The sequence below is a fragment of the Pseudomonas sp. NPDC087814 genome (genome assembly GCF_044742865.1).
Classification (GTDB): Bacteria; Pseudomonadota; Gammaproteobacteria; order Pseudomonadales; family Pseudomonadaceae; genus Aquipseudomonas.
In genome coordinates this window covers 1-55,454 of sequence record NZ_JBIUVK010000007.1, presented here as the reverse complement: position 1 = coordinate 55,454, position 55,454 = coordinate 1, and the positions used below count along the sequence as shown (strand labels likewise).

General features: G+C 61.7%; 56 protein-coding genes (1 of these 56 running past the window's edge). 26 read left to right on the top strand and 30 right to left on the bottom strand.

The features are described from left to right. The 3 genes from ACIOMR_RS08300 to ACIOMR_RS08290 all read right to left on the bottom strand — a co-directional run. Positions 1 to 1,678: the 5' portion of an OsmC domain/YcaO domain-containing protein gene (locus ACIOMR_RS08300; protein WP_087695051.1), read on the bottom strand. The gene continues 518 nt to the left of window position 1, outside the view; only the first 1,678 of its 2,196 coding nucleotides appear in the window; the start codon lies at positions 1,676 to 1,678; the stop codon falls past the left edge of the window. Positions 1,679 to 1,779: 101 nt separating this feature from the next. Continuing rightward, on the bottom strand, positions 1,780 to 2,574 hold the full coding sequence (locus ACIOMR_RS08295; protein ID WP_177068103.1) for an alpha/beta fold hydrolase: 795 nt from the start codon (positions 2,572 to 2,574) through the stop codon (positions 1,780 to 1,782). Between the two features lie 128 nt (positions 2,575 to 2,702). Further along, the gene (locus tag ACIOMR_RS08290) at positions 2,703 to 3,587 is read right to left on the bottom strand and encodes a LysR family transcriptional regulator (RefSeq protein ID WP_087695047.1); all 885 of its coding nucleotides are present in this window, start codon (positions 3,585 to 3,587) and stop codon (positions 2,703 to 2,705) included. 112 nt (positions 3,588 to 3,699) lie between these two features. Between ACIOMR_RS08290 and argC the strand changes: the two genes are divergently transcribed. Beyond that, positions 3,700 to 4,632: an N-acetyl-gamma-glutamyl-phosphate reductase gene (argC, locus tag ACIOMR_RS08285; protein ID WP_401193393.1), complete on the top strand. Its 933-nt coding sequence runs from the start codon at positions 3,700 to 3,702 to the stop codon at positions 4,630 to 4,632. Here argC and ACIOMR_RS08280 read toward each other — a convergent pair. Beyond that, positions 4,616 to 5,746, bottom strand: coding sequence for an epoxide hydrolase family protein (locus tag ACIOMR_RS08280; protein WP_401193390.1), 1,131 nt, complete (start codon positions 5,744 to 5,746; stop codon positions 4,616 to 4,618). The genes argC and ACIOMR_RS08280 overlap by 17 nt on opposite strands. Before the next feature lie 122 nt (positions 5,747 to 5,868). Here ACIOMR_RS08280 and ACIOMR_RS08275 point away from each other — a divergent pair, with 122 nt between their 5' ends. After that, on the top strand, positions 5,869 to 6,750 hold the full coding sequence (locus ACIOMR_RS08275) for a LysR family transcriptional regulator (RefSeq protein ID WP_003215146.1): 882 nt from the start codon (positions 5,869 to 5,871) through the stop codon (positions 6,748 to 6,750). A gap of 16 nt (positions 6,751 to 6,766) precedes the next feature. Here ACIOMR_RS08275 and ACIOMR_RS08270 read toward each other — a convergent pair whose 3' ends face one another. After that, a complete protein-coding gene (locus tag ACIOMR_RS08270; protein ID WP_008436319.1) occupies positions 6,767 to 7,135 on the bottom strand; it encodes a hypothetical protein in 369 nt (122 codons plus the stop codon). A 121-nt stretch (positions 7,136 to 7,256) separates the two neighbouring features. Here ACIOMR_RS08270 and ACIOMR_RS08265 point away from each other — a divergent pair, with 121 nt between their 5' ends. Beyond that, the gene (locus ACIOMR_RS08265) at positions 7,257 to 7,793 is read left to right on the top strand and encodes an ATPase AAA (RefSeq protein ID WP_003215142.1); all 537 of its coding nucleotides are present in this window, start codon (positions 7,257 to 7,259) and stop codon (positions 7,791 to 7,793) included. 158 nt (positions 7,794 to 7,951) lie between these two features. On the opposite strand, the gene ACIOMR_RS08260 is transcribed toward ACIOMR_RS08265, so the two are convergent. Continuing rightward, positions 7,952 to 8,515, bottom strand: a complete 564-nt coding sequence (locus tag ACIOMR_RS08260; protein WP_401193386.1) for a recombinase family protein — start codon at positions 8,513 to 8,515, stop codon at positions 7,952 to 7,954. A 315-nt stretch (positions 8,516 to 8,830) separates the two neighbouring features. Between ACIOMR_RS08260 and ACIOMR_RS08255 the strand changes: the two genes are divergently transcribed. Both ACIOMR_RS08255 and ACIOMR_RS08250 read left to right on the top strand, forming a co-directional pair. After that, the gene (locus ACIOMR_RS08255; protein ID WP_401193383.1) at positions 8,831 to 9,898 is read left to right on the top strand and encodes a fatty acid desaturase; all 1,068 of its coding nucleotides are present in this window, start codon (positions 8,831 to 8,833) and stop codon (positions 9,896 to 9,898) included. Positions 9,899 to 9,969: 71 nt separating this feature from the next. Continuing rightward, the gene (locus ACIOMR_RS08250) at positions 9,970 to 11,115 is read left to right on the top strand and encodes a serine hydrolase domain-containing protein (protein ID WP_401193380.1); all 1,146 of its coding nucleotides are present in this window, start codon (positions 9,970 to 9,972) and stop codon (positions 11,113 to 11,115) included. Positions 11,116 to 11,291: 176 nt separating this feature from the next. Here the strand turns inward: ACIOMR_RS08250 and ACIOMR_RS08245 are convergent, their stop codons facing one another. After that, entirely contained in the window at positions 11,292 to 11,858 is a 567-nt protein-coding gene (locus ACIOMR_RS08245) for a hypothetical protein (RefSeq protein ID WP_177009453.1), read from the bottom strand. A 240-nt stretch (positions 11,859 to 12,098) separates the two neighbouring features. Between ACIOMR_RS08245 and ACIOMR_RS08240 the strand changes: the two genes are divergently transcribed. Next, positions 12,099 to 12,719, top strand: a complete 621-nt coding sequence (locus ACIOMR_RS08240; protein ID WP_177009454.1) for a LysE family translocator — start codon at positions 12,099 to 12,101, stop codon at positions 12,717 to 12,719. 70 nt (positions 12,720 to 12,789) lie between these two features. Next, positions 12,790 to 13,953 (top strand): GGDEF domain-containing protein, encoded by a 1,164-nt coding sequence (locus tag ACIOMR_RS08235; RefSeq protein ID WP_401193377.1) that lies wholly within the window; start codon positions 12,790 to 12,792, stop codon positions 13,951 to 13,953. A gap of 13 nt (positions 13,954 to 13,966) precedes the next feature. Here ACIOMR_RS08235 and ACIOMR_RS08230 read toward each other — a convergent pair whose 3' ends face one another. Next, entirely contained in the window at positions 13,967 to 14,446 is a 480-nt protein-coding gene (locus ACIOMR_RS08230) for a VOC family protein (RefSeq protein WP_401193374.1), read from the bottom strand. Between the two features lie 96 nt (positions 14,447 to 14,542). Here ACIOMR_RS08230 and ACIOMR_RS08225 point away from each other — a divergent pair, with 96 nt between their 5' ends. Then, a complete protein-coding gene (locus ACIOMR_RS08225) occupies positions 14,543 to 15,511 on the top strand; it encodes an alpha/beta hydrolase (protein ID WP_401193371.1) in 969 nt (322 codons plus the stop codon). 292 nt (positions 15,512 to 15,803) lie between these two features. Beyond that, the gene (dapA, locus tag ACIOMR_RS08220; RefSeq protein WP_401193368.1) at positions 15,804 to 16,667 is read left to right on the top strand and encodes a 4-hydroxy-tetrahydrodipicolinate synthase; all 864 of its coding nucleotides are present in this window, start codon (positions 15,804 to 15,806) and stop codon (positions 16,665 to 16,667) included. 165 nt (positions 16,668 to 16,832) lie between these two features. Here the strand turns inward: dapA and ACIOMR_RS08215 are convergent, their stop codons facing one another. Then, positions 16,833 to 17,519, bottom strand: a complete 687-nt coding sequence (locus ACIOMR_RS08215; RefSeq protein ID WP_307518986.1) for a GntR family transcriptional regulator — start codon at positions 17,517 to 17,519, stop codon at positions 16,833 to 16,835. A gap of 2 nt (positions 17,520 to 17,521) precedes the next feature. After that, entirely contained in the window at positions 17,522 to 19,321 is a 1,800-nt protein-coding gene (atzF, locus tag ACIOMR_RS08210; RefSeq protein ID WP_401193365.1) for an allophanate hydrolase, read from the bottom strand. Between the two features lie 265 nt (positions 19,322 to 19,586). Here atzF and ACIOMR_RS08205 point away from each other — a divergent pair, with 265 nt between their 5' ends. Beyond that, on the top strand, positions 19,587 to 20,963 hold the full coding sequence (locus ACIOMR_RS08205; RefSeq protein WP_003215116.1) for a cystathionine beta-synthase: 1,377 nt from the start codon (positions 19,587 to 19,589) through the stop codon (positions 20,961 to 20,963). Then, entirely contained in the window at positions 20,960 to 22,126 is a 1,167-nt protein-coding gene (locus ACIOMR_RS08200; RefSeq protein WP_008436288.1) for a cystathionine gamma-synthase, read from the top strand. The genes ACIOMR_RS08205 and ACIOMR_RS08200 overlap by 4 nt, the downstream gene beginning before the upstream one ends. A gap of 42 nt (positions 22,127 to 22,168) precedes the next feature. On the opposite strand, the gene iolG is transcribed toward ACIOMR_RS08200, so the two are convergent. Both iolG and ACIOMR_RS08190 read right to left on the bottom strand, forming a co-directional pair. Further along, on the bottom strand, positions 22,169 to 23,173 hold the full coding sequence (gene iolG / locus ACIOMR_RS08195; RefSeq protein ID WP_401193360.1) for an inositol 2-dehydrogenase: 1,005 nt from the start codon (positions 23,171 to 23,173) through the stop codon (positions 22,169 to 22,171). Positions 23,174 to 23,209: 36 nt separating this feature from the next. After that, entirely contained in the window at positions 23,210 to 24,235 is a 1,026-nt protein-coding gene (locus ACIOMR_RS08190; protein WP_401193357.1) for a LacI family DNA-binding transcriptional regulator, read from the bottom strand. Between the two features lie 123 nt (positions 24,236 to 24,358). Here ACIOMR_RS08190 and ACIOMR_RS08185 point away from each other — a divergent pair, with 123 nt between their 5' ends. From ACIOMR_RS08185 to ACIOMR_RS08175, 3 genes are read left to right on the top strand one after another with little or no spacing between them, the layout of a single operon-like run. After that, entirely contained in the window at positions 24,359 to 25,204 is an 846-nt protein-coding gene (locus ACIOMR_RS08185; protein ID WP_063029668.1) for an SDR family oxidoreductase, read from the top strand. After that, on the top strand, positions 25,204 to 26,346 hold the full coding sequence (locus ACIOMR_RS08180; protein ID WP_003215107.1) for a phytanoyl-CoA dioxygenase family protein: 1,143 nt from the start codon (positions 25,204 to 25,206) through the stop codon (positions 26,344 to 26,346). Before ACIOMR_RS08185 ends, ACIOMR_RS08180 begins: the two co-directional genes overlap by 1 nt. Before the next feature lie 48 nt (positions 26,347 to 26,394). Beyond that, complete coding sequence (locus ACIOMR_RS08175) at positions 26,395 to 27,318, top strand: sugar ABC transporter substrate-binding protein (protein WP_008436286.1); 924 nt, start codon at positions 26,395 to 26,397, stop codon at positions 27,316 to 27,318. Here the strand turns inward: ACIOMR_RS08175 and ACIOMR_RS08170 are convergent. Together ACIOMR_RS08170 and ACIOMR_RS08165 are read right to left on the bottom strand one after the other, a co-directional pair. Further along, the gene (locus ACIOMR_RS08170) at positions 27,308 to 27,730 is read right to left on the bottom strand and encodes an MAPEG family protein (RefSeq protein WP_177019784.1); all 423 of its coding nucleotides are present in this window, start codon (positions 27,728 to 27,730) and stop codon (positions 27,308 to 27,310) included. The genes ACIOMR_RS08175 and ACIOMR_RS08170 overlap by 11 nt on opposite strands. Continuing rightward, entirely contained in the window at positions 27,730 to 28,047 is a 318-nt protein-coding gene (locus ACIOMR_RS08165) for a DUF2834 domain-containing protein (protein ID WP_003215101.1), read from the bottom strand. The genes ACIOMR_RS08170 and ACIOMR_RS08165 overlap by 1 nt, the downstream gene beginning before the upstream one ends. Positions 28,048 to 28,163: 116 nt before the next feature. Here ACIOMR_RS08165 and ACIOMR_RS08160 point away from each other — a divergent pair, with 116 nt between their 5' ends. Continuing rightward, positions 28,164 to 28,973, top strand: a complete 810-nt coding sequence (locus tag ACIOMR_RS08160) for a helix-turn-helix domain-containing protein (protein ID WP_401193351.1) — start codon at positions 28,164 to 28,166, stop codon at positions 28,971 to 28,973. A gap of 18 nt (positions 28,974 to 28,991) precedes the next feature. Here ACIOMR_RS08160 and ACIOMR_RS08155 read toward each other — a convergent pair whose 3' ends face one another. Further along, positions 28,992 to 29,408, bottom strand: coding sequence for a hypothetical protein (locus tag ACIOMR_RS08155; protein ID WP_003215097.1), 417 nt, complete (start codon positions 29,406 to 29,408; stop codon positions 28,992 to 28,994). A 288-nt stretch (positions 29,409 to 29,696) separates the two neighbouring features. Here ACIOMR_RS08155 and ACIOMR_RS08150 point away from each other — a divergent pair, with 288 nt between their 5' ends. Beyond that, a complete protein-coding gene (locus ACIOMR_RS08150) occupies positions 29,697 to 30,062 on the top strand; it encodes a hypothetical protein (protein ID WP_003215095.1) in 366 nt (121 codons plus the stop codon). A 6-nt stretch (positions 30,063 to 30,068) separates the two neighbouring features. On the opposite strand, the gene ACIOMR_RS08145 is transcribed toward ACIOMR_RS08150, so the two are convergent. Together ACIOMR_RS08145 and ACIOMR_RS08140 are read right to left on the bottom strand one after the other, a co-directional pair. Next, positions 30,069 to 30,791 (bottom strand): type II CAAX prenyl endopeptidase Rce1 family protein, encoded by a 723-nt coding sequence (locus ACIOMR_RS08145; protein ID WP_401193346.1) that lies wholly within the window; start codon positions 30,789 to 30,791, stop codon positions 30,069 to 30,071. Positions 30,792 to 30,797: 6 nt separating this feature from the next. Continuing rightward, entirely contained in the window at positions 30,798 to 31,268 is a 471-nt protein-coding gene (locus ACIOMR_RS08140) for a RidA family protein (protein WP_401193343.1), read from the bottom strand. Between the two features lie 254 nt (positions 31,269 to 31,522). On the opposite strand from ACIOMR_RS08140, the gene ACIOMR_RS08135 reads away from it, so the two are divergent. After that, on the top strand, positions 31,523 to 31,954 hold the full coding sequence (locus tag ACIOMR_RS08135; RefSeq protein ID WP_008436281.1) for a nuclear transport factor 2 family protein: 432 nt from the start codon (positions 31,523 to 31,525) through the stop codon (positions 31,952 to 31,954). A 138-nt stretch (positions 31,955 to 32,092) separates the two neighbouring features. Here ACIOMR_RS08135 and ACIOMR_RS08130 read toward each other — a convergent pair whose 3' ends face one another. After that, the gene (locus tag ACIOMR_RS08130; protein ID WP_401193340.1) at positions 32,093 to 33,421 is read right to left on the bottom strand and encodes a PLP-dependent aminotransferase family protein; all 1,329 of its coding nucleotides are present in this window, start codon (positions 33,419 to 33,421) and stop codon (positions 32,093 to 32,095) included. Positions 33,422 to 33,512: 91 nt separating this feature from the next. Between ACIOMR_RS08130 and ACIOMR_RS08125 the strand changes: the two genes are divergently transcribed. Continuing rightward, complete coding sequence (locus ACIOMR_RS08125; RefSeq protein WP_401193337.1) at positions 33,513 to 34,403, top strand: DMT family transporter; 891 nt, start codon at positions 33,513 to 33,515, stop codon at positions 34,401 to 34,403. Between the two features lie 3 nt (positions 34,404 to 34,406). Here the strand turns inward: ACIOMR_RS08125 and ACIOMR_RS08120 are convergent, their stop codons facing one another. After that, a complete protein-coding gene (locus ACIOMR_RS08120; RefSeq protein ID WP_401193334.1) occupies positions 34,407 to 34,961 on the bottom strand; it encodes a YceI family protein in 555 nt (184 codons plus the stop codon). A gap of 118 nt (positions 34,962 to 35,079) precedes the next feature. Between ACIOMR_RS08120 and ACIOMR_RS08115 the strand changes: the two genes are divergently transcribed. Both ACIOMR_RS08115 and yghX read left to right on the top strand, forming a co-directional pair. Next, complete coding sequence (locus ACIOMR_RS08115; RefSeq protein ID WP_087695007.1) at positions 35,080 to 35,574, top strand: PaaI family thioesterase; 495 nt, start codon at positions 35,080 to 35,082, stop codon at positions 35,572 to 35,574. Between the two features lie 44 nt (positions 35,575 to 35,618). After that, positions 35,619 to 36,506, top strand: coding sequence for a YghX family hydrolase (gene yghX / locus ACIOMR_RS08110; protein WP_003215079.1), 888 nt, complete (start codon positions 35,619 to 35,621; stop codon positions 36,504 to 36,506). A 140-nt stretch (positions 36,507 to 36,646) separates the two neighbouring features. Here the strand turns inward: yghX and ACIOMR_RS08105 are convergent, their stop codons facing one another. Continuing rightward, on the bottom strand, positions 36,647 to 37,831 hold the full coding sequence (locus ACIOMR_RS08105) for a DUF2252 family protein (RefSeq protein ID WP_102604955.1): 1,185 nt from the start codon (positions 37,829 to 37,831) through the stop codon (positions 36,647 to 36,649). A gap of 224 nt (positions 37,832 to 38,055) precedes the next feature. Between ACIOMR_RS08105 and ACIOMR_RS08100 the strand changes: the two genes are divergently transcribed. The 3 genes from ACIOMR_RS08100 (at position 38,056) to ACIOMR_RS08090 (ending at position 41,465) form a co-directional block, all read left to right on the top strand. Further along, positions 38,056 to 39,318, top strand: coding sequence for an aspartate aminotransferase family protein (locus ACIOMR_RS08100; protein WP_401193329.1), 1,263 nt, complete (start codon positions 38,056 to 38,058; stop codon positions 39,316 to 39,318). Beyond that, positions 39,315 to 40,817, top strand: a complete 1,503-nt coding sequence (locus tag ACIOMR_RS08095) for an APC family permease (RefSeq protein ID WP_401193326.1) — start codon at positions 39,315 to 39,317, stop codon at positions 40,815 to 40,817. Before ACIOMR_RS08100 ends, ACIOMR_RS08095 begins: the two co-directional genes overlap by 4 nt. Positions 40,818 to 40,889: 72 nt before the next feature. Then, positions 40,890 to 41,465, top strand: coding sequence for a DUF1349 domain-containing protein (locus ACIOMR_RS08090; RefSeq protein ID WP_401193324.1), 576 nt, complete (start codon positions 40,890 to 40,892; stop codon positions 41,463 to 41,465). Here ACIOMR_RS08090 and ACIOMR_RS08085 read toward each other — a convergent pair whose 3' ends face one another. Together ACIOMR_RS08085 and ACIOMR_RS08080 are read right to left on the bottom strand one after the other, a co-directional pair. Beyond that, positions 41,466 to 42,359, bottom strand: a complete 894-nt coding sequence (locus ACIOMR_RS08085; protein ID WP_087694998.1) for a LysR family transcriptional regulator — start codon at positions 42,357 to 42,359, stop codon at positions 41,466 to 41,468. It lies immediately after the preceding gene. 191 nt (positions 42,360 to 42,550) lie between these two features. Next, positions 42,551 to 43,426, bottom strand: a complete 876-nt coding sequence (locus ACIOMR_RS08080) for a LysR family transcriptional regulator (RefSeq protein WP_003215066.1) — start codon at positions 43,424 to 43,426, stop codon at positions 42,551 to 42,553. Between the two features lie 133 nt (positions 43,427 to 43,559). Here ACIOMR_RS08080 and ampC point away from each other — a divergent pair, with 133 nt between their 5' ends. Continuing rightward, positions 43,560 to 44,714: a class C beta-lactamase gene (ampC, locus tag ACIOMR_RS08075; RefSeq protein WP_008436247.1), complete on the top strand. Its 1,155-nt coding sequence runs from the start codon at positions 43,560 to 43,562 to the stop codon at positions 44,712 to 44,714. Positions 44,715 to 44,788: 74 nt separating this feature from the next. Here the strand turns inward: ampC and dctM are convergent, their stop codons facing one another. The 8 genes from dctM to ACIOMR_RS08035 all read right to left on the bottom strand — a co-directional run bounded on the left by dctM (position 44,789) and on the right by ACIOMR_RS08035 (position 53,492). Then, entirely contained in the window at positions 44,789 to 46,069 is a 1,281-nt protein-coding gene (gene dctM, locus ACIOMR_RS08070) for a C4-dicarboxylate TRAP transporter large permease protein DctM (protein ID WP_003215062.1), read from the bottom strand. Then, on the bottom strand, positions 46,069 to 46,701 hold the full coding sequence (locus ACIOMR_RS08065) for a TRAP transporter small permease (RefSeq protein ID WP_003215060.1): 633 nt from the start codon (positions 46,699 to 46,701) through the stop codon (positions 46,069 to 46,071). Before ACIOMR_RS08065 ends, dctM begins: the two co-directional genes overlap by 1 nt. 175 nt (positions 46,702 to 46,876) lie before the next feature. Next, the gene (dctP, locus tag ACIOMR_RS08060) at positions 46,877 to 47,860 is read right to left on the bottom strand and encodes a C4-dicarboxylate TRAP substrate-binding protein DctP (protein ID WP_003215057.1); all 984 of its coding nucleotides are present in this window, start codon (positions 47,858 to 47,860) and stop codon (positions 46,877 to 46,879) included. 222 nt (positions 47,861 to 48,082) lie between these two features. After that, entirely contained in the window at positions 48,083 to 48,898 is an 816-nt protein-coding gene (locus ACIOMR_RS08055; protein ID WP_003215055.1) for a CoA ester lyase, read from the bottom strand. 14 nt (positions 48,899 to 48,912) lie between these two features. After that, a complete protein-coding gene (locus ACIOMR_RS08050) occupies positions 48,913 to 50,109 on the bottom strand; it encodes a CaiB/BaiF CoA transferase family protein (RefSeq protein WP_401193317.1) in 1,197 nt (398 codons plus the stop codon). A 9-nt stretch (positions 50,110 to 50,118) separates the two neighbouring features. Next, on the bottom strand, positions 50,119 to 51,468 hold the full coding sequence (locus ACIOMR_RS08045) for an MmgE/PrpD family protein (RefSeq protein WP_401193314.1): 1,350 nt from the start codon (positions 51,466 to 51,468) through the stop codon (positions 50,119 to 50,121). A gap of 10 nt (positions 51,469 to 51,478) precedes the next feature. Then, a complete protein-coding gene (locus ACIOMR_RS08040) occupies positions 51,479 to 52,642 on the bottom strand; it encodes an acyl-CoA dehydrogenase family protein (RefSeq protein WP_177019774.1) in 1,164 nt (387 codons plus the stop codon). A gap of 31 nt (positions 52,643 to 52,673) precedes the next feature. Beyond that, positions 52,674 to 53,492, bottom strand: coding sequence for a MaoC family dehydratase N-terminal domain-containing protein (locus ACIOMR_RS08035; RefSeq protein ID WP_401193311.1), 819 nt, complete (start codon positions 53,490 to 53,492; stop codon positions 52,674 to 52,676). Between the two features lie 202 nt (positions 53,493 to 53,694). On the opposite strand from ACIOMR_RS08035, the gene ACIOMR_RS08030 reads away from it, so the two are divergent. Together ACIOMR_RS08030 and ACIOMR_RS08025 are read left to right on the top strand one after the other, a co-directional pair. Beyond that, positions 53,695 to 54,606, top strand: coding sequence for a LysR family transcriptional regulator (locus tag ACIOMR_RS08030; protein WP_003215044.1), 912 nt, complete (start codon positions 53,695 to 53,697; stop codon positions 54,604 to 54,606). A 34-nt stretch (positions 54,607 to 54,640) separates the two neighbouring features. Next, entirely contained in the window at positions 54,641 to 55,126 is a 486-nt protein-coding gene (locus ACIOMR_RS08025) for a GFA family protein (RefSeq protein WP_087694984.1), read from the top strand. Positions 55,127 to 55,454 lie beyond the last annotated feature (328 nt).

Genomic DNA, 55,454 nt, shown 5'->3' with positions numbered 1-55,454 from the left:
AAAACAGCGCCTTGTTGGTGTTGTCCCAGATCAGGTCGTCGATCGGGTAGATCTCCGAATAGTCGGGCACCAGGATGCGGCAGGCGGTCGCGCCGATGTGCTCGTACACCGCCATGTAGACTTCCTTGCCCATGCCTTCGAGGATGCCGAACAAGGTGGCGGCTTCCTCGGCATTGGAGTTTTCACCCTGGCCGGAGAAGTCCCATTCGACGAACTCGTAATCCGACTTCGAGCTGAAGAAGCGCCACGACACCACGCCGCTGGAGTCGATGAAGTGCTCGACAAAGTTGTTCGGTTCGGTCACCGCATGGCCTTCAAACGTCGGCTGCGGCAGATCGTTCAGGCCTTCAAAGCTGCGGCCTTGCAGCAGTTCGGTGAGGCTGCGCTCCAACGCCACTTCCAGGCTTGGGTGCGCGCCGAACGAGGCGAATACGCCGCCGGTGCGTGGGTTCATCAACGTCACGCACATCACCGGGAATTCACCGCCCAGGGACGCATCCTTCACCAGTACCGGAAAGCCCTGGGCTTCCAGGCCCTGGATACCGGCCAGGATACCGGGGAATTTCGCCAGCACTTCCTGTGGTACATCCGGCAGCGCGAATTCACCTTCGATGATTTCGCGTTTTACCGCGCGTTCGAAGATTTCCGACAGGCACTGCACTTGCGCTTCGGCCAGGGTGTTACCGGCACTCATGCCGTTGCTGAGGTACAGGTTCTCGATCAGGTTGGACGGGAAATACACCACCTCGCCATCGGACTGGCGCACGAACGGCAGCGAAACAATGCCGCGTTCTTCGTTGCCGGAGTTGGTGTCATAGAGGTGTGAGCCGCGCAGCTCGCCGTCACGGTTGTAGATGTGCAGGCAATGCGCGTCGAGTATCTCCGGTGGCAGTTCGTCCTTGCGGCCCGGCTTGAACCAGCGCTCGTCCGGGTAATGCACAAACGCCGCGTTGGCGATGTCTTCACCCCAGAACTGGTCGTTGTAGAAGAAGTTGCAGTTCAGCCGCTCGATAAACTCGCCCAATGCCGACGCCAATGCGCCTTCCTTGGTCGCGCCCTTTCCGTTGGTAAAGCACATCGGCGAGTGCGCGTCGCGGATATGCAGCGACCATACGTTGGGCACGATATTGCGCCACGAAGCGATCTCGATCTTCATGCCCAGGCCCGCCAGAATGGCCGACATGTTGGCGATGGTTGTTTCCAGCGGCAGGTCCTTGCCCGCGATGTAGGTGCCCGCGTCGGACGCCGCGCTCGGCATCAGCAATGCCTGGGCATCGGCATCCAGGTTTTCCACTTCCTCGATGACAAACTCCGGCCCGGCCTGCACGACTTTTTTCACGGTGCAGCGGTCGATGGAACGCAGGATGCCCTGGCGGTCTTTATCGGAGATGTCCGCTGGCAATTCGACCTGGATCTTGAAGATCTGGTTGTAGCGGTTTTCCGGGTCGACAATGTTGTTCTGGGACAGGCGAATATTGTCGGTAGGGATGTTGCGGGTTTCGCAGTACAACTTCACAAAGTAAGCCGCACACAACGCCGACGACGCCAGGAAGTAATCGAACGGACCGGGGGCCGAGCCATCGCCCTTGTAGCGAATAGGCTGGTCGGCCACCACGGTGAAGTCGTCGAACTTGGCTTCAAGTCGAAGGTTGTCGAGAAAATTGACCTTGATTTCCATGCGGGATTACCAGAATAGCGAGCAAAATATGGCCGCCATTATCCGGGTTTCGAGGCGTAAGTCTTGTGCTTTCGGGCCTGGCCGATCGTTGGCGATGGGTATCAGCCGTGTTGAAAGTCCGCAATCTGCTGCCACATCGCGATCGGGTTGGAGTACATCGGGAAGTGCCCGCACCGGGCAATCGGCGCCAACCGCACGCCTTGCGCCTGGATATGCGCCAGGTACGACAAATGGGCATTCTGCTCGCCGTACATGAACATGCGCGGGCATTCCAGGCCGAGGAACTTGCCCATCAAGTCGGCGTTATCCGACAGTTCGACCATCGACTGGAAGATCCCCCGCACCGCCCCGGCACGCACCTTGTGCCGCAGGCTCGCCGAATACAGCGCGCTGGCGTAGGCCGGTGCCTGCCGGGTGCGCTCGATAAAGGCGCTGAAAAACGCCTCGGGATCATCCGCCGGGTAGTCGACGATCTGCCGGCTGAGAAAGCAGTCCTCCGGGGCGATATTGCCTTCGATATCGACAAAACTCAGCACCCGGCCCGGCAACCGGTGCGCCAGCATCAGCGCGGTGAGGCCGCCCATGGAGTGGCCTACCAGATGGAAGCGCTCGATGTTGAAATGCTCGAGCACCTGCAAGGCGGTTTGCAGCAGGAACGGGATGGAGATCTTCGACAGGTCATCGCAATGGCTCTCACCGCAACCCGGGGCGTCATAAGCCAAAAATGGATGACCGTCGAAGGCAGGTTGCTGGACGATGTCGGCGTAATCTTCCTTGGTCGAGCCAAAGCCATGCAGGAACACGATTGGCGCCAGGGTACCCGCGCGGTGGATCGCGGCGATGTTCAACGGCACATCGGCGACGACGATGGGGAGTTGTGTGTGGGTGAATGGCATGGTGAAGACTCCCTGAAAAACCGATTGGCGGCTCAAAAGCCGTTAATTTCAACGGTATTCAGGTTTCTGTAAATTCCTGATTCGGGAAGGTATTCATAGGCTGATCGTATGAGTCGTTCCATAACGCCCTACCCCGCACTCAATCCCCACAACACGTCCAACACATGTTGCGTAGGCCGCTCAACCTCCCCGGCGCGATGGGCGATCCCCAGTTGCCGCCACAGCAACGGTTGCAACGGCCGCATCGCAATCCGGGTGTCGTGCAAGGGCGTGGACGCTTCATGGGGCAACAACGTGGCCCCGTAACCGGCGGCCACCAGGCTTTTGATTGCGTCGTTGTAATTCAGCTGAATACGCGCCGTCGGCTGGTAGCCGTCATTGGCAAACCACTCCGAGGTCAGGCGCGAAAGCCGAGTGGTGTTGTCATTCAGGATTAACGGCTGGGCAGCCAGCCAGGCGGGTGTTACCACCTCGGGGCATTCCCGGCGCGCCGGCAAAAACGCCATGACCGGGTCGCGCCGCCAGGGCTCGATCCGCAAGCCCTTCACCGGTGCCTGGGGCAGCGCCACCAGGCCGATCTCCAGGGCGCCCTCGGCCAGCTTCTTCAATGTGTCCTGCGACGTGAGCACCGCCACCTGCACATCAATGGCGGGATGATGTTGGCTCAAGGTTTCCAGGGCTTGCGGCAGCAACTGTGCGATGGCCCCGGTTGAGGCTCCCAGGCGCACCCGCCCCGCCAGCCCCTGCACTTGTCGCTCCACGTCTTCAAGCGCCTGCTCGGCATCCGCCAACAAGCGGCGGGCGCGCTCCACCAGGGTTTCGCCAATAGCCGAAGGCTGCACTCGTCCACGGGTACGCGATAGCAGCTTGCCGCCCACTCGCGCCTCCAGGTCGGCGATATGCAGGCTGACGGTGGGTGGCGCCAGGTTGAGCATGCGGGCTGCTTCGGCGAACGAACCGAGGTCGGCAATCGCCACCAACGTACGCAGGCGGTCCAGGCTGATTTCGCGCATGGGTCAATCCTCGTTCATAAAAACTGAACTTCATCGTTTGGAAATTCAACTTTTCCTATCCTAGCGGCTGGCCGAAGATTGGAACACCTGATTTCCTATCCGAGTGCATCCCATGGCAAATCCTCTTGTATTCATCGACGGCGACCAAGGCACCACCGGGCTACAGATCCATCAACGCCTGCGCGACCGCACCGATCTGCAACTGATCACCCTCAGCCCTGAACACCGCAAGGACCCGCAGCAGCGCGCCGAGATGATCAACGCCTGCGATATCGCGATTCTCTGCCTGCCCGACGACGCCGCACGGGACGCCGTCGCCAGCATCCACAATCCGGCCGTGCGGGTGATCGACGCGAGTTCGGCACACCGCACTCATCCCGACTGGACCTACGGTTTCGCCGAGATGAACCCGCAACAGGCGCAACGCATTGCCACGGCGCAGCGGGTGAGCAATCCCGGTTGCTATCCCACCGGTGCGATTGGGTTGCTGCGCCCGTTGCTTGAGGCCGGACTGCTGCCCGGGAACTACCCGACGACCATTCATGCGGTCTCGGGCTATTCCGGCAAGGGCCGCGCCGGGGTGCAGGAGCATGAGGGCGCCGACGCCTCACAGGCGCCCGCGTTCCTGGTGTATGGGCTGGGGCTGGCACACAAGCATGTGCCGGAGATTCAGCAGCAAAGCGGGCTGACGGAAAGACCGACCTTTGTGCCGGCCTACGGGGCTTTTCGCCAGGGGATCGTATTGACCATCCCCCTGCAACTTCGGTTATTGGCGCCGGGTGTGAATGGCTCGCGGTTGCATGACTGTTTGACTCAGCACTACCGCGATACGAATCACGTCCAGGTGCTGTCGATGCAGGCCGCCAAGGAGCTGACATACCTTGACCCTCAAGCGCTGAACGGCACGGACGATGTGCGCCTGATCGTGTGTGAAAACCACGAGACGGGCCAGGTCCTGCTGGCGGCGATATTCGACAACCTCGGCAAGGGCGCCGCAGGTGCCGCCGTGCAGAACCTGGATTTGATGATCAAGCCGAGACCGTAGCGATAAAGGCGCGCAGGTCCGCCAGCATCAACGCCGGCTGCTCCCAGGCCGCGAAGTGACCGCCGGCGGGCATCTCGCTCCAGTGCACGATGTTGAAGGTCTTTTCGGCAAATGAGCGCGGCGGCGGCACGAACACCGGATCACGAAAGGCGGCAAATCCGGTCGGCACCTGGATGCGGGTGCCGACCGGGAATTTTGACGATCCCTCAAGGCGCTTGCCGTGATACATCCACGTCGCGGTGACCATGGAAGATGGCGCGAGATACAACATGATGTTGGTCAGCAGTTGCTCCTCGGTAAAGGTGCCCCAGAGATCCGGGCTGCCATCGGCGGTAGTGGGCAGATCGGCCCATGTGCCGATTTTTTCGAGGATCCATCCCGCGGCCCCCACCGGGCTGTCGGCCAGCGCGACACCCAGGGTCTGCGGGCGGGTTTCCTGCTGGTGGTTGTAGCCGGTTTCCCAGTCGATCAGCACGTCACGCCGGGCGATGAAAGCCTCCTCCTCCGGCGTGGTCGCAACGGTGCCCTGGGCCAGCAGGTCGGCCATGTTCAGGTGAATCCCCAGTAACGCCTCGGGCCGATCGTGGGCCATCCAACCGGCGATGCCCGAACCCCAGTCACCGCCCTGAACGATGAAGCGGGTTGGCCCGAACAGCCGGGCCATCAGCCCATGCATGAGTTCGCCCGCCCGACGTGGGCCAATCACTCCGGTGATCGGCCTGGAGAATGCAAACCCCGGAAGCGACGGCACGATCACATCGTGTCCGTCAGCCGCCAGCGGTTCCAGCAGCGCCTCGAATTCCAGGTACGAACCTGGCCAGCCATGGAGCAGCAGGATCGGCGGCCTGGAACCGTCGCCCCGCGCATGGAGAAAATGCAGGTGCTCGCCCTCAATCTCGGTGATGAAGTTGGGCAGTTGGTTGAGGTGTTTTTCGACCCGGCGCCAATCATAGGATTCCAGCCAGTAAGCGACCAGGCGCTGAAGGTCGCGCACGCCTACGCCCGACTTCCACCCTCCCAAATCGGGAAGCTGGGTCCAATCGTAGGCGGCGACTTTGTCGCGGAAGGCCACAAGACGTTCGTCGGGGATATTGATGGTGTAGGGCAAGATCATGGGATTCTCCTGGTGAGTTTCCGTATTACATTGCTTTACGCAATACTGACCCCGACAAAAACCGATGTGAACCCCATTACGCCGCTCAAGGCCTTTGCGAAAAACGCACAAGTGAGTTTCCCGTGGACATAACGGACGAACTGGAAATCTTTACCCTCGTGGCCGAGACCGCGAGTTTCTCGGCGGCCGCGCGTCGCTTGAACCTTGCGCCCTCCTCCATCGCGCGGGTGCTGGACCGCATGGAGGCCCGGCTGGGCGTACGCCTGTTGTTGCGAACCACGCGCTCACTGACCGTGACCCCGGAGGGTGCCGCCTACCTGTCGTGCGCCCGGCGGATCCTCACGGACCTGCGGGAAACCGAACAGCAGATTACCGACCAGAGTTCACCCCGCGGGCGCCTGCGGGTCAGCAGTTCGCTGCTGTATGGCAGGACCTTCGTGATCCCGTTGTTGGGCGAGTTCATTCAGCGTTACCCGGACATCCTGGTGGACATCAACCTGACCGACACCGTGGTCGACATCGCCGCCGGGCAAGCCGACGTCGCAGTGCGATTGGGCCCGCTGCCCGACAGCAGCCTGACGTCCCGCCGGCTGGGCGCCACCCACAAGGTCATCATTGCTGCGCCGAGCTATCTGGCACGACGCGGCACGCCGCAGGTGCCGGAAGACCTGCTGGATCACGACTGCATCGGTTTCAACTTCAAGCGTGCGGCGCCCACCTGGCCGTTTCGCAAGGATGGCCACGACTATTCACTGACGATCAAGGGCCATGTCGAAACCAATAACGGTGACACCCAGGGCCAATTGGCGGCCGAGGGCATCGGCATCGCGCGGGTCTGCGCCGAGACCGTGGCGGACGCCATTCAGGCGGGTCGGCTGGTGCCGCTGCTGGAGGCATTCAATCCAGGCGATGGCGAAGAGATCCATGCCGTGTTCCTCGGCGGTACCCACACGCCGGCGCGGGTCCGGTGTTTTGTCGACTACCTGGTTGAGCGGTTCCAGTAGGCGCGAAATTGCATGATTACTCGGCAACGAGTTCGACGTAGCTCGACTCCCCGCCTCCCGTCGCGCCCGACAACCAGCCCCAGACGAAGGCCAGGGTGGTACGCCCGGCGTCATCCACGCCTAGCGTGCCCCGGGACCAGCCGGCAAGAATCTCGCCCTCGGTGGTCAGGCACTGGTACAGCAACTCGATGGTATCGGGGCCTGTGGCGCGCCCGACTTGATTGCCCATGCGAATCCGGCCGCCCTGGTAGGTGCCCCAGATGGCGTTTTCATCGACGTGGTAATGAAACACGGTGCCTGTACCGGACACACCATGGGTGTTGCCCGCGACGATAAACCGGCGGTTGTCCAGGCGTTCGCTGATTTGGCAAAAGGCATTTGGCATTGACAGGCGCTTCCTTGGTCGAGAGGGTCCATTCCGGGGCGCCCAACCTACCTCATATGGCTTTTGTCGGTCATGTAAAACCTGCACAATTGTGGGCTTTCCCGCGACAGGACGTCCCTTCATGCAACGCATCGTGATTCTCGGTAATGCGGGCAGCGGAAAATCCACCCTCGCCCGCGCCCTCGGACAACGCCTGGGCCTGCCCGTGGTGCACCTGGACACCCTGTTCTGGTCGCCCGGCTGGGTCGAGCCCGACGCCGAGCAGTTCCGTACCCGCGTGCGCGACGCCGTTGCCGCCGATGGCTGGGTGTGTGAAGGCAACTATGCGCGGCGCACGTTCGACCTGCGCCTGCCCCGTGCCGATTTGATCATCTGGCTCGACACGCCACGGCTCACCTGCTTTACCCGGGTGATCCTGCGCAGTGCGCTGAACCGCCCGCGCCCGGATATTCCCGCCGGCTGTACCGAGAAACTCGACCGGGAGTTCCTGACATTCCTGAAGTACGTGTGGACGTTTGATCGCGGCCACCGGCCAGGTATCGAGGCGGTGCGGTTGGCGGCAGGCCCGTCGGTGCCCGTGGTGCACCTGCGCGGTGGCCGGCAGATCGCCGAGTTTCTCGAGCGCTTGCCCGCAGCATCTGAAGGCTGCCTTGAATAAATGGAGCAGGAGCGTTGGCCGCGATAGTGGGTCGTCTTGCCAGTGAAGAAATCAATGATGGCAAGACTTCCACCGCTTTCGCGCCATGCCGTCCTACAGGTTTTTTCAACTGTAGGATCTTGTTGGTAGCCGCTCCCTCGTGCGACCTGTAGAAGCCCCTATCTGGATCTCAAGTACCGATAGAGCGTCTGCCGACTGATTTCAAAATCACGCGCCAATTTGGATCTACTTTCTCCTGCAGTGGCCCGGTCAATCAAGTTTACAACCTGATTGTCAGACAGCTTTTTCTTGCGACCTCTATAAGTCCCACGATTCTTTGCACTGGCAATTCCCGCCGCCTGTCTTTCCCTCATCGCAGCGCGCTCGAACTCTGCAATCAGCTCCATTACCGCAATGATCGACTCCACGACTTCAAGACAGTCATGCCGGAAAACCAGGTTTTCGTTCAAACACTCCAGCGTGACCTGCTTTTCAATCAACCGGCGAATGATGGCGCACAGTTGCTCCGTGCTTGAAGTCAGCGCTGCCATGCTGTCCACCACCACGGTATCCCCGCACTGCAGGTAGCGGAGTAGCCTTTCCAGGCCTGCAGGATTCGCGGCATTTTCTGCCGGCTCATCGCAAAACACGGCATCAAATACATCGTCGCTTGTTATTTTGTCTGCGCCACCCTCGGGCTCTTTTAGAGCGCGCCGGACATATTTGATGCGATGCAATCTCATGGTGCCTCCTTGGCAATACTTGTACAGCGTCATTTTATACTTGTACAAACTGTAACTAAATCATCAATTCCTTACACCGCACTTGTAACACTGAACCCACCCAAAATACACAGTTGCAAAGAGTTGAACTTCCCTTATCATTTTGAAGCATGGAATTCTAACAAGCTTTTCGCAAAAAAGTCGATTTCGTATTCCTTGAATGCCCCGTGCAATTCAAGCAACCCATATGAGTATCTACTGTTTTACAGCTCAAATAATTGACATGACCGGCTTGACGCGGCTGTTAATTTCTCGATGCAATCAGAGGATGAATGGATGAAAGTCTTGGAAGGCGCCATCGAAATTGATCGCCCAACTACCGATCAGGAAAAGATTGATAAGGTAACCCGCAGTATTACCGATCATGGGAACTACCTGCGAAAGCGTTATCCGATCCTGCAGCACCAGGATGCTCTGGGCGCGAGTGTCATGGCGTTTTCCCTGATAGGGATGGTCATTACGGGAGGGCTCTATCTAAAGGGTTTTATCCCCGCATGGATGTGTATTCTGGTCAATGCGCTGCTGACTTCGTTCATTCATGAAATCGAACATGACCTGATTCATCGCCTTTATTTTAGAAAACAGCCGCTGGCCCATAATGCCATGATGCTCTTCTGCTGGCTGGCACGCCCGGGTATGCCCAGCCCGTGGCTAAGACGCAGTCTGCACTTTCATCACCATAAGGAGTCCGGAACTGATTCTGATGTTGAAGCCTGGATCACCACGAGCGGCAGTCCTTGGGGAATACTGCGATTACTCAAACTGGTGGACGGATTTGTATTTGGTTTTCTAAATGCGGTGTTTGCCCCTGGATGGCGGCAAAAGGTAAAATTGTTAGGCAAGATCATTCGGCTCAATACACCATTCGGGCTTCTGTATTGGGGGTGCTGGTATGTGTTCCTCGGCTACCACCTGTATGTCTGGCTTGGGTCAATTACCGGGATGGAGGTTCACAGTTCAGCTACGACGCTGGAATTAATGGATATCGTCAATAGCGCAGTGGTTATTCTTATAGCGCCCAATATGATACGGCAGTTCTGCCTGTTCTTTATAAGTTCAAATATGCACTATTACGGCGATGTTGCCCCGCGTAACGCATTACAACAAACCCAGGTGATGAACCCTTGGTGGCTGTGGCCGTTCCAGTTGTTCTGTTTTAACTTTGGCAGCACTCACAGCATCCATCACTTCGTGGTGAGAGACCCGTTTTATCTGCGTCAGATGACGGCACCTTATGCTCATAAAGTCATGGCCCAGGCCGGTGTCAGGTTCAATGACTTCGGCACCTACAAACGAGCAAATCGCTTTTCCATGGAGCACTCCCAAACTCGGTCTCGTGGGTGAATTCCTCCACAACCATTATCCGTGTTCGGCAAGTATCAAGGGCCGCACTTCAAATACGAGGACGTTGAGGTATGAAAGCGCAAGGGATATGTGCGAAGCAGTTTGAAGCGGTCAAGCAGGCCTTCGAGGACATGTTCGATGATCCGCAGGAACGTGGGGCCGGCCTGTGCGTGCAGGTAGGCGCAGAGATCGTTGTCGACCTGTGGGCCGGCATGGCAGACCAGGCGGGCACGAAACCCTGGACCCGCGATACGCTGGCCAATACCTTCTGCGTAATAAAACCCTATGTCGCGGTGGCCGTCCTGATGTTGGTTGAGGCGGGCAAGCTGGAGCTGGATGCACCCGTGGCCCGTTACTGGCCCGAGTTCGCCCGGAGCGGGAAAGCAAAGGTCACCCTGCGCCAGGTGATGAACCATACCGCAGGCATGCCGGCGCTGCGGGGGCCCGACCACAACCCCATGATGTATGACTGGGAGCACATGCTGCGACTGCTGGAGGCCGAGCCGCTGTGGTGGGAACCGGGAACAGATCTGGGCTACGGCACCACCACGTTTGGCTGGATCCTCGGCGAGTTGATTCGCCGGGTGGACGGACGAGATCCCTGTGTGTTTATCCACGAAGAGATTCTCGATCCCCATGAGTTGGACGTGCACCTCGGCGTGAACGAAGAACACTTTCATCGTATCGCGCGTTTCGACAGTGCCACGGGACGAGTCGGTGACCCTTACTCGCAGGCGTTGCGAACCGTGGTGAAAAACGAGCCGTCGCATATCGCGACGCTCGCCTTCACCAACCCCGGAATGGTGCCCAGACGAACCAGTGACCCTCGCTGGTGGGCCTACCGGCAACCCGCCGTGTGTGGACACGGTTCGGCTCACGGCCTGGCCGGTTTCTACAGTGCATTGATGGCAGGAAACTTTATCGGTCCCGAGCTGCTTACTGAATTCAGCCGTGAGCACAGTCATGGCATGGATCGAGTATGGATGCGCCCCATGCGTTATGGATTGGGTTGCATGCTGGAGCAGCAACGCGACCCGACGGCTTCCCATGCAATGGGCCCGAACACCTTTGGCCATATCGGGCTTGGTGGCCCGATCAGTTTCGCTGATCCTGAAAAACAAGTGAGCTTCGGTTTTGTCACCACGACTTCGGGCAGCCATTCGATGATTGATCCACGCCCACGCCGACTTTCATCCCTTGTCTATGCGGCGCTTTGAGAGGCAAGGGGCGGATCTGTTCATCTGAGGCTTTCAAGGGGGCGCAATACTGCCGAATGCAACGCAGCAAGTTTGTGGCAAGACACAAGTGGCTGATGGCAAACCGAAACCTTCCCCTCCCGGCCAACAATGAGTCATTGGCTTATGAACGAAGGCTGGTACAACGACGACATGATTTATTTATAAATAAATTCATACGCCTCGATATAAGAACCTATCTTGTTTGAATGAGCAGTCACCCACACTGCATTCATGCCTGTCTTTCTTTGATCGTTGAATTCCGACTGAGTGGTACAAAGCGCAACCCAGCGCTCAGTCTTTAAATCCTTAATCCGCAGGCCCGCCTCACAACGACTGAACTTTCCAACGTAGGGCCCCGGAGTCACCAGTTCGTAAGGTGACGCATACTGAACAATGTCGCCGGGCAACAGGTACGTAACGACGTCATAACTGTGCAAGGACAAAATCAGACCCACGCAAAAACCACCAAAAAAAGATTCTCCAACACGGTTCGGGTTTCTTACAGCCGGACGATAGTAGGTGGCCCTTGCAGCAAAAAAGAGTCCAACCAGACAACCAATGACTATATAGGTCGTCCACTCGGGAATCGATGGCATTAAAACCGTTCGCATTACAATGCGACCGGCCCAGAGCGTATAAGCAATCCATGCTCCAAATAACAGACACACCACCAACAACAAGGTTCTTTTCTTTGATTTGTTTTCAAATGAAGGATATTCCATTCCCTGCCTACTCTATTTTTAATTCCCGGGAAAAGCGCTTCGTGCTTCACGCCAACTTCCTTTACCCGATTGGCATGCCGGGCATATTAACGAATGAGCGTCATGGTGACCGATCTATTTACCCGCGACTCACAGACATGGCCAGAGCGCCATCGGTTCTACCCATTAGCGCAAATTGTTCAACCGCCTCACATCCCTTATCCTCGTGGCCTTACCTGCCAGCGCCCGCCGGAGCCCCCCATGGACCTCGCCACCCTCACCCTCTTCCTCCCGGCCTGCTTCGCCCTGAACATGGCGCCAGGCCCGAACAACCTGCTGTCCGTGAGCAACTCCACCCGCTACGGCTACCGCACTTCGTGCCTGGCAGGCGTCGGGCGACTGCTGGCCTTTGCCGGGATGATCGCCCTCGCGTCCGCCGGGCTGGCGGTGGTGCTGCAAACCTCGGAGTTGTTGTTCTACGGGATCAAGATCCTGGGGGCGGCGTATCTATTCTATCTGGCGTATCAACTGTGGCGGTCCAATCCGCACGCGGAGGCTGAGTCGACGGCGCCCAAGGCGGGCTTGTGGGCCTTGGCGCGACAGGAGTTCCTGGTGGCCGCCGGCAATCCCAAGGCAATCCTGATTTTTACCGCCTTCCTGCCGCAATTCGTCGACCCGGCACGTCCGATCACGCCGCAATTTGCCCTGCTGGGAGCGATGTTCCTGGCGCTGGAATGGTTCGCCATCAGCGCCTACGCCTATATGGGTTTGCATATGCGCCGCTGGTTCGCGCAGCCTCGGGGCAAGCGGATTTTCAACCGCTGCTGTGCGGGGTTGTTGTCGGCCGCCGCGACGGTATTGCTGATGGCGCGCAGGGCCTGAGCACTGCGAAAAACCGGCGAAAACGCTTACAATCGCCGTCTCACCGCAACTCAGGCAGGCCAGTTCGCCCATGGCGCTCGACCCCATCACCATACTGGTCCTCACCATCGCACTGGCAGGCGCCGCCGCGCTGTACCTGGCCGTCGAGTGGCGCAATGTCCGCGAGCCATCGCTGCTGTACTGGACTGCCGGTTTCGCCATCATCAGCGTGGGCAGCACCCTGGCGCTGTTGCGGGCCAGCGGCCTGCTGTTGATCGGCATCTGGTTCGCCAACGGATTGCTGATCACCGCCCACTGGCTGTTCCTGCTGGGCGTTGCGCGTTTCACCCAGGTGCGCCTGTCTCGCGCCTGGTACCTGATGTTCGTGGCCTGGTTTGCCATGCTGCTGTTGCCGGAAGGACAGTCGTGGTCCAGGGCCATGCTGCTGGCCAACTCGCTGCTGGTTGCCCTGCCGACCCTGCGGGCCAGTTTCCTGTTGCGCCCCCATGGCCGATCACTCAGCGTGGGCGCGGTGCAACTGCGCTATGTGCTGCTGGCCCACGGGCTGTTCTATCTGGCCAAGTCGCTGGTGGCGATCGTGCCGGGGACACTGATCGACCTGACGGCGTTTCGTGGCGAGATCATTCAGGTGTCGCTGGTGGAAGGCGCCATGGCGATCATGCTGATTGCATTGTCGATGACCGGCACCGAGCGCTACCGCCGTGAGGAACAGATTGCACGGTTGGCCGCCCGCGACCCGTTGACCGCGCTGTATAACCGCCGCGCCCTTGAAATGCGCGCGCCGAGCCTGCTGAGCGAGGCCTCGCAGGCCCGGCCGGGTGCCCTGCTGTTGATCGACATCGACAATTTCAAGCTGATCAACGACCTGTACGGCCATACCGCGGGCGACCGGCTGCTGGTGGCCCTGAGCGAGATGATTCGCGCGCAGTTGCCCGATGATTCGCTGGCGGCGCGGTTGGGTGGCGACGAGTTCGTGATCCTGCTTAATGACACCTCGAACGCGCGCATTGTCGCGCTGGGCAGCGCCCTGCGCGAACAGTTTCATCAGGCTGCCTCGCAGGCGTTCGCCACGCCCGAAGCGGTGACATTGAGCATCGGCGCCAGCCTGTTCGATACGCCGCCCGCCAGCCTCGCGGCCTTGATCGAACAAGGCGACGCGGCGCTGTATGAATCCAAGCGCGGTGGACGCAACCGTATTCGTCTGGTGGACCGGACGGCAGTGGGCGCCGATTGACTCAATCGGTGCATCAACCTTTGAGCGCCGCCTCAATCCCCGCAATATCAATCCTGGTCATCCCCATCATCGCGTCAAACGCCCGCTTGGCCGCTGCCGGGTCGGGGTGGGTGATCGCCGCGCTCAGTACACGCGGGGTAATCTGCCATCTCACACCCCATTTATCCTGGCACCAGCCGCAGACGTTTTCCTGGCCGCCATGGCTGACAATCGCGTGCCACAAGCGGTCGGTTTCCGCCTGGTCGTCGGTGGCCACCTGGAACGAAAACGCCTCGTTGTGCTGCACGCTGGAGCCGCCGTTCAGCCCCAGGCAAGGAATACCCATGACGGTGAATTCCACGGTCAACACATCGCCCTGTTTGCCCGCCGGATAATCCCCGGGGGCGTGATGGACCGCGGTCACTGCGCTGTCCGGGAAGGTCCTGGCGTAGAAGTTGGCAGCGTCCAGTGCACTGCCGTCGTACCAAAGGCACACCGTGTTTTTGCTGAGCATGAGTGTTCTCCAGCGTGGAGGTTCGGACTTGCAGTGTAGTACCGCTACCGACAAGAATGCGTTCGCGTCCTGACATGAACCCAAACGGTGCAGAGAATGAGTAATGGTGTAAGGATCGACCCGCGAATCATCCCGGCTCCGCGGTCCATCAGCCCCGAGGCCAAGGCGATGCTGCAACGCATGGTGAACGCCGATGGCGTGCCGCTGAACAGCCTGTACACCCTGCCCGCACCCGATGACCACGCTGGCTGGCGCCGCATGCAGGCCGCAGTTGCCCAACAGTACGCGGCGTCCCAGACGGGACAGACGGCAGACCACGTTGAGACATTCACCGTGGAAGACGCCACCGTGTACCGGGCGACGCCGGCATACGGGGCCGAGTTCGCCTATATCGACCTGCACGGCGGCGCCCTGGTGTTCGGCGGCGGCGAAAACGCCCGCCTCGCCGCCGGCAAGCACTCCGACCTGCACAACCTGACCTGCTACGGCGTGGACTACCGCATGCCGCCTGACCATCCGTACCCGGCGGCACTCGATGACTGTATGGCCACCTACCGGCATGTGCTGAAGCACCACACCCCGGACAAGATCGTGATCGGCGGACGCTCGGCCGGAGGCAACCTCGCCGCTGCCATGGTGCTGCGCGCCCGCGACGAAGGCTTGCCACTGCCGGCCGCGCTGGTATTGCTGTCACCCGAAGTGGACCTGACCGAATCGGGCGACAGCTTCCAGGTCAACCGCACCGTCGACGTGGTGTTGCCCAACCCGCTGATGAGCACCAACCTGCTGTACGCCGCTGGCGCGGATTTGTCTCACCCGTACCTGTCGCCGCTGTTCGGGGATTTCGCAGCGGGCTTCCCGCCGACGTTCGTGCAAAGCGGCACCCGCGACCTGTTCCTGTCCAACGCCGTACGCCTGCACCGGGCGCTGCGCCAGGCCGAGGTACCGGTGGAACTGCACATCTTTGAAGCAATGCCCCACGGCGGTTTCATGGGCGCGCCGGAAGACGCAGAACTGTCGGCAGAGCAGGTGCGTTTCGTGCGCCACTGGTTGAACCGCGACTGATCGCCGTGAGTTGACACACCCTGTAATAATCCATAAAGATAAGCGCCTTCCTCAGGGTGTGTCCTCAATGTCTGCAACGACCTTCAACTTTTCCGTCATTGGCTTGATTGCCAAGGCGCAAGGTTGCGTTGCGCACGCCCTCAAATCGAAGAAACAGTCGCTCATGTGACCGGGGCGCGCTGTCCCGTCAGATGAGCTGACAGGACATTGAGCGCGAAGGCCCCCTCCTCTTGCTTACTTCCCTCTGCCCTTCTGACGGTGACGAAATCGGTCAACCATCAGGAGAAAGCGCATGTCATCGTTTCAAGGTATCTGGGTTCCCGTCGTTACACCGTTTCATAACGGCGCCATCGACTTCATCGGCTTGCGCCGCCTGGTCTGCCATCTGCTGGAACAAGGCGTGGCCGGGATCATGGTCTGTACCACCACCGGCGAAGCCGCAGCACTGAGCCGCCGTGAGCAGTTGGCGATGCTGGATGCCGTACTGGAACTGGTACCGCCGCAGCAGGTGGTGATGGGCCTGGCGGGGTATAACCAGATTGAGCTGCTGCAGTTCCAGAGTGAAATCCAGCAACGCGCGGTGGCCGGTTTGCTGGTACCGCCGCCGAGCTACATCCGCCCGTCCCAGGCGGGCCTTGAAGCGTTCTTCCGCACCGTGGCCGATGCGTCCAGTGTGCCGATCATTCTGTATGACATTCCCTACCGCACCGGTATCGCCTTCGAACAGGCGACGTTGCTGAACATCGTCGCCCATGAACGGATCGTCGCGATCAAGGATTGTGGCGGCAACCTGGCCAATACCCTGGCGCTGCTGGCCAGCGGGAATGTGGATGTGTTGTGTGGCGAGGATGTGCAGATATTCAACGCGCTGTGCCTGGGAGCGACCGGCGCGATTGCCGCGTCGGCGCATGTGCGTACCGCGGATTTTGTGGCGCTGCATCGACAGGTTCGCGACAACCGGTTGCTGGCGGCTCGCGAGACGTTTTTCGGGCTGCTGCCGTTGATTCACACACTGTTCGTGGAGCCCAATCCGGCGCCGGTGAAGGCCGCGCTGGCGATGGAAGGTTTGATCGGCAGTGAGTTGCGGGCGCCGATGTTGGGAGCGAGTGAGGCAGTGACAAATCGGCTGCAGCAAGTATTAGGCGTGCGGCAATAACCCGTGGCGAGGGAGCTTGCTCCCGCTGGGCTGCGCAGCAGCCCCAATTCAGGCACCGCGTTTTCGCCAGGTAAAATGGGGTGACCGGTTTTGGGGGCGCTTCGCACCCCAGCGGGAGCAAGCTCCCTCGCCACAGGGGGCGGGCTGACTCGTCGATACGAGGGCTTATCCTCTCGCCACCGCCAACCGATGCAACGTGATCTTGCGCACCTCCTGCTTGCTCACCTCGATGTGAGTCTTGAGCAGTTGCTGCGCCAGATCGCGGTGCCGTGCCGAGATCGCATCGAGGATGCTTGCATGTTCCTCATAGGTCGCTGCAATACGTGATTGCTGAGTGAAATCCAGCCTCCGAATGATGCGGATTTTCTCGGTTATCTCGTAATGCATGCGCGCCATTTCAGCGTTGCCCGTGGCCTGCACCAACCCGCAGTGGAATTCCTCATCCAGCGCGCAGACGACCTGTGCGTCATCCAGCCGCGCACTTTCGTCCACCCGCCAGATCGCTTCAAGCCGTTCAAGCCCCTGCTCCGCCATGCCACACAAGCGGCTGACGGCGGCCAACTCCAGCACGATTCTTACGTCGTAAAGCTCTTCGAAATAGTTGAAGTCGAACGGCCGCACCTGCCAGCCACTCCTGAAAAACACCTCCAGGTACCCTTCCCGCTCCAGCCGATACAGCGCCTGGCGCACCGGCGTGCGGCTGGCCTGCATGCGCTCGGCCACGTCGCCTTCGCTGAAGCGATCACCCGGCAGCAGGCGAAAGCCAAAGATGTCGTCCTTCACCTGCTGGTAGACCCGTTCCGCCAGGCTGTCCGGCCGTTCGCCGGGTTTTCTCATGGTTGAGAGCTGCATGCCTAGTTCCTGCTCGCCATGTACGCGCGCCAGCCGCCGAATTCGGTGATGTCGGTGGCGCCTGCCAGGGCCCAGGGCTCGCAGATAAAACCCTTCACGCTGCGCCCGTCCGCCAGGGTGAGGTTGCCGATGCCCAGCGGCGCGGGAATCTCGGCGACGAACTCACCAAAGCGGGCGACAGGCATGTCCCACAGCTCGACGATGATCGAGCGGCCCGAGTCATCCCTGGCCAGCCCCGGCTTGGGCGGAACCGTGCCCGGCAGTGCATGCAGGCGGTAGTTGCTCGCCGTCAGGGTTTGCTCCACCAGCACGGCGTTGCGGCTGGTCAGCTGGAAGTTCAGCGGCATCCCGGTGAGATGCGCCCCAACCACCGCCACCCGCACGCTGCCGGGCGCCTGTCGCGCCGGTGCCGGTTGCGGCAGATTGCGTTGGGTAGCGCCCAGCGGAAGATCAAGGCCGGCCTGCCAACGCTTGCCCAGATGCGCCAGGGCGGCGTCGTGCCAGGCCGGTGCGATAAGGGTGACGCCGCACGGCAGGCCGTCGCTGCGCAGCCCGGCGGGCACGGCCAGTGCCGAGAGGTCGGCCAGGTTGGTGAAGTTGGTGTAGAAGCCAAACTGCGAGTTGTAGAGCACCGGCTCCACGGCCATTTCCGCCAGGGTGCGGATCGTCGGCGATGTCGGCACCAGCAAGGCGTCGAAACCGGCCAGGGTGTCGTTGATGCGGCGGCTCAGTTCGGCGCGCAGGTATTCGGCTTTATAGGCATCGCAGGCGCTGTAAGTGTGGCCGTTTTCCACAATGCCACGCACCACCGGGTTGATCGCTTCGGCGTTGCTGGCGAGCATGCCTTCCAGTGCCACCGTGCGCTCCGCAACCCAGGAGCCGTAATAGAGCTGCTCGGCGAGTTGCTGAAACGGGCTGAAATCCACCGCCGTGATTTCGGCGCCGAGGGACTGGAACCTGAGCAGTGCCTGTTCAAATACGGCCTGGTTCTGCGCGTCGCCAAAAAACTCCAGGCTGGCCGGAACCGCCAGCTTGATCGTGGCGCCGACCGCTACGGGAGCAGTGTTGGGGTTGACGCGTGAATAGGCATCGCTGGCGTCGTAAGCAGCAGCGACGCCCGCAACCGTCTCGGCATCTTCAACCGTCAGCGCAAACACCGAAATACAGTCCACGGTACGACAGGCCGACACCAGTCCGGTGTTGGACAAGCGTCCCTTGGTCGGCTTCAACCCGACGATATTGTTGAAGCCCGCCGGCACCCGCCCGGAACCGGCGGTGTCGGTGCCCAGGGAAAACGCCACCAGCCCGCGGGCAACCACCGAGGCCGAACCCGAACTGGAACCGCCGCTGACATAGTCCGGGTTAAAACTGTTGCCCACCGCGCCGTAGGGCGAGCGTGTACCCACCAGGCCGGTGGCGAACTGATCGAGGTTGGTCTTGCCCATCAGGATCGCCCCGGCCGCCCGCAACCGCGCCACCACCGAGGCATCCGCCGCGGCGGTATAGGCAAACTCAGGACACGCCGCCGTGGTTTCCCAACCCGCCGCATCAATATTGTCCTTGATGGCAAACGGCACGCCATACAACGGCAACTGGTCGATATCGCCGTCGACCGCCGCAAGCCGCTCGGCCAACTGCGCCAGCTGGTCACGCAATTGCTGCGGTTGCACCTGGCTGATCCAGGCATTGTCCTCGGAGGGAAACGTGCTCGCCAGGGTCAACAGGATATCGGGAGTCAGCGCCTGGCTGCGGTAGGCAGCTTGCCATTCACCCAGGGTCCAGCCGAGTTGTTCGTTGCGCATTGAGGATTCCATCTTGTATCCAAGTTTGGATTTCTTTTAGCAATCCCTGGGCCAATCAGCTGCAAGCCAATGAATACGTGAGGTTGACAGAAAACCCGCCGATGGATCGCCTCCAGCCGTGCTCCGCCATGAAGCAGCAATGCGCCAAAAAAAGACATTCTGGCGGCCGCGCGGTTGCGAGCGGCCCGATACCGGCCTATGTTCGAAACCATGTTGTAAACGCTGCTGTCCATCCCATACGCCCTTTCCGTAGCCAGGTGACGACATGCCCACCGCTTCCCGCCCCGCCGTGCTCGAACTGATTGGCAATACCCCGCTGGTGCGGGTCAGCCGCTTCGATACCGGCCCGTGCACGCTGTTCCTCAAGCTTGAATCCCAGAACCCCGGCGGCTCCATCAAGGACCGCATTGGCCTGGCCATGATCGACGCCGCCGAGCGCGATGGCCGCCTGCGCCCCGGCGGCACCATCATCGAAGCCACCGCCGGCAATACCGGCCTCGGCCTGGCCCTGGTGGGACGCGCCAAAGGCTACCGGGTGGTGCTGGTGGTGCCGGACAAGATGTCCACCGAGAAAGTCTTGCACCTGAAAGCCATGGGCGCCGAGGTGCACATCACCCGCTCGGATGTCGGCAAGGGCCACCCCGAGTATTACCAGGATGTGGCGGCGCGACTGGCCAAGGACATTCCCGATTCGTTCTTCGCCGACCAGTTCAACAACCCGGCCAACCCCCTGGCCCATGAGACCAGCACCGCCCCGGAAATCTGGGCCCAGACCCAACATGACCTGGATGCCATCGTGGTTGGCGTCGGCTCGGCCGGCACCCTCACCGGCCTGACGCGCTTCTTCAAGCGCGTGCAACCTGACCTGGCCATGGTGCTGGCCGACCCGGTCGGCTCGGTGATGGCCGAGTACAGCCGCAGCGGCACCATGACCGAGCCCGGCTCGTGGGCCGTGGAAGGTATCGGCGAAGACTTCATCCCCTCGATCGCCGACCTCTCCAGCGTGCGCCACGCCTATTCCATCAGCGACGAAGAAAGCTTCGACCACGCCCGCCAACTGCTGCGGGCCGAAGGCATTCTCGGTGGCTCCTCCACCGGCACCCTGCTGGCCGCCGCCCTGCGTTATTGCCGCGAACAGACCGAGCCCAAGCGCGTGGTCACCTTCGTCTGCGACACCGGCACGCGCTACCTGTCGAAGGTCTACAACGACCAATGGATGAACGACGCCGGCCTGCTGCAATACAAACACTACGGCGACCTGCGCGACCTGATCGCCCGTCGTTTCGAGGATGGCCGGGTGATCAGCGTCGGCCCCGACGACAGCCTGCTCACCGCCTTCCAGCGCATGCGCCTGGCCGACGTCTCACAGCTGCCGGTGCTGGTGGATGGCAAGCAACTGGTGGGGGTGCTCGACGAGTCGGATGTATTGCTCGGCCTGCATCAGAACGCCGCGCACTTTTCCATGACCGTGGGCAGCGCCATGACCAACGCCCTTCACACCCTCGCACCCAGCGCCAGCCTTGCGCAATTGCAGGCCGAGCTGGATCGCGGGCTGGTGGCAATCATTGCCGACGCCTCGGGCTTTCACGGCCTGATCACCCGCGTCGACCTGCTCAATCACCTACGGAGATCCCTTGCATGACCCAGCACGATAAAAGCGCCTTCGCCACCCGCGTGATCCATGCCGGGCAATCCCCGGACCCGACCACCGGGGCGCTGATGCCGCCGATCTACGCCAACTCCACCTACCTGCAGGACAGCCCCGGCGTTCACAAGGGCTTCGACTACGGGCGCTCCCACAACCCGACGCGCTTCGCCCTGGAACGCTGCGTGGCCGACCTTGAAGGCGGCACCCAGGCGTTCGCGTTCGCCTCCGGGCTGGCGGCGATTTCCACCGTGCTGGAACTGCTCGACGCCGGTTCCCACGTGGTTTCCGGCAATGACTTGTACGGCGGCACCTTCCGCCTGTTCGACAAAGTGCGCCAGCGCAGCGCCGGCCATCGCTTCAGCTTCGTCGACCTGACCGACCTGTCGGCCTTCGAAGCCGCGCTGCAGGACGACACGCGGATGGTCTGGGTCGAAACCCCGAGCAACCCGCTGCTGAGCCTGACCGATCTCAGTGCCATCTCCCGCATCTGCAAGGCCCGGGGCATCATCTGCGTGGCCGACAACACCTTCGCCAGCCCCTGGATCCAGCGCCCGCTGGAGCTGGGTTTCGACATCGTGGTGCACTCCACCACCAAGTACCTCAACGGCCACTCCGATGTAATCGGCGGCATTGCGGTGGTCGGCCAGAATCCTGAACTGGCCGAGCGCCTGGGCTTCCTGCAAAACTCCGTGGGCGCGATTGCCGGGCCGTTCGACGCATTCCTGACCTTGCGCGGGGTGAAGACCCTGGCGCTGCGCATGGAGCGCCATTGCAGCAATGCGCTGGAACTGGCGACGTGGCTGGAGCAACAGCCGCAAGTGGCGCGGGTTTATTACCCAGGCCTGGCATCACACCCGCAGCATGAGCTGGCACGCCGGCAGATGCGCGGGTTTGGCGGGATGATTTCGGTGGACCTGAAAAGCGACCTGGCAGGAGCGACACGCTTCCTGGAAAACGTGAAGATCTTTGCGTTGGCTGAAAGCCTGGGGGGCGTTGAAAGTCTGATCGAGCACCCGGCGATCATGACCCATGCGAGCATCCCGGCAGCGACCCGGGCGCAGCTGGGGATTGGTGATGGGTTGGTGCGGTTGTCGGTGGGGGTTGAGGATGTGGAAGACCTGCGGGCGGATCTGGCGCAGGCGTTGGCAAAAATCTAACGCGCAATCTGCCGGAGCGAGCATGCCCGCTCCGGCAACACCTTAAATAGCGTAATTGACCTCAACCATTCGCCCGGTCTTGATGGACTCCAGCGCACAGTCCGCCAAGTGCAACGCATACAGCCCATCGCGCATGTTGGTGGGCAGCGCGCGCCCCGCGCTCAGTGCCTGGATAAACTGCCCCAACTCATTGCGGTAGGCATCCGCATAACGCTCCAGGAAGAAATGCTGCAACGGCTCCAACGCCTCGGTGTGCTCGTGGTTCCAATGGCGCAAGGTGCTGGGTCGATGGTTATCCGTGAGCAGCACCCCCTTGGCCCCGGATACCTCAAGTCGCTGGTCATACCCGTAGACCGCCTCCCGACAGCAGTTGATATGGCACTGTTTCCCGGATGCGGTGCGCAGCAGCACCATCACGCTGTCGAAGTCGTCAATCTGCGCCAGGCTCGGGTCTACCAGCCGGCTGGCTATCGCGCTGACTTCGATGGGCTCTTCATCCAGCAGGTGCCGCGCCATGTCGAAGTCATGAATGGTCATGTCCCGCAGGATGCCGCCGGAATGTGCCAGGTAATCCCGTGGCGCCAACCCCGGGTCGCGGCTGGTGATAATCACCTGCCGCACAGCACCAATTTGCCCCGCGTCGATGGCCTGGCGCAGGCGCAGCGTGTCGGGATCGAAGCGGCGGTTGAAGCCCAGCATGACTTTGCCGCCGTCGCGCTCCACAGCTTGCGCCGCCGCCCGCGCCTTGGCGAAATCCAGGTCAATGGGCTTCTCGCACAGCACGGCCTTGCCCTGGGACACGGCCGCCAGCAGCAAATCGATATGAGTGTCGGTGGGTGTGCCAATCACCACCGCGTCGATATCGTCCCGACTTAGCACTGCTGCGCAGTCATAGGCCGCCTCGCAACCCAGCTGCGCAGCCAAGCCATCGACGCCCTCCCGCCAGGGGTCGGCGACCACCACCAGAGTGGCATCAGGATGGGCCGCGACATTGGCCGCGTGAATGTTGGCGATGCGCCCTGCACCAAGGACAGCGATACGTAGCATGGTCGAACTCCTGGGATTGTTATTGGGTGTGGAGATTCAGTCCGGCAGGTTGAACGGTGTGACGATCTGTACCTGTGACGGCGCAATCGGCCCAGCCTTCCACAGCCGATGAAATTGCAGGATGTGCAGGAACACATGGCGCGCATCGATCTGCAGGTTGTGATCGATAATCGCGGCGACTTTTTCTTCAGCCAACAGCTGGCGATTCTCTTCGTCGAGGTCGTGAGCAATAAACACGTCCAACGGGCGATCCAGAGCCGCGAAGGCGTCGACAATTGCGCGGTTGCCACCGCCGACGCTGTACACCGCCTTCAGTTCGGGATGCTGCTTCAACGCATCGGTGACCCGGGCAAATGTTCGGTCATACACGCCGTACCCACCGCTGATATCCAGTACCCGCAGGTGCGTCGCACGGCCGCGCAGCCACATGCGAAACCCCATTTCGCGTTCTTCCTCGCCCCGGAACAATTCACTGCCAATCACCACCGCCACTTCCTGGGGTTGGGGTGACAGCCAGCGGGACAGAAGGTACGCGGCGGTTTTTCCGGCGGTGCGGTTATCCATGCCTACGTAGCCGATGCGCTCGCTGTGGGGCAGATCGGTGACCAGGGTCACCACCGGAATACCTGCGGCCGCCAGGTGCTTGACCGCCAGATTCACCGCCGGCTCGTCCGCGGCCTTGAGCACCACACCCTGGCTGCCGGTCTCGAGGCAGCGCAGCAATTGGTCGTGCATCGCCTGAGGCTCGATTTCTTCGAACAAATGAAACCGCGGGGCGATACGAAACGGTGCCAGGCTGCCCAGTTGGGCGGTGATGGCGGCCTGCACCGCCGCACTGAAGCGCTTGGGCGTGTGCATGATCACATCGACATGAAAGGTCCGGCCTACTGCCAAGCCATTTTTTTCCTGGGATTCCAGCTCATCCAGAGCCTGTTCGATACGCCGCCGGGTTTGGGCGTGCACGCTGCCGCGCTCATGCAAGACGCGATCGACTGTCGCCTTGCTGACGCCCGCCTGGGTGGCCAGTTGCTTGATGGAAAAGTGTTTAGCGCGTTCGAGCATGCTGTTGGACCTGAGGTCTTTTTGAGGTCTTTTTGAGACTCGTTGAGGTGACCGCAATGCTAGTCTCAGTTTTGCCCGGCGTCGAGCCCGGCCTTCAAAACAACAAAAACCCAGGAGACCCCGATGCCTTCAACCGACCTCAGCCATACCTTCAAAGGCCAATACTTTGTCGTCACCGGCAGCACCCAGGGATTGGGGGCTGCCGTCGCCCATACCCTGGCGCGGCGCGGTGCTGCCGGCCTGATCATCTGCGGACGCCGTCCGGACCAGGGCCAGGAGCAAGTACGGCAGTTGGCAGCGCTCGATTGCCGCGCGGTGTTTGTCCAGGCGGACCTGGAACAGATTGGCGACTGCCGCGCCGTGATCGAGGCGGCCCGTGCCCACTTCGGCACCCTCCACGGGCTGATCAACTGCGCCGGGATGTCGGATCGCGGCACCATTCTCGACACCTCCCCTGAACTGTTTGACCGACTGTTTGCGGTCAATGTGAGGGCGCCGTTTTTCCTGATGCAGGAAGCCTTGAAGCTGATGATCAGCCAGAGGGTTGAAGGTGCAGTGGTCAATATCCAGAGTGTCACCGGCCACGGCGGGCAATCGTTCTTGAGTGCCTACGCGGCGTCCAAGGGCGCTCTCGCGATTCTGACCAAAAACGTGGCGTTCAGCGCCCTGCGCAACCGGATTCGGGTCAACGGCTTGAACATCGGCTGGATGGACACACCTCACGAGGATGAAATCCAGCGGCACTACCACGGTGCCGGGGATGGCTGGTTGGAGGCTGCCGAAGCCGCGCAGCCCTTCGGCCGCCTGCTCAAACCTGAAGAGGTGGCCCAGAGCGTGGCATTTCTATTGTCACGCGAGTCGGGAATGATGACCGGCACGGTGATCGACCTGGAGCAAGGCGTCATCGGCTGTGGCGACGGCGGCACCCCACGCCCCGATCAGGCCCTGAGCCTGGTGGAGGGTGCGTGATGCCTGCCTTTGTCAGCGCCGACGCAGTGCAACTGGAAGATTTTCACTCGATCTGTGCCCAGCAGGCGGCTGCCGAGGACTACCCGCACTGCGCCGAAGTGTGCAGCAACATCCCGATCTATCAGGCCCAGGCACTGCGCAACGGCGATCGTCACGCCGTGCTGGACGAACTGCATCGCCTGTTCAGCCAGGGGCCGGGAGTGATGGTGGTGCGCCAGGGCTACGCCGACCTGGACGTGGTCGACCGTCACAGCCAGGTATTCGAAGCGATCTTTGCCCAAGAGGCTGCGCAAGGTGTGGCCGCCGACCACTTCGCCAAGGCCGGCAGTAACGGACGTATCTGGAACTCATTACAGAAGGCCGCACTGCAGTCGCCGGCATCCTTTGTCGAATATTACGCCAACCCACTGCTGGGGTTGATCGCACAAGCCTGGCTCGGCCCAGGCTACCAAGTCACGGCCCAGGTCAACGTGGTGCACCCCGGTGGCCAAGCCCAGCAACCGCACCGTGATTATCACCTCGGGTTCCAGACCATCGACGTGGTGGAGCGCTTTCCGTTGCCCCTGCACACGCTGTCCCAATACCTCACGCTGCAAGGGGCCGTGGCCCACAGCGACATGCCCCTGGAAACCGGCCCGACCCAACTGCTGCCGTTTTCCCAGCAATACCCACTGGGCTACCTGGCCTGGAGGCGCACTGAATTCATCGAGTACTTCCAGCAGCATGCCGTGCAATTGCCGCTGAACAAAGGTGACCTGCTGTTCTTCAACCCGGCCCTGTTTCACGCCGCTGGCACCAATCGCACACCGGACCGCCAGCGCATGGCCAACCTGCTGCAAATCTCCTCGGCGTTCGGCAAAACGATGGAGGCTGTGGACCGCGACCGGATGATGCTGGCGCTGTACCCCTGCCTGTTGGAGCGCCTGGCGGACAACGTCATGGATGGCGAGGCGCTGCACGCGGTGATCGCCTGCACCGCCGATGGCTATTCCTTTCCCACCAACCTGGATACCGACCCACCCTTACAGGGCCTGGCTCCGCAAACCGGGCAGCAACTGATGTTGCAGGCACTGAACGAACGCTGGCCCTGCGAGACCTTTGCCGAACGCGTTGCGCAACTACACGCCAAACGCCAAGGCTGAGGAATGTTTTCAACGTCTTTCAAAACAACAAAAAAACGGACTGACACCATGAAAAAACAGCTGCTGACCTTGCTCCTGACCCTCATCGTTACCCCGCTAGCCCTCGCCGAGACACGCATCGGCGTCAGCATCGCCCAGGTGGACGACGTGTTCCTCGCCCAGATGCGTGACTACATGGCGGCCCACGCCAGGGACCTCACCGACGTGACCCTGCAATTCGAAGACGCCCAAGGCGATGTGGTGCGCCAACTGAACCAGGTGCAGAGCTTTTCTGCCCAAGGCATGGACGCGATTATCGTCAACGCGGTCGACACCGCCGCTACCCAGAAAATGACTGTGAATGCCCAGCAGGCGGGTATCCCGCTGGTGTACGTCAACCGTCGCCCGGACATCCCCGGCTTACCGGCCGGGGTGGGTTATGTCGGCTCGGACGAGATCAAAGCGGGCGAGATTCAGATGCGCTACCTCGCGGAAAAAATGAACGGCAAGGGCAACCTCGCAATCATGCTCGGCTTGCTCTCTAACAACGCCACCCACAACCGCACACAGGGCGTGAAAAACGTACTGAAGGATTACCCCAACATCCATATCGTCGAAGAACAAAGCGCCGACTGGCAGCGCAGCAAGGCCATGGACCTGATGAACAACTGGATCGTCTCGGGCAAGAAAATCGACGCCGTGGCGGCCAATGCCGATGAAATGGCTATCGGTGCCGCGATGGCGATTACCCAGGCCGGCATGCACCCTGGCAAGGACATCCTGGTGGGCGGCAGCGACGGCGGCCCCGCCGGCCTGGATGCGATCAAGAAAGATCTATTGGTAGTCACGGCCTATCAGGACAACAAGGGCCAGGCCGTCGGCTCGATTGACCTGGCGCTGAAGATGATCAGGAAGCAGCCCTACACGGCGGAGCTGACCATTCCCTATCAACAGATCACCAAGGACAACTATCAGGCCTTTCTCACGCCTTGATTGTTATCAGCCCAGCGCCAAGCAGACCGGCCAGCCCCGACAAACAGAGCACTCCCACTCCATAAGCGAGGGTGCGCCAGGGCTGGCGGCCGCTCAGATACATCACCGTATGCATCACACGGGCAGCGGTGAACAGACAGAACAACCCCGCGGTAGCGGTGCCTGGCGTTTCCATCGCCAGGCACAGGCCACCCAAAATGAAGAACAACGGAATATTTTCCAGATCATTGGCCCAAGCCTTTTCGGCCCGAGAGACTTGCGGTAACTCCTGGGGATTCGCATCGCGATGGAAGAAAGCTGCATCCTCGTGGTTAGTGAATGCACGGAATCTGAGTCGAAAGAAACCCTGGTAACAGGAGATCGCCAGCATCTTCAAGAACAGCACCAGTACGCACAACGCATAAACCTCCATCACCGGCCCCCTGAAGGTTCGCGGAACCCGTTGACCACGATATACAGCAGCGGACCGATGGATACGAAAACCGCCGTTACCAGTAAATAGGGCAACACCGACGCCAGGGATTTGCCCCTGGCCCGCGCATCCCGGTACATCCATACGCCCGCCAAGGCCGCCATCAGATACAAATCAATCACCACCTGGGCAGTATCCGGCCTCGATATCAATTCACGTCCGAACGCCATGAGCGATTGTTCGGCGATCAGCATCGTGATCAATGTGTACAGGGCAAAAGCCAACAGCCCGGCCAGGGCAATCCAGGGTCTGCGCATGTTCTCCTCCTTGGAGACAACGGTTCGGGAAGCTGCACATTAGTGATAACGTCGTTCCCCTCTCAATGACCTCGAAGGTCATCGACACCACCGACCCGCACGGCCAGAGTCAACCCATGAGCAGCCAACCTTTCCCCCGCGCCAACCCCGACACTAACGCCGGCACGCAACTGCGCGTGCTGCGTCGGCACGCCAGATTGAGCCAGCTGGAACTGGCGCTGATCACCGGGGTTTCCCAACGCCACCTGAGCTGCATCGAGACCGGGCGCGCCAAGCCGAGCCCGGGCACCTTGCATAATTTGCTGATGGCGCTGGAGGTTCCGCTGGAGCAATGCAACAGCGTGTTCCTCGCTGCCGGCTTCGCCCCGCGCTATGAGGCAACCCCGCTCTCCTCGCCCTCCATGGAGGCTATTCGCGAGGCAATCAGCCATGTGCTCCACGCGAACAATCCTGCACCGGCGATCGTGCTGGGCAGCCACTGGGAAGTGCTCGCCGCCAACGCCAGTACCCAGGTGCTGTTCGAGCTGGTGGGGATCAAACCGGAGGCGGCTGATGGGCTGAATTTGCTGGTCACCCTGCTACAGCCTGGCGGCCTGGGTGATCATTTGATCAACGCTGACGAAATCCGCACCATCGCCTGGCAACGGGCGACGCGCGAGGCGTTGGGCAACTCCGAACTTGCCAGGCTTCTGGACAGCCTGCCGGCCCCGCAAAGTACCGAAGCCTTGGTCAATGAACCGCCGCCACTGGTGCTGACACGCGTCAACTCCCGTGAAGGTGAGCTGAACTTCATGTCGACCTTCACCACCTTCGGCATGCCTCAGGACATCACGGTAACGTCGTTGCGCATCGAGCATTTGATTCCGGCGGATGCGCAGACGTGGCAGGTGATGACCGCGGCGTATGAGCGGTCATTGGTGAGGTAGAAAGCCGCGGCGGGGCCACTAGTTATTTGTCGTATTTTGCCCGCCATAGCTATTGGCGCGGCTCTTGGAGGAGGAGCCGTTGCTGTATTGGGTGTCTTGCCCGCCGTAGCTATTGGAGCGGCTCTTGGCTGAGGTGCCGTCGCTGTATTGAGTGTCTTGCCCACCATAGCTGTTGGAACGGGTCTTGGCCGAGGTGCCGTCGCCGTATTGGATATCCTGCCCGCCATAACTATTGGAGCGGCTCTTGGAGGAAGTACCATCGCTGTATTGGGTGTCTTGCCCACCGTAGCTATTGGCGCGACTCTTGGAAGAGGTGCCATTGTCGTATTCGCAATCGGACCCACCATAACTGTTCGCCCTGCACGTCTCGGCAACCGCTTGGTAAAGCGGCGCAGCCAACAAAACCGTGCCCAGCAAAACGACCTTAAGCTTCATGTTAATTCCTTGTAGAGGTGGCGATACGCTATTACAGACTGGAGATTCTGAACTTAGTTTCCAACGTTCTGAAATGCGCTCGCGCGAGCCGACGTGGCAACCCTTTGCCAGCCCCGGCAACTCCTGGCCTGCGCCCTGCCCCGGCAATACCACCCAGCCCGCGCCGCACAAGGCATGCAGCACATGGCCCGGGTTTTGCTCTGTTGCTGCTACCAATAAGGGAGCGGCACCATGATAGGAAGCACGACAAGTCTGTTAGCGCTGGGACAGAAGACTTTTACACAATCCATGGAAAACGGCACCCTGCGGGCCGGGAGGATTGAAGTCACCAACGCCACGCCCGAGATCAAGACCAAGCTGGAAGCCAGCTATCAGGAGCAAGTGCGCTCGACCGCGCAAACCGTTGCCACCGCCAGGGCCAACCCTTCATGGGCGACCTTCGACGATAAAGGCAACGCCGTCGAACTGCCCGATGTTCAGTCACTCAGCAAAAGCGACGCCACCCATGTGGCCAACGGTCTTCAGTACCTGCTCGATATCGGGCGCCTGGACGGCAAGACTGTCACCGCGAAAAATGGCGACCAGTCGACCGATAACATCGCGGTCTACAAAGACTGGCTCCAGGCCCACATCGGCGTTGATGTACAGGCCTGAGACGGTTCACACCATCGGCACGGCAATCAGCAAGATCGCCGTGCCATGGGTGGCCGTCGCCGCCACCACACCGTAGCGCATCCGCACCAGCCCGCAGGCCACGCCTTCAATCAGGGTAAAGGCCAACACTGGCCAGCCCAGTTGCGTCACGCTCAACGCCAGAAATGAATGGCACGCGGCGAACGCCAACCCGCTGAGCAACGCCGCACGCAGCGGCGTAACGTGCTGTTCGAGATAGCCCTGCAGGAAGCCGCGAAACAGCACCTCTTCCAGCGCATTGGCGCAGTAGGCAAGCACCAGCATGCCCATCAGCCAGGCCCAGTAAACCGGCTCAATGCCTTGATACAGCCGCAATGGCAGGCCGATCAGACACCCGGCCCCGAGTCCCACCGCCAGGCCCGCCCAACGATTGCCCTTGAACAGCACCGTCAGTTGCCACAACTCCGGTGCCAGGCGCGCGAGCAGGGCAATCAGCCCAAGGGATAACCCGCCCAGCGCGGCCAGCACCCACGGGTTGGCCGTGAATTCGATCTGCACCTCGCGGCTCAGCGACCACATGCCCAGTGGCGTCATCGCATCGCGCATCAGCACAAAGGCCAGCAGCAGGATAACGATGCGCAAGCCCGGCAATGTTTTTGGCGTGAGACCGAACCACAGGCCAAACAGGATCAGTCCTGGGAGCAGGTAGATTCCATAGTGGACCAGTACCGCAAACACCTCGGCGATCACCCGGTTTCAGTCCCGTGCCACGGCGATCATGTCGATTTCCACGGCCGCGCCCTTGGGCAATTGCAGCACGCCCACCGAGGTGCGCGTATGGGATCCTGCGGCCCCCAGGACCTCGTTCAACAGGTCCGACGCACCGTTGGCCACTTCGCTTTGCTGGTCGAAGTCATCCGCGCTGCGCACGTACACATTGATCTTGAGGATCGCCTTGACCTGGTCCAGCGAACCCAGTGCCTGCTTGAGCAAGCCCAGGCAACGCAGTGCGCTGACGCCCGCGGCAATCTGTGCGTCGGCCAGGCTGAGGCTTTCGCCGACCTTGCCGGGCAACACGATGGCGTCACCCACCCGCGGAATCTGGCCACTGATGTAGACGTGATTGCCGTCCCTCAGCAGCGGCGTGTAGTTGCCGCCGATCTTGAACTCGTTGAGTTGATAACCCAGGCGCACCATGGCCGCCGCGTACTTTTGATCCGGTGTCATTTTTTGTTTTCCTCAGTCGTTGCGAATCCACGCCATGAAGTCGCCGGCCACAGCATAGCCATGTGCCATTTCCACGGGAAGTGCCGACCGCTATTTCGCAAGTGATACGACAACCAATACTGGCAAACAGCGCTTATCTTCTAGCCAAGAACAAATTTCACTTTCCTTGATCCCGGTAAATACGGCATGGTTGTACGACGACTTAAAAACACAGTCCGAGTCGTCCCGGTACCCACAACAACAAGGAAACACCCATGCAAAACGTCAAGGTTCTGATTGGTTTTCTGTGCCTGTTCAGCGGCTACGCGGCCGCCGCGCCTGCCGCAAGTGACAAGGATGTAGCCACTGCGGTCGATCATCTGACCCAGGCCATGTTGCACAAGGACATCCCGCAACTGCAGGCCCTCACCGCGAACAACCTCACCTACGGCCATTCCAGCGGCAAGGTCCAGAACAAGCAGGAATTTATCGCCGACATTGAAACCGGCAGAAGTGGTTTCAAGACCCTGGAAATGCAGAAACAGACCATCACCCTCAATGGCGACACCGCCCTGGTGCGCAACCACTTTTCCGCGCAGGCGGTGAACAGTGGCGTCGAGGTGCCCACCGAAATTGAAAACTTCCAGGTCTGGCAGAAGCAGAAAGGCAAATGGCTGCTGATCGGGCGCCAGGCCTACAAGTTCTGAGTCCCGCCTGGATCGTTCCCACGCTCTGCGTGGGAATGCATCCGGTGACGCTCTGCGTCACTATCGCGCAAATCTACAGCGGGACGCGGAGCGTCCAAGGCGGCGTTCCCACGCAGAGCGTGGGAACGATCCGGCCCCCTAGCACGCCTCCACCGCCCAGCGCACTTTCACCAACGCCTCGCGCAGCACCTCCCGGTCCACCGACCCCAGCGCCACACGCAAGGCATGGGGCACGTGGGCCGAAACGGCAAACGGCTCGGCGGTGGACACCGAGATATTCTCCCGGGCCAGCGCCATGGTGATCTGGTCGGCGCGGGCATCCTCCGGCAACGGCAACCACAAGAAATACGAAGACGGATGGCGGATCACAGTGAGCCCCGCCAACACCTCATCGGCCACCGCCTGGCGCGCCTGGGCGTCTTCACGCTTTTGCGCTTCCAGTTGCAGCACCGTGCCGTCATCGATCCACGCGACGGCGACGGCGGTCATCACCCCTGGGGTGTTCCAGGTGGTGGCCATGACCGTACGTTCCAGCGCCGCCATCCACGGCAACGGCGCAGCCACGTAACCCACCCGCAGGCCGGTGGCGACGCTCTTGGACAGCCCCGACACGTAAACCGTGCGTTCCGGCGCCAGTTCGGCCACGGGCGGTGGCGCGTCCTCGGCTAAAAACGCGTAGGCAGCATCCTCGATCAGGATCAGGTCATGCCGACGGGCAATCGCCACCAAGTGCTCGCGCTGCGCCATGCTCATCACCCAGCCCAACGGGTTATGTAGGGTCGGCATGCTGTACACGGCGCGTACCGGGCGCCGGGCGCAGAGTTGTTCAAGAAAGGCCAAGTCGGGGCCCGTCGCGGTCACCGGGATCGCGACGATTTCCAGGTGCAGCGTCTCGGCCAACACCTTGAACCCGGAATAGGTCAGCGCATCCACCGCCACCACATCGCCGGGCTTGAGCAGCGACATCATGGTCACCGCCAGGCCATGCTGGGCACCGCTGACGATCAGCACCTGCTCGGCCTGCACCGTCAACCCACGACTCAGCAGATGACGCGCCACCGCTGCCCGCTCATGCAGCCGACCGGCGTGAGGCTGATAGCGCAGCAGCGCCGCCAGGTCGCCGGACAACGCCAACTGGCGCAATGCGGTGCGCAGCAGGTCGGTCTGGCCCGGCAGCGACGGGTAGTTGAAGTTGAGATCGATCATGCCCGCCGCCACCGCGATCTGGCCGACGCCCTGCCCCGGCGACAACGCGATTTCCCGCACAAAGGTTCCGCGCCCGGTTTCACCACTGACCAGGCCCATGGCCTCCAGCTCGGTGTACACCCGGCTGGCCGTGACCAGCGCCAGGCCATGGCTGGCGGCCAACTGGCGGTGCGTCGGCAACCGGGTGCCCGCCGCCAGCGCGCCCGAACGGATATCCCGGGCGAAGGTGTCCACCAATGTCTTGTAGCGGGCGCGGGGCATAGGCGATGTATCCATGACAATTTTTTGATTGTCTTGATAGTGAATCATAGGATGCGCAAGACGCAACTTATCCCTACCGAGCCCTACACCCATGGAACGAACCACCCACCTCAACACCCGGGAAAACAACGCCAGCGGCTGGATCAACGGTTTGATCGGCGTGGTGATCTTCAGCGGCTCGCTGCCGGCCACGCGCCTGGCGGTGCTGGAGTTCGATCCGCTATTCCTGACCGTCGCCCGCGCCACCATCGCCGCCCTGCTCGGCCTGTGCCTGCTGTGGCTGTTCAAGGAAAAAACCCCGGCCCGCAGTCAGTTGCTGCCCCTGGCAATCGTCGCGCTGGGCGTGGTGATCGGCTTTCCTTTGCTCACCGCACTGGCCTTGCAGTACGTCACCAGTGCCCATTCCATCGTATTTGTCGGCCTGCTGCCGTTAGCCACTGCGGTCTTCGGCGTATGGCGCGGCGGCGAGCGGCCCAAGTTGGTGTTCTGGCTGTTTTCGATCCTGGGCAGCCTGCTGGTGGTGGGCTACGCGGTTGCCCAAGGCCTGAGCGCTGCGCCCGCCGGGGATTTGCTGATGCTGTTGGCAATCCTGGTGTGCGGCCTCGGTTATGCCGAAGGGGCCAGGCTCTCACGCACCCTGGGTGGCTGGCAGGTGATCTGCTGGGCGCTGGTGATCGCGCTGCCGATTGTGGCCCCGCTGACGGCGATCCTCGCCCCGGGCACTTTCGTGAGCATCAGCCTGCCGGCCTGGCTGAGCCTGGCCTATGTGTCGCTGTTCAGCATGCTGATCGGGTTTGTGTTCTGGTACCGCGGGCTGGCCCAGGGCGGCATTGCCGCCGTCGGGCAATTGCAGTTGCTGCAACCGTTTTTCGGCCTGGCACTGGCGGCCACGCTGCTGCATGAGCAGGTGAGCCTGGGCATGCTGGGGGTGACCGTCGCGGTGATTGCGTGCGTGGCGGGGGCCAAGAAGTTCGCCCGCTGACCATCAGCGTTCAGGCGCAGCCATCTTGAACTTGATGACAATCGCATTGGACACCACGCTGTCCGCCCACTCCCCCGCGCCGATCCTGAAGTCATCGCGCTTGAGCACGAATTCGCCGTCGAATATGCCAATGCCGCTCTGCTCCTTGAGGGCCACCTTGACCTCCACCGGCCGGGTCTGGCCCTTGAGGGTCAGGTTGCCGCTGAACAGGTAACGGTTGTCGCCCAGGTCAGTGATGTGGGTCGAGGTGAAGGTGCCCACCGGGTAAGTCGTCATGTCGAACCAACCGGGCTTGGGCAGTTCGGTGTTGGCGTCGTCGCTGCCGGCATTGATGCTCGGCAACTGGATGGTCAGTACGGTGCTCGCGGCGGCCGGGTTTTGCGTGTCGAAATTCAGGGTCGCCGAATAGGTGCCAAACGTGCCGTACACCTCTTGGCCCATCTGGTCATAGGTGAAGCTGATGGTGCTGGCCGTCGGATTCACGTCGGTGTATTCCACGGCGTACGCGTTGGACAAGGTGGCGAAGGCAAGGAAGACCGCTGGCAATCGAGATTTCATGGGATTCTCAACCGGGAATGAACACGCTGTGCACTGCTAACAGCGTAGGCGCTGGATTTATTCACGCGCCTGGCATTAGGCTCGTGCCTCGACGGAACTCAAACAACAAGGAGCCACGATGCCCGCGCTTTCCCTGCAAGACACCACCGCCCCCGAAGGCGTCTGTTATGGCTGCGGCAGCAGCAACCCCCACGGGCTGCACATCAAGAGCCGCTGGGACGCCGACGGCATCCACGTGATCGCCGAGCACCAGCCCGACGCCCGATACAGCGGCTGGCCAGACCTGGTCTATGGCGGTCTGATCGCGATGCTGGTGGACTGCCACTCGAACTGGACCGCCATGGCCTACCACTACCGGGCCGAGCAACGCGAACCCGGCAGCCTGCCGCGTATCGACTGCGTCACCGGCAACCTGGGAATCAAATTCATCAAGCCGACACCGATGGGCGTGCCGCTGACCTTGCGCGCGAAAGTCGAAGGTGACGTGGGGCGCAAAAGCCGCGTGGTGTGCGAGGTGTACGCCGATGGCGTGCTGACGGCGATTGGCGATTCGGTCTTCGTGCGGGTCGACACCGGGCAACTGGCCGCCGCGGCCCATGGCCGGGAAGCCTGATACTGGTCTACATTCAGTCCCACCGCTAATCGAGGACGCTACCGATGACTCGTCTGACCGCCAAAGACTTCGCCCCTGAACTGCTGGAGCTTTACGACGGCTACGCCCACGGCAAGATCAACCGCCGGGAATTTCTCGACCGCGCGGCGCTGTTCACCTTCGGCGGGCTGACGGCCTCCGCCCTGCTCGCCGCCCTGAGCCCCAACTACGCCCTGGCCGAGCAGGTGAAATTCACCGACCCGGAGATCGTCGCCGACTACATCACCTACCCGTCACCCAAGGGCAACGGCACGGTGCGCGGCTACCTGGTGCGCCCGGCCAAGGCCAGCGGCAAGGTACCGGCGGTGGTGGTGGTGCATGAGAACCGGGGGTTGAACCCGTATATCGAAGACGTCGCCCGTCGGTTGGCCAAGGCCGGATTCATTGCCCTGGCGCCGGATGGCCTGACCTCGGTGGGCGGCTATCCCGGCAACGATGAGAAAGGTGTGGAGTTGCAACAGAAAGTCGATCCCGAGAAGCTGATGAACGACTTTTTCGCGGCCATCGAATGGTTGATGCACCACGATGCAAGCACCGGCAAGGTGGGCATTACCGGGTTCTGTTATGGCGGCGGCGTGACGAATGCGGCGGCCGTGGCTTATCCGGAGCTGGGTGCGGCGGTGTCGTTTTATGGGCGCCAGCCGGAAGCCAAGGATGTGCCACGGATCAAGGCACCGATCATGTTGCATTACGGTGAACTGGATACGCGGATCAATGAGGGCTGGCCGGCGTATGAGAAAGCGTTGAAGGCGGCCGGCACGACCTATGAGGCGTTTATCTACAAGGGCGCCAATCACGGCTTCCACAACGATTCGACGCCAAGGTATGACGAGGCGGCGGCGAATCTAGCGTGGGAGCGGACGTTGGGCTGGTTCAAGAAATACCTGGTGTAACCCGCCCTCCAAAACACCACCCAACTCATGTGGGAGCGGGCTTGCTCGCGAACGCGGTGTGTCAGTCAGCTGATGTTTGACTGATCCACCGCTTTCGCGAGCAAGCCCGCTCCCACAGGGGACTTTCAGCGTTCTTGAGCTCAGTGCTCCAGCGCATACCGCCGGCAATGATTCAAATACCCTTCCTCATGGCTCCCCACCAACTGCACCACACTGGTCCACAGCCACGAAGGCGCATCCAGTTGCCTGGAGCGATTCTCTTGCAACAGCGCCATCCAGTCCTTGCGCGTATCCCGGTCCATCTGCCGCGCATGAGCCACGCCGACCACCCGCGCCAGGTACCCGGCCGCGTGCATCGCATCAATCTCGCTCAGCTCATCCAGCTCCAGCTTCATGTCCTGGGGCAGCAGTTCGCGGATGAAAAACCCGTGATCCAGAAACCGCGTGGCCAACATCCGCTCCCCCAACGCCGGTGACAGGTGCCGCGCGCCCTCCACCACCCGCCGGCCGTTATCCCGAGGCATTTTTGCCCGAGCCGCACGCGGCGCCGCAGCGCCTACCGCTTCCTTGATGTCGAGCAGGCAGTATTCCTGATCAGACTTGTCCCCTACTCCCAGCAACACCGCATAACGCAGCAACCCAAGGGAGCTGCAACCCTTGACCCAATAGGCCGAGTCCAGCAGCTCAACCTCGGCGTCGTTGGAGCGGCCTTTGAGCGAAGTCACCAGCCGGTGGATTTCATCCGACGCGCACAACGTTTCAAGGGCTGATTTTTCCGCCCGCGACAACGACCAGAAATGCTTGCCCAATGGAATTGTCGGCCGGGTGTTTTCAATACGTTCGCGAGCCAGATTCTTCCAGGTGCGCTCCACCGCACTGCGCATCCCGGCCTTGACCTGGGACGGGCGCGGCGGTGCCTCGTCGGGCTTGTCTTTAAACGCCTGCGCGTAGCCCACCATCATCTCTTCAAGCATGCGCGCGGTGGTCACCCCCGGCAGGTCCGACCCCCGCGCAGCGGTGGCCAGGGACAAGGCCAGGCGCACCAGGTCATGGGCCGGATTGCCGATCACCGCCTGGTCAAGGTCACGGATATGCATGTCGATCCGGCCCTTGGTATCGCCCGTGGGCCCAAGGTTACCGGCGTGGCAGTCGCCGCAGATCCAGATCGCCGGCCCGTGGGGCAAGCGCCGGCCGCGCTGGCTGTGCAGCCACTCGTAAAACTGAACCGTACTGCCCCGCACATAGGCGTGGGCGGAGCGCGCCATCTTCAGGTTGCGCAGTTGCGTGAGGTGGGGCATTCGCGAAGAGGGACGCGGAATTTTCATAGAAGTACTCGTCGTGGAGATACGGTAGAGGCTGGCCCGCGACAAATGTTTCATTTTGTTTCAGAGGATTCTATTAATAAGCCACGCCAATCAATCCCACTGCAATCGGTCTTTCTATTCCTCCCGTCCCCGGGACTAGCATCGGGTCAACTCGATGCAGCGAGTCACAACCCTAACTGCACACATCCCCAAACACTGCCGCCCTAACAAAAGAGATAACGCAGATGAATGAAGTGATGAACACCGCACCCGCCAAGATCAACCTGGTCAAGGCCCGAGGCTCGCTGGTATGGGACGATCAGGGCAAGGAATACATCGACTGTACCGCCCAGGCCTGGTCGAACAATTTGGGGGCCAATGACCCCCGGGTGGTGGAAGCCACCGTCGCGCAATTGCGCGAAATGACTCACATCCGCCCCAACTTTGGCTCACCGGCCCACACCCGGCTGGTGAAGAAGCTGCGGGAAGTCTCCCCGGGCGCCCTCAACCAGATGGGCTTTGCCCTGCATGGCAGCCTCGCCGGTGAAATGGCGATGAAACTGGCTTTCAAGAACCGCCCCGGCGCACAGAACCTGCTGGTGCTGCAGGACGGCTACCACGGCCGCTCCCTGGCCACCCTCGGCGCCAGTTGGCCGCACCCGAACAATCCGTTCCTGGCGATCCAGCCACGTTTCACCCGCGTCCCCCACCCCAACCCGTACCGCACGCGCCTGGGCATGGACCCGGAAACCGAGTCGCAGCTGTGCCTTGGCCTGCTGGAAGAAACCATCCTCAAGGGCGTCGACGGTGGCGTGGCAGCAGTGATGATGGAACCGATCCAGGGCAATGGCGGGCATATCGAGTTCCCCCGCTCCTACTACAAAGGCGTGCGCGAGATCTGCGACCGCTTAGGCGTGCTGCTGATTTTTGATGAAGTGCAGACCGGTTTCGGGCGCATGGGCACGATGTTCGCTGCGGACTATTACGACGTGCTGCCCGACATCATCGTGTTCGGCAAAGGCGTCGGCGGCGGCTTCCCGCTGGCCGGGATCCTCGCCGATGACAAGCTCAAGTGGTTCGACGAAGGTGAAGAAGCCCTGACCTTCGGCCAATTCCCGGTCTCGCTGGCCGCCGGCTACGCCACGGTGGAAGCGATCGTCGCCGACAACCTCTGCGAAAAGGCCCGCGACTCCGGCGACTACATCACCGCCCGCCTCAAAGACATGCAAACCCGCCACCCGCTGATCGGCGACGTGCGCTGCCCCGGGCTGATGGCGTCCATCGAGCTGGTCAAGGACCGCACCACCAAGGAACCGGCCTGCCGGGAATCCCAGGAGGTGTATCGCCTTGGGGTGGAGCGCGGCGTATTGTTTGGCGAAAGCCGCTACGCCGGGCTGGGTAACCTGATCAAGGTCAAGCCTCCTCTGGATATCGAACGCCCGTTGCTGGCCAAGGCCCTCGATGTGCTGGACGAGGTGATCGGCATCATCGAGGAGCAACGGCCATGAGCACATTCGTTGAAAACACCGTGACCGCCCCGCCGAATGCCCAGGCCCCGCTGTCCAGCGACGACGCCGACCTGGCCAACCTCGGCTACGAGCAAAAGATGCACCGCACCATGAGTTCGTTCACCTCGTTTGCCCTGGCCTTTTCCATGGTCTCGATCAACACCGGGGTGGTCACGCTGTTCGCCGACCCGTTCAACCGCGTCGGCGGTATCGGCATCCTTTTGTGGCTGCTGGTGATCCCGCTGGTGTGCTGCATCGTCATGGTCTACTGCCACCTGGCCGGGCGCATTCCGCTTACCGGCTACGCCTACCAATGGTCCAGCCGGTTGGCGGGCAATCACTTCGGCTGGTTTACCGGCTGGGTCGCGTTCACCTCGTTTGTCGCCGGTACAGCCGCCACCTCGGCGGCCATCGGCACGGTGTTCGCGCCGGAGATCTGGGCCAACCCGACACAGGGCCAGATCCAGGGCCTGAGCATCGGTGCCACGCTGGTGGTAGGCCTGCTGAACATCTGCGGGATTCGCCTGGCCACGCGGATCAACGACATCGGCGCGATCATCGAAATCATCGGCACGGTGCTGCTGGCGATTGCGTTGTTCTTCGGGGTGTTTTTCTTCTTCGAGCACACCCAGGGCGTGGCGATCCTGACCTCCGCACAACCGGTCAGCGGCGGCACCCTCAGCTTCACCACCCTCGCCCTCGCCACCTTGCTGCCGGTCTCGGTGCTGCTGGGCTGGGAGGGCGCCGCCGACCTGTCCGAAGAAACCAAGGACCCACGCCGCGCCGCGCCCCGGGCGATGATTCGTGCGGTGCTGGTGTCCAGTGTATTGGGCTTCGTGGTGTTCGCCTTGCTGAGCATTGCGATCCCGGGGTCGGTCAGCGAGCTGCTCAGCCACAGCGAAAACCCGGTGATCAATATCGTGCGCCTGCAACTGGGCAACGCCGCCGGCGTGGGCATGATCGTGATCGCCTTCGCCTCGATCCTCGCCTGCCTCATCGCCAACATGGCGGTGGCCACGCGCATGACCTTCGCCCTGTCCCGGGACAACATGCTGCCGGGCTCCAAGGTGCTGGCGAAGATCAACCCGCACTTCGGTACGCCGGTCGCCGCCATCGTGCTGATCACCGCCATTGCCGTGCTGCTGAACCTGGCGAGCGGCGGGTTTGTCACGGCGATCTACTCGATGGTCGGCCTGACCTACTACTGCACCTACCTGCTGACGCTGATTGCCGCGTACCTGGCCTATAAAAATGGCCGGATGCCGGGGGCGCCTGCGGGGGTGTTCAGCCTGGGCAAGTGGTTGTTGCCGATGATCGTCCTCGGTGGCCTGTGGGCCATCGCGGTGATCCTGACCCTGAGCGTGCCCGAAGAAAGCCACACCGGCGCCATCACCACCGGGGTTACACTCGGGGTCGGCGTGCTGTGGTGGTTGTTTTCGCTGCGCACGCGCCTTAACAATGGCACCGCCGGGCCGAGCGGCAAATTGCTCGACCACTAGCCGCTGATTGCAGCCAAACAACAAAACCCCGGACGCCGGGGTTTTGTCTTGTCACCTTCAAGGAGCTTCCCGATGTTTGAACAGGCCAGCTGGCTCAATCAACCCCAGCAATGGAGCCGAGAAGGCCAGCGCCTCAAGGTGCGCACCGATGCCAGCACCGATTTCTGGCGCGAAACCCACTATGGTTTTGTGCGCGACAACGGGCATTTCCTGTTTGTTGAAACCGACGGCGACTTTACCGCCCAAGTCAAAATCCACAGCGCGTTTACCCACCTGTATGACCAGGCCGGGTTGATGGTGCGGGTGGATGAAGCGCATTGGGTGAAGATCGGTGCAGAGCTGTCCGACGGTGTGACGCTGTTGAGCAGCGTATTGACCGATGGCGTGTCGGACTGGGCCACCGGTGCGTTCCCGGGTGATCCCGAGGCGTTCTGGATTCGCGCCACCGTGGCCAAGGGCGTGCTGCGCGTGCAGGTGTCGGTGGATGGTGTGAGCTGGCCATTGGTGCGCCTGGCGCCGTTCCCCGTGGCTGCGTCGTATCAGGTGGGGCCTTATTGCTGCACGCCGGAACGTGGCGGGCTGGAGGTGGAGTTTTCCGAGCTTCAGGTAAGTGCGCCCAACGGCAAATCCCTGCACGACCTGTCCTGACTAACCCCGGCTGCTCGCCACTTCCATCGCCAACTCGGCAAAGTTGCGCGCCGCCACACTCGGTTGTGGCGGCAAGGCGACCGCCACTTCACACATCGGCATATCGCTGATCACCGGGAAGGCCAGGCCGGGCCGTGCATAAAAACGTGCGGTGGACAGCGCGGTGATACTGATCCCGCGCTCCGACGCCACCGCCTGCAACTCGGTCTCCACCGTCGAAGCTTCATGGACGATCCGCGCCGGCTGGCCATCGCGGTACGCGTCGGCGGTCCAGAAACTGCGCCACACGCCCACTCCCGGTGCAGCAATGATCGGCTCATCCAGCACATCGTAGATGCTCACGCTGCTCTCCCCGGCCAACCGGTGGCTGGACGCCAGGCACGCCACGCAGGGTTCGGTCACCAGGGTGTGCAACTCGATGTCCGGCAGGCCCAGTGGCGGGCGCAGCACCGATACGTCCATGCCCTCGTCGATCCCGGCATGGGGCGAGCCGAAGTCATACTCGCGCACCACCAGTTCGATCTCCGGGTAGCGCCTGGCGAACACGCTGAGGATTTGCGGCATCAAGTCCACACCCGCGCCGATCAGGAAGCCGATATTCAATGAGCCGCGTACGCCGCGTGCATGTTCGTGGGCGGTGCGTACCAGGCGGCTTACGCCATTGACGATTTCCCGCGCCTCTACCAGCAAGGCCAGGCCGGCTTCGGTCAGTGCTACGTTGCGGGTGTTGCGTTGGAACAGTTGTACGTCCAGCAGCGCCTCAAACTGGCGGATGGTCTGGGACAGCGCCGGTTGCGAGACATGCAGGCGGGTCGCGGCGCGCACGAAGCTGAGCTCCTCGGCCACCACCACGAAGGCCTTGAGTTGACGGATGTCTACGCCGGAAGTTTGCATTGCAGCCTCTTATGATCAATGGGCAGACCGAGTGGGAGAATAACCTGTGGCGAGGGAGCTTGCTCCCGCTGGGTTGCACAGCGACCCTGAAACCATCCGCCGCGTTCTTGCTGAACTAACACCGCCGCTTCTTTGGGGCCGCTTCGCGGCCCAGCGGGAGCAAGCTCCCTCGCCACAGCGTCGACCCAACCTCAATGCATGGCCACTTCACGCAACCACGTCTTGAACGCCAGCATCGCCGGCGTCTCGGCCCGTGACTGCAAGCGCGTCAGCCAATAACTGCCGGTGGTGATGCCGATCTCGAACGGCTGGCGAATCACGTCCGTCGCCAACTGCCGGCTGAACATCATCGCCGGCGCGAGGGCCACCCCCGCCCCTTGCAGCGCCGCCTCCATCATCGCCAGGGACGAGTCGAAAACGATACTGCGCGGCACCAGCGTATCGGCAGGCAAGCCCGCGGCCTGGAACCATTGCGTCCACTCATCCGCACGATATGAGCGCAGCAGCGTGTGCTTCAACAGGTCCGCCGGAGTCTGCAATTGCCGAGCAAGTTGCGGCACGCACAGCACCGTCAGCGGCGCCTCCAGCAATTGGCACGCCTCGGTGCCGTGCCACGCGCCGGAACCAAACCGGATTGCGTAATCCAGGCCTTCGGCCGCCACATCGACGCGGTTGTTGTTGGTGGACAGGCGCAAGTCGATAAACGGGTAGCGCGCCTGGAAATCCGCAAGCCGCGGCAACAGCCAGCCCACCGCAAAGGTGCCCACCGCGCCTACCGTCAATACTTCGCGGTAATGCCCACCTTCAAACTGGCCTAAGGTTTGAGCTATCCGGTCGAAGGATTCGCGCAACACCGGCAGCAGGGTCTCGCCCTCGCTGGTGAGCATCAGGCCCCGGGGCAGGCGTTTGAACAGCGTGACATTGAGCTGCGCCTCCAGGCTTTTCACCTGGTGACTGACCGCCGCCTGGGTGACGCACAGTTCAATCGCCGCCCGGGTAAAACTCAAATGCCGCGCAGACGCCTCGAAGGCTCGCAGCGCGTTGAGTGGCAAATGGGAACGGAGCATGGCTTGACCCTAATTTTTCTAATGGCTGTTGCGAGATATCATCGTTTGCCGCGGGATCACAAACTGCCTAGATTTGCGGCGCCTGCGCAGGCAACGGTATTCACCCGATCACCTTCATGGAAGTCACGTCATCATGTACACATCCCTTTTTCCAACCGTGCGCAACACCGCGATATTCGCCTTATTGCTCGGCGCAGGCAACTGCATGGCGGCTACCGACATGCGCCAGGTCGTGGACAGTACTGTCCAGCCCCTGATGCAGCAACAGGACATCGCCGGCCTGTCGGTGGCAATCGTACAGAACGGCAAGGCGCAATACTTTAACTACGGCGTTGCCAGCAAGGAGAGCAAGCAGCCCGTCACCGAAAACACCCTGTTTGAAATCGGCTCGGTGAGCAAGACCTTCACCGCCACCCTCGCCGGCTATGCCCTGGCCAACGGCAAGCTGAAGCTGTCGGACCCGGCCAGCCAATACCTGCCGGCATTGCGCGGCGACACGTTTGACCACATCAGCCTGCTCAACCTCGGCACCTACACCGCAGGTGGCTTGCCCCTGCAATTCCCCGATGAGTCCGATAACGCCGGCAAGATGATCAGCTACTACCAGCACTGGAAACCGGACTTCGCTCCCGGCACCCAACGCCTGTATTCCAACCCGAGCATCGGCCTGTTCGGCCACCTGGCAGCGCAAAGCCTGGGCCAGCCGTTTGACCGGTTGATGGCGCAGACCCTGCTGCCGAAACTCGGCCTCAAGCACACCTTTATCAGCGTACCCAAGTCACAAATGAACCTTTACGCCCAGGGTTACGACAAGGCCGGCAAACCGGTGCGTGTAGGGCCTGGCGCCCTGGACGCCGAGGCCTACGGCATCAAGACCAGCACCTCGGACCTGATTCAGTACGTTGAAGTGAACATGCACCCGGCGAAGCTGGAGAAGCCGCTGCAACAGGCGATTGCCGCAACTCACACCGGCTACTACACGGTGGATGGCATGACCCAGGGCCTCGGCTGGGAGATGTACCCCTACCCAATCACGCTGGATGCATTGACGGAAGGCAACTCGGCACAAATGGCCTTTCAGCCCCACAAGGTCAACTGGCTGACACCACCGCAAGCGCCCCATGCCGACACGCTGGTGAACAAGACTGGCGCCACCGGTGGTTTTGGCGCCTACGTGGCGTACGTGCCGAGCAAAGGCCTGGGGGTGGTGATCCTGGCGAACAAGAACTACCCGAATGCCGAACGGGTAAAAGTGGCCCATGCGATCTTGAGTGCGATGGATAAATAAATCCCTGCACACCTCAAATGTGGGAGCGGGCAAGCCCGCTCCCACATTGTTTTGTGGCGTGATTCAAGTTGGGTTTACATCCCCAGCCAATGCGGCAAGGCCAGCGATATGAACGGCAGGTAAGTCACCATGATCAGGAACACCAGCAGGATCATCAGCCACGGCAACGCCGCGCGGATGGTCTGCCCCAGCGTCAGCCCGGTCACTGCCGAGGTCACAAACAGGTTCAACCCCACCGGCGGATGCACCAGGCCAATCTCCATGTTGACCACCATCACAATTCCCAGGTGAATCGGGTCGATCCCCAGCTTCATCGCAATCGGGAAAAAGATCGGCGCCAGGATCAGCACGATCGCCGACGGCTCCATAAAGCTGCCCGCCACCAGCAACACCACGTTGACCATGATCAGGAAACCAATCGGCGTCAGGCCCTCGGAGATCACCCACGCGGTGATTTCCTGGGGAATCTGCTCCGTGGTCAGCACGTGGGCGAAGAGCATGGCGTTGGCGATGATAAACATCAGCATGATCGCCAGGCGCCCGGACTCCAGCAGCACCTTGGGGCAATCCCTGATCTTCATGTCCTTGTAGATGAACAGCGCGACAAACGCCGAGTACACCGCCGCCACCGCCGCCGCTTCGGTCGGGGTGAACATGCCGCTGTAGATCCCGCCCAGGATGATCACCAGCAGCAACAGGCCCCAGAATGCCCGGCGGGCGCAGGTCAGCCACTCGCGAAAGGTCGCCCGTGGCTGGGCCGGCAGTTTCTTGATGCGCGCGACGATGTAGATCGCGACCATCAACATCAAGCCCAGCAGCAGGCCCGGAATCACCCCGGCCATGAACAGCTTGCCCACCGAGGTTTCCGTGGCGGCCGAGTACACCACCATCACGATCGACGGCGGAATCAGGATGCCCAGGGTACCGGCGTTGCAGATGATCCCGGCGCCGAATTCCTTCGGGTAGCCCGAGCGCACCATGCCCGCCACGGCAATCGAACCCACCGCCGCCACTGTCGCGGGCGAGGAGCCCGACAGTGCGGCAAACAGCATGCATGCCAGCACCGCCGCAATCGCCAGCCCGCCGCGGATATGCCCGACGCAGGCGTTGGCAAAGTCGATCAGCCGCTGCGCCACGCCACCGGTGGTCATGAACGCACCCGACAACAGGAAGAACGGAATCGCCAGGAAGGTATAGGCGTCCGAGGTTTCAAACAGCTTGATTGCCAGGGAACTCACCGAGTCCGGGCTGAACATCAGGATCGACACCGCGCCCGACAACCCCAGGGAAATCGCGATGGGCACACCGAGGAACATGAACACGAACAGCAGCAAAAACAGACACAGAACGGCCATCAGTGACGCTCCTCATGGCTGCCGGCCAACTTGCTGGCTTCACCGGCTTCGTCGGCCAGGCCCAGCCCGGTTTGGCGGTGGGTGAAGATGCGGTAGAAAATTTCCAGGTAGCGGATGAACACCAGGGCAAAGCCGATGGGCACGATCACCACGATGTCGTCGACGTCGATGCCGAACTTGTCGAGGTCTTCGGCGCCGATGTGCGCGGTGGTGACCGCACTCAGCCATTTGTAGCTGGCAACCATGAACAACCCGGCGTAGGCCAGGCAGCACAGGCAAGCCAGCATGCCCAGCAGGCGCTGCACCCGGCGCGGCGTCAGCTTGACCAGCGCGTCTACGCCCAAGTGGCCGGCGGTGCGCACGCCGTAGGAGATGCCAAAGAAAATCAGCCAGCCGAACATGGCCTTGGTCAGCGCCACGCTCCAGGTCATGTCCTGGGCCCAGCCCATGGTGTGGTCACCCAGGGCGTTGAAGAAACCGCTGCTCCACGCCCACTTGTCGGCAAGGGCAAAGAACAGGGTGTAGATGTTGTTGAGCATGACGTAGACAAAAGTCACCAGGGTCATGGCGGCCAGCAGGATGGCGATAAAGCCTTCCTCCAGGTGCTCCCAGACGCGCCTTAGCGTTTGCATGGCAAAACCTCGCGAAGCGGAGATAGGTGTGTGCAAGGCTTGGAGGCGGGAACCGGATCAACATGTGGGAGCGGGCTTGCTCGCGAATGCAGTCTTTCAGTTGATGCATTCGATGACTGATACACCGCATTCGCGAGCAAGCCCGCTCCCACATTTGATCTCGGTGCTCTCCAAATTACTGGTTCGACGCGTCGGCCGCCTTGATCAGGTCAGCGCCGATTTCACCTTCGAACTTCTGCCACACCGGGCGCATGGCTTCGCGCCAGAGCTGGCGTTGCTCCGGCGTCAGTTCGATGATTTCGCTGGTCTTGGCGTCGATGATCTTCTGCTTGGCCGACTGGTTCAGCGCCTCGGCCTGCTTGTTCACCTCGACGGTGACTTCAACCATGACCTGGTCCAGAGTGGTGCGTACATCCGGCGGCAGGCCGTTCCAGAACTTGGCGTTGGTGATCACCATGTAGTCGATCAGGCCATGGTTGGATTCGGTGAAGTACTTCTGCACTTCGTTGACCTTCTGGCTTTCATAGTTCGACCAGGTGTTCTCGGTGCCGTTGACGGTGCCGGTCTGCAAGCCCTGGTACACCTCGGCAAAACTCATCTTGCGCGGGTTGGCGCGGATCGCCTTGAACTGCTCCTCCAGGACGCTGGAGGCCTGCACGCGGAACTTCAGGCCACGGGCATCCTTGGGCTCACGCAATGCCTTGTTCGCCGACAGTTGCTTGAGGCCGTTGTGCCAATAGGCCAGGCCTAGGATGTTCTTGTCTTGCATCGAGGTCAGCAGCGCCTTGCCCTGGGCCGCCTGGAAACGGTCGACCGCCGCCAGGTCGTTGAACAGGAACGGCAGGTCGTAGATCTGTACTTGCTTGGTGTACTGCTCAAACTTGGCCAGGGACGGCGCCAGCATCTGCACGTCGCCCAGCAGCAGCGCTTCCATTTCCTTGCCGTCGCCGAACAGCGAGGAGTTGGGGTACACCTCGACTTTCACCCGGCCGGGCAGGCGTTCTTCAGCGAGCTTCTTGAACAGCAGGGCGCCCTGGCCTTTGGGGGTGTTTTCCGCGACGACGTGGGCGAACTTGATCACGATGGGGTCGGCCGCCTGGGCCAGGCCCGCGGCAAACAAGGTGGCGGCGCAGAACAGCGCCCGAGAAAGCTTGAGCATGGAAAATCACCTTCTTATTGTTGTGTTATAGGGCAAGGTGCCTGATGTCACGCGTATAGAGAATTTCGAATTTTAGATACCTGCGTTCGGCGTGGACGAACGCCGATTTTGCAAACGACAGAGATCCAATGTGGGAGCGGGCTTGCTCGCGAAAGCGGTGTGCCAGTCACCGGATGCACTGGCTGACCCACCGCTTTCGCGAGCAAGCCCGCTCCCACATTTCTACGGTTGCGCGGCTAATAATCGTTGGGCCCGCAGCAGCACCGGTGCATCCACCATCTGCCCGTCCAACTGATACGCCCCGGCCCCATGGGCACCGGCATCCACCACCCGTTTGGCCCAGGCCAGATCCTCGGCACTGGGGGCCAACGCCTGGTGAATCACCGCCACCTGCTTGGGATGGATACACAGCGCGCCGGCAAAGCCCATTTCATAGGCATGCCGAATCGAACGGCGCAGGCCTTCGGGGTCGTCGATGGCCGGGTGCACGCCGTCCAGCGGCGCCACCAGCCCGGCGGCGCGGGAATGCACGATCAAGGCAAGGCGGGCCTGGTCGAGGGCAAATTGCGCGGCCGGGGAGCCGCTGCTCAGGTTCAAGTCCAGCGCCAGGTCCAGGCCACCAAACGACAGGCGCTCCACCAGCGGCGCATGGGCGATTTCCGCCACTGCCAGCAAACCCCGCGCACTCTCGATAATCGGCCAGATAGCCTTGCCCGTTGCAGCCACCACGGCCACCTGGGCCGCACTTTCAACCTTGGGCAGCAACACCCCCGCGACCCCGGCGTGGGCCTGACAGAACGCCACATCGGCAAAATGCTCGGGATGCTCCGGCGCGTTGATCCGCACCCACACCCGCGCCGCTGGCGTCGCCTGCAAAAACACCCCGAGGTTGTCCCGGGCCTGACGCTTGAGCGGCTCTTCCACCGCGTCTTCAAAATCCACAATCACCGCATCGGCGCCACTGGCCAGGGCCTTGGCAAAACGTTCCGGTCGGCTGCCCGGTACAAACAGCGCAGAGCGCACAAGAGAGGTTGGCATCGTTCGATTCCTTGTCAGATAACGCCGCGGATACGCAGGCCGTCGATGGCTTCAGCGGAGTAACCCAGCTGGTCGAGAATCCCCTGGCTGTGCTGCCCCAGTCCCGGCACCGCATCCATCCGCGGGGTGAACGCGGCGTTGCGTGCCGGTGGCAGCAACGACGGCAACTTGCCCGCCGGGCTGTCGACTTCACGCCAACTGTCCCGGGACTTGAGCTGCGGGTGGTCCCACACGCCTTGCATGTCGTTGACTCGTGCACTGGCGATTTGCGCGTCTTCCAGGCGCTGGATCACGCCCTCGGCGCTCATCTGCGCAAAACTGTCGACGATGATCTGGCGCAGCACGTCGCGGTTTTCCGAACGCTTGAAGTTGGCCGAGAAACGCTCGTCGGTGGCCAATTCCGGGGTAAGCAGCACCTTGTCGCAGAACGCCGCCCATTCCCGCTCATTCTGCAACCCGAGCATCACCGTGCCGCCGTCGCCGGTGGGAAACGGCCCGTAGGGGTAGATCGTCGAATGCGCCGCACCCGCGCGCGGTGGCTGGGGCGCGCCGTCGAACGCGTAATACATCGGGTAGCCCATCCACTCCACCAGGCTTTCCAGCATGCTGACGTCGATGCGACTGCCCTGCCCGGTCTTGCCCCGCAGCAGCAGCGCCGAGAGGATGCCGCTGTAGGCGTACATCCCGGCGGAGATATCGGCGATGGAGCAGCCAGCCTTGGCCATCTGGTCTTCACCCGGACCACCGGTGACCGAGAGAAAGCCGCCTTCGCTCTGGATCAGCAGGTCGTAGGCCTTTTTCTTTTCATACGGGCCACCCTCGCCATAGCCGGAGATGTCGCAGACGATCAGCCGCGGGAAGCGCTCATGCAGCGCCTCGAATGACAAACCCATGCGCGCGGCCGCGCCCGGTGCGAGGTTCTGCACCAGCACATCGGCATCGGCCAGCAGGGTTTCCAGGATGTCCCCGGCATCGTCGTGCTTGAGGTCCAGGGTCAGGCTTTCCTTGGAACGGTTGGTCCACACGAAATGCGAGGCCAGGCCGCGCACGCGCTCGTCATAGCCCCGGGCAAAGTCGCCCGCCCCGGGACGTTCGATCTTGATCACCCGCGCGCCCAGGTCGGCCAACTGGCGGGTGCAGAACGGTGCGGCAATCGCGTGTTCCAGGCTGACAACGGTGATGCCGTCCAGCGGTCGTTGATTAGCGGTCATGACAGTTCCTTAAAGCCAGTGAGCCAGGGACGTGGCGTTGCGCAGGTCCCAGACTTTTTCGATCAGCCCGGTGGTTTGCGCGGGTGTGCGGGCACCGCTGAATTGAGTCAGGCGCTGGAACTTGTCGGCCAGCTCCGAGCGGTTCAGGGTGTTGCCCGGGTCGCCCTTGGGTTCGTCGATGGCGCCGTGCAGGGTGCGGCCATCGGCGGTGGTCACGATCACCCGGCCCAGCCAGCGCTGCGGATAGGCACCGTCGACTTCGGCGTCGAGGGTCATGGAGACCTTGTCGCGAAACGCCGCCACGTCCCCGTCGCTCAGCGCCAGCTCGTGAAACTCGGTCAGCCCGGCCTTGCCATGCACGGCAATCAACCCCAGCACGGTGCCCATGGAGAACTTGGCCTGGTGCACGGTCTGCGGCAGCGTCACCCGGCCCAAAACGTCGATGGCGCCCTGGTGAACGCGGGTTTCCACATGAGTAATCTGCTCATGGCCGAGCCCCTCGCGCTGCATCAGATCCAGCAGCGCATCCGCGGCCGGATGGGTATGCCGGCACGAGGCATGGAACTTGAACGACGTTTCCAGCAGCGCCCAGCGGCTGCCGAGGCGATCCGACAATTTGCCTGGGTCGGCGTCGGTGGACATGCCCGCCGCCATACCTTGATCACCTTCCAGAATATTGCGCGCACCGGTCAGCCCGTCCGCTGTCAGATACGCCGCCAGCAAACCATCGGCAGCGGCCTTGGCAGTGTGCAGTTGCTTGGAGTCGGCGGCATCCCGCAGGAACTCCCACAGCCCGGCCGCCTGAGTGCCGGCACTGCCCAGCAGGTTGATGAATTGCTCTTGGTTGAAGTCGAGCAATTTGCCCACGGCCACCGCCGCCGCGAGGGTGCCGACGGTGGCCGTGGTGTGGAAGATCCGGTAGTGGGAACGGCCCATGAATTCACCGATGCGAATCCCGGCTTCGTAGCCGGCCACCGAGGCCAGCAGCAGCTCGCGACCGGACTTGCCGAGGTCTTGCGCCGCCGCCAATGCCGCCGGAAACACCACGGTCGCCGGGTGCAATACCGAGCTGTTGTGCAGGTCATCCTGCTCCACCAGGTGCGACGACGCGCCATTCACCAGCGCGGCGAAATAGGCACTGCTGCTGCCGCCGTTGACGATGATCTGCGCCGGGCCATCAGCCGGGCCCATCCTGCGGGCATAGCGTTCGAACAGCGGGATCGGATGCGCGCCCTTGCTGGCCAGCGCCGAGGCGAGCCAGTCGAGGAACAGGTCTTCGGTGCGGGCGAGTACGGCGTCCGGCAATTGTGCGTAATTCAACTCGGCGAGGAACCGACACAGCGCTTGGGTATGGCTCATGGTCGGGCCCTCAGAAGCTGCGTGGCAGTTCGAGCAGATGCTCGGCCACGTAGGACAGGATCAGGTTGGTGGAGATCGGCGCAACCTGGTACAGGCGGGTTTCGCGGAACTTGCGCTCCACGTCGTATTCGCAGGCAAACCCGAAGCCGCCGTGGGTTTGCAGGCAGGCGTTAGCCGCCTCCCAGGAAGCCTTGGCCGCGAGGTACTTGGCCATGTTCGCGCTGGCCCCGGCATTGGCGCCGCTGTCGTATTCCTCACAGGCACGCCAGCGCATCAAGTCGGCCGCTTCGATCTCGATATGGGCTTCGGCAATCGGGAACTGCACGCCCTGGTTCTGTCCGATGGGCCGACCAAATACCACGCGGTCGCGGGCATAGGCGCTGGCTTTCTCGATAAACCAGCGGCCATCGCCGATGCACTCGGCGGCAATCAGGGTGCGTTCGGCGTTGAGGCCGTCGAGGATGTAGCGAAAGCCCTTGCCCTCCTCGCCAATCAGGCTGTCCAGCGGCAACTCCAGGTTGTCGAAGAACAGTTCGTTGGTCTCGTGGTTGACCATGTTGGCGATGGGCTGCACGGTCAGGCCATTGCCGATGGCTTCCCGCAAGTCCACCAGGAAGATCGACATGCCTTCGGATTTTTTCTTCACCTCGGCCAACGGCGTGGTGCGGGCCAGCAGGATCATCAGGTCGGAATGCTGCACCCGCGAGATCCAGACTTTCTGGCCGTTGATCACGTACTTGTCGCCGCGCTTGACTGCGGTGGTCTTGATTTTGGTGGTGTCAGTGCCGGTGGTGGGCTCGGTCACGGCCATCGACTGCAGGCGCAATTCGCCGCTGGCGAGCTTGGGCAGGTAGAAGCGTTTCTGTGCTTCGCTGCCGTGACGCAGCAAGGTGAACATGTTGTACATCTGGCCGTGGACGGTGCCGGAGTTGCCGCCGCAGCGGTTCACTTCTTCCAGAATCACCGAGGCTTCCGCCAGCCCCAGGCCGGAGCCACCGTATTCTTCGGGGATCATTGCCGACAGCCAGCCGGCGTCGGTCAGGGCTTTGACGAAGGCTTCCGGGAAGCCCTTTTCTTCATCGACCTTGCGCCAGTAGGCGGCGTCGAATTCGGCGCAGAGTGCGCGCACGCCTTCGCGGATGGCATTCAGTTCTTCGTTGTCATTCGGGTTCATTAACGGCTCTCCGCCTGTTGTTCTTGGAGGTTTATTCGAAATGCAGTTCGGCGCGCTGGGCCAGGCCGTCGGCGTTGCCCGCCCACAGTTCCGCGACGCCCGGCGCGGTGATGTGCCCGCCCACTTCAAAGGCTTGCGGGGCAATCAACGGACGCACGCCGCGATACGAGAAACGGCGCAACGTGGCCGCGGGGTTGGCGCGGCAAAATGCGCGCAGGCTCAAGGTGGCGATCAGCGGACCGTGCACCACCAGCCCCGAATAACCTTCGGTGCCGGTGACATAGGGGTAGTCGTAGTGAATGCGGTGGCCGTTGAAGGTCACGGCGCTGTAGCGGAACAACAGGGTTGGCGTCGGGTCGACCGCTTCACGCCAGGCGCCTTCGGGGAGCGCGTCACCACTGCCCTGCTTGGGCGGCGTGGGTTCGCGGTAGACGATGTCCTGTTCTTCGCGCAGGGCCAGGCGGCCGTCCTGGGAATAGTCGTGGCGCACGGTGACGAACAACAACGAGCCGGTGCGACCGGTTTTTTCTTCCACCCGGGTGATGGTCGAAACGCGGGTGGCGGCCTCACCGGCACGCAATGCATGGAAGAACTCGATACGCCCGCCGGCCCACATGCGGTTGCGATTATCGGCCGGCGGCAGGAAGCCGCCACGGGCCGGATGACCGTCACCGCCCAGGGCGGACTCGGGCAGCGGGTCCTGGAAGAAGCACCATTGCCACAAGGGCAGGACCGGCTCGCCATCTGCCGGTGCCGCTTCGCCAAAGGTGGCGGCGATGCGTTTGAGCAGGTTGTGGCTCAAGTGGTCGTGGGCTGTTTCGCTACGGCCGATCCAGTCTGTGGCGCTCATCAGGTGCATGTCCTCGGGCAGGGAATCTGAACCGGATCATGCTGGGCCCTGGCCGTTCTGAGAATTTGCATTTCAATAAAGCAGCGTTCGGCTATGCTGAACGCCATCGCCCATAAAAAGATCTCAAGAACCCGGATGATCAATGTGGGAGCTGGCTTGCCGGCTCCCACATGGGTTCTTCGTCGCTGCCCCGGAGCCTTGCATGCACTTTGATCTGGCTGACTTACGCCTGTTTATCCATATCGCCGAATCCCCCAGCCTGACCCAGGGCGCCAAGCGCGCGTTCCTTTCGCCGGCCGCCGCCAGTGCGCGGATCAAGGCCCTGGAGGGCCAGCTCGACACCCGCCTGTTGTACCGCGACAGCCGTGGCGTGGAGATCACCCCGGCGGGCGAACGGCTGCTGCACCATGCGCGGCTGATCATGCGCCAGGTGGATTACCTGAAAAGCGAGTTCACCCAATACGGCATCGACTCGGCCGGGCATATCCGCATTTTTGCCAACACCACCGCCGTGACCGAGTTTCTCCCGGAGGTGCTGGCCGGCTTCCTGTCCCAGCGCCCCGGCGTGACGGTGGACCTGCAGGAGCGGCTGTCGCGGGATATCGTGCGGGGCGTGCTGGATGGCACCAGCGACATGGGCATCATCGCCGGGCCTGTGGAAGCGTCGGGTTTGCAGGTGCTGCACTTCAGCACCGACCACCTGGTGCTGACGGTACCGGAGGGGCATCCACTGGCGGGCCTGCCTTCGGTGACGCTGGAGCAAACCCTGGCTTATCAACATATCGGCTTGCATGACGGCAGCACGTTGCTGAGTTTCCTGCGTGAGCATGTGGAGCGGCTGGGCAAGCACTTGTCGTTGCGCATTCAAATGTCGAGCTTCGAGGCGATCTGCAGGATGGTTGAGGCGGGCGTGGGGATCGGCATCATTCCCGAGTCGGCGGCGGTGCGGCACAGCCGGACCATGCAACTGGTGACGGTGAAGCTGGATGAGGTTTGGGCGGTGCGTGAGCGCAGTATTCTGGTGCGGGAACTGGAGGCGTTGCCGGGGACGATTCGGGCGTTGATCGCGACCTTGATGCCCGAGATGGAACCGCCCCGGCTGCCGGGCGCCTAAGCTAACGTTGCCCTTTTGCGAAGGAGATCTGGTCATGCAGCTTGAAGGTTCCTGCCATTGCGGCGCGGTTTCGTTCAGTCTTGAGAGTGCGCATCCCTACCCTTATCAGCGGTGTTATTGCTCGATTTGTCGCAAGACCCAGGGGGGTGGCGGGTATGCGATCAACCTTGGGGGGGATGCCAGGAGCCTCAAGGTGCGGGGGCGCAAGTTGATTTCGATTTATCACGCGCGGATGAAAGAGCCGGGGGATAGCCGGGCGCATGCGAGTACGGCTGAGCGGCATTTTTGTTCGCAGTGTGGGTCGGGGTTGTGGTTGTTCAGTCCGCAGTGGCCGGAGTTGATTCATCCGTTTGCTTCGGCGATTGACACGCCGTTGCCGGTGCCGCCGGAGCATACGCATTTGATGCTGGGGTCGAAGGCGCCGTGGGTTGAGGTGAGTGTTCGCGCGGGGGACCTGGAGTTTGAGGAGTATCCAGAGGAGTCGATTGCCGAGTGGCATGAGCGGTTGGGGCTCGGCTGATGGGTGTATATCCGTTATTTAGGTAAAGGCCGCCTATGGTTCCGCTCTTACAGCGGCTCACTTTTGAACAGCGCAAAAGTAAGCAAAACGCTCTTGCCCCACCACTCGGCTCCTCGCTTAGGCTCGGAGTGCCCTCACTCCGGCCAGCGTGGTTTAACGGGGCGCCTAAGATCAAGATCAAAAGCAGATCAACAGCACAGCGGCCTCCCGGCCGGCTTGAGTGTTTAGAAGCCAAATCAAAAGCTAAAGCGGGCACGGTCCAAATGTGGGAGCGGGCTTGCTCGCGAAGGTCGTTAACGATGACGCGGGCATTCTGGATGAACGCGGC

Coding starts and splice junctions, on each gene's coding strand:
- ACIOMR_RS08205 (WP_003215116.1), top strand. CDS start 19,587: ATGCCCACCGCTTCCCGCCCCGCCGTGCTCGAACTGATTGGCAATACC.
- ACIOMR_RS08050 (WP_401193317.1), bottom strand. CDS start 50,109: ATGACCGCTAATCAACGACCGCTGGACGGCATCACCGTTGTCAGCCTG.
- yghX (WP_003215079.1), top strand. CDS start 35,619: ATGACTCGTCTGACCGCCAAAGACTTCGCCCCTGAACTGCTGGAGCTT.
- ACIOMR_RS08100 (WP_401193329.1), top strand. CDS start 38,056: ATGAATGAAGTGATGAACACCGCACCCGCCAAGATCAACCTGGTCAAG.
- ACIOMR_RS08095 (WP_401193326.1), top strand. CDS start 39,315: ATGAGCACATTCGTTGAAAACACCGTGACCGCCCCGCCGAATGCCCAG.
- ACIOMR_RS08230 (WP_401193374.1), bottom strand. CDS start 14,446: ATGCTCAGCAAAAACACGGTGTGCCTTTGGTACGACGGCAGTGCACTG.
- ACIOMR_RS08065 (WP_003215060.1), bottom strand. CDS start 46,701: ATGCAAACGCTAAGGCGCGTCTGGGAGCACCTGGAGGAAGGCTTTATC.
- ACIOMR_RS08130 (WP_401193340.1), bottom strand. CDS start 33,421: ATGCCCCGCGCCCGCTACAAGACATTGGTGGACACCTTCGCCCGGGAT.
- ACIOMR_RS08115 (WP_087695007.1), top strand. CDS start 35,080: ATGCCCGCGCTTTCCCTGCAAGACACCACCGCCCCCGAAGGCGTCTGT.
- ACIOMR_RS08295 (WP_177068103.1), bottom strand. CDS start 2,574: ATGCCATTCACCCACACACAACTCCCCATCGTCGTCGCCGATGTGCCG.
- dapA (WP_401193368.1), top strand. CDS start 15,804: ATGTCATCGTTTCAAGGTATCTGGGTTCCCGTCGTTACACCGTTTCAT.
- ACIOMR_RS08150 (WP_003215095.1), top strand. CDS start 29,697: ATGGAAAACGGCACCCTGCGGGCCGGGAGGATTGAAGTCACCAACGCC.
- ACIOMR_RS08265 (WP_003215142.1), top strand. CDS start 7,257: ATGCAACGCATCGTGATTCTCGGTAATGCGGGCAGCGGAAAATCCACC.
- ACIOMR_RS08180 (WP_003215107.1), top strand. CDS start 25,204: ATGCCTGCCTTTGTCAGCGCCGACGCAGTGCAACTGGAAGATTTTCAC.
- ACIOMR_RS08035 (WP_401193311.1), bottom strand. CDS start 53,492: ATGAGCGCCACAGACTGGATCGGCCGTAGCGAAACAGCCCACGACCAC.
- atzF (WP_401193365.1), bottom strand. CDS start 19,321: ATGCGCAACGAACAACTCGGCTGGACCCTGGGTGAATGGCAAGCTGCC.
- ACIOMR_RS08140 (WP_401193343.1), bottom strand. CDS start 31,268: ATGACACCGGATCAAAAGTACGCGGCGGCCATGGTGCGCCTGGGTTAT.
- ACIOMR_RS08055 (WP_003215055.1), bottom strand. CDS start 48,898: ATGCCAACCTCTCTTGTGCGCTCTGCGCTGTTTGTACCGGGCAGCCGA.
- ACIOMR_RS08270 (WP_008436319.1), bottom strand. CDS start 7,135: ATGCCAAATGCCTTTTGCCAAATCAGCGAACGCCTGGACAACCGCCGG.
- ACIOMR_RS08030 (WP_003215044.1), top strand. CDS start 53,695: ATGCACTTTGATCTGGCTGACTTACGCCTGTTTATCCATATCGCCGAA.
- ACIOMR_RS08125 (WP_401193337.1), top strand. CDS start 33,513: ATGGAACGAACCACCCACCTCAACACCCGGGAAAACAACGCCAGCGGC.
- ACIOMR_RS08280 (WP_401193390.1), bottom strand. CDS start 5,746: ATGATCTTGCCCTACACCATCAATATCCCCGACGAACGTCTTGTGGCC.
- ACIOMR_RS08225 (WP_401193371.1), top strand. CDS start 14,543: ATGAGTAATGGTGTAAGGATCGACCCGCGAATCATCCCGGCTCCGCGG.
- ACIOMR_RS08080 (WP_003215066.1), bottom strand. CDS start 43,426: ATGCTCCGTTCCCATTTGCCACTCAACGCGCTGCGAGCCTTCGAGGCG.
- ACIOMR_RS08255 (WP_401193383.1), top strand. CDS start 8,831: ATGAAAGTCTTGGAAGGCGCCATCGAAATTGATCGCCCAACTACCGAT.
- ACIOMR_RS08200 (WP_008436288.1), top strand. CDS start 20,960: ATGACCCAGCACGATAAAAGCGCCTTCGCCACCCGCGTGATCCATGCC.
- ACIOMR_RS08245 (WP_177009453.1), bottom strand. CDS start 11,858: ATGGAATATCCTTCATTTGAAAACAAATCAAAGAAAAGAACCTTGTTG.
- ampC (WP_008436247.1), top strand. CDS start 43,560: ATGTACACATCCCTTTTTCCAACCGTGCGCAACACCGCGATATTCGCC.
- iolG (WP_401193360.1), bottom strand. CDS start 23,173: ATGCTACGTATCGCTGTCCTTGGTGCAGGGCGCATCGCCAACATTCAC.
- ACIOMR_RS08190 (WP_401193357.1), bottom strand. CDS start 24,235: ATGCTCGAACGCGCTAAACACTTTTCCATCAAGCAACTGGCCACCCAG.
- ACIOMR_RS08045 (WP_401193314.1), bottom strand. CDS start 51,468: ATGAGCCATACCCAAGCGCTGTGTCGGTTCCTCGCCGAGTTGAATTAC.
- ACIOMR_RS08165 (WP_003215101.1), bottom strand. CDS start 28,047: ATGCGCAGACCCTGGATTGCCCTGGCCGGGCTGTTGGCTTTTGCCCTG.
- ACIOMR_RS08175 (WP_008436286.1), top strand. CDS start 26,395: ATGAAAAAACAGCTGCTGACCTTGCTCCTGACCCTCATCGTTACCCCG.
- ACIOMR_RS08090 (WP_401193324.1), top strand. CDS start 40,890: ATGTTTGAACAGGCCAGCTGGCTCAATCAACCCCAGCAATGGAGCCGA.
- ACIOMR_RS08240 (WP_177009454.1), top strand. CDS start 12,099: ATGGACCTCGCCACCCTCACCCTCTTCCTCCCGGCCTGCTTCGCCCTG.
- argC (WP_401193393.1), top strand. CDS start 3,700: ATGGCAAATCCTCTTGTATTCATCGACGGCGACCAAGGCACCACCGGG.
- ACIOMR_RS08170 (WP_177019784.1), bottom strand. CDS start 27,730: ATGGAGGTTTATGCGTTGTGCGTACTGGTGCTGTTCTTGAAGATGCTG.
- dctP (WP_003215057.1), bottom strand. CDS start 47,860: ATGCTCAAGCTTTCTCGGGCGCTGTTCTGCGCCGCCACCTTGTTTGCC.
- ACIOMR_RS08135 (WP_008436281.1), top strand. CDS start 31,523: ATGCAAAACGTCAAGGTTCTGATTGGTTTTCTGTGCCTGTTCAGCGGC.
- ACIOMR_RS08160 (WP_401193351.1), top strand. CDS start 28,164: ATGAGCAGCCAACCTTTCCCCCGCGCCAACCCCGACACTAACGCCGGC.
- ACIOMR_RS08120 (WP_401193334.1), bottom strand. CDS start 34,961: ATGAAATCTCGATTGCCAGCGGTCTTCCTTGCCTTCGCCACCTTGTCC.
- ACIOMR_RS08105 (WP_102604955.1), bottom strand. CDS start 37,831: ATGAAAATTCCGCGTCCCTCTTCGCGAATGCCCCACCTCACGCAACTG.
- dctM (WP_003215062.1), bottom strand. CDS start 46,069: ATGGCCGTTCTGTGTCTGTTTTTGCTGCTGTTCGTGTTCATGTTCCTC.
- ACIOMR_RS08215 (WP_307518986.1), bottom strand. CDS start 17,519: ATGCAGCTCTCAACCATGAGAAAACCCGGCGAACGGCCGGACAGCCTG.
- ACIOMR_RS08290 (WP_087695047.1), bottom strand. CDS start 3,587: ATGCGCGAAATCAGCCTGGACCGCCTGCGTACGTTGGTGGCGATTGCC.
- ACIOMR_RS08040 (WP_177019774.1), bottom strand. CDS start 52,642: ATGAACCCGAATGACAACGAAGAACTGAATGCCATCCGCGAAGGCGTG.
- ACIOMR_RS08155 (WP_003215097.1), bottom strand. CDS start 29,408: ATGAAGCTTAAGGTCGTTTTGCTGGGCACGGTTTTGTTGGCTGCGCCG.
- ACIOMR_RS08185 (WP_063029668.1), top strand. CDS start 24,359: ATGCCTTCAACCGACCTCAGCCATACCTTCAAAGGCCAATACTTTGTC.
- ACIOMR_RS08025 (WP_087694984.1), top strand. CDS start 54,641: ATGCAGCTTGAAGGTTCCTGCCATTGCGGCGCGGTTTCGTTCAGTCTT.
- ACIOMR_RS08235 (WP_401193377.1), top strand. CDS start 12,790: ATGGCGCTCGACCCCATCACCATACTGGTCCTCACCATCGCACTGGCA.
- ACIOMR_RS08260 (WP_401193386.1), bottom strand. CDS start 8,515: ATGAGATTGCATCGCATCAAATATGTCCGGCGCGCTCTAAAAGAGCCC.
- ACIOMR_RS08250 (WP_401193380.1), top strand. CDS start 9,970: ATGAAAGCGCAAGGGATATGTGCGAAGCAGTTTGAAGCGGTCAAGCAG.
- ACIOMR_RS08085 (WP_087694998.1), bottom strand. CDS start 42,359: ATGCAAACTTCCGGCGTAGACATCCGTCAACTCAAGGCCTTCGTGGTG.